The sequence below is a fragment of the Aquimarina sp. MMG016 genome (genome assembly GCF_018100805.1).
GTDB lineage: Bacteria > Bacteroidota > Bacteroidia > Flavobacteriales > Flavobacteriaceae > Aquimarina.
Genome location: NZ_JAGJEA010000005.1, coordinates 346029 through 403699, shown reverse-complemented (window position 1 = coordinate 403699; position 57671 = coordinate 346029). Strand labels below are relative to the sequence as shown.

47 protein-coding genes (2 of these 47 cut by a window edge) are annotated in these 57671 nt (G+C 34.2%); 22 read left to right on the top strand and 25 right to left on the bottom strand.

Going from position 1 to position 57671, the window contains the following annotated elements; translation table 11 throughout:
- The 7 genes from J8M14_RS12910 to J8M14_RS12880 form a co-directional block, all read right to left on the bottom strand.
- Positions 1 to 823: the 5' portion of a molybdopterin-dependent oxidoreductase gene (locus J8M14_RS12910; RefSeq protein WP_211075032.1), read on the bottom strand. It extends 1505 nt beyond the left edge of the window; only the first 823 of its 2328 coding nucleotides appear in the window; the start codon lies at positions 821 to 823; its stop codon lies off the left edge, out of view.
- 4 nt (positions 824 to 827) lie between these two features.
- Entirely contained in the window at positions 828 to 1067 is a 240-nt protein-coding gene (locus J8M14_RS12905; RefSeq protein ID WP_211075031.1) for a hypothetical protein, read from the bottom strand.
- A gap of 87 nt (positions 1068 to 1154) precedes the next feature.
- Entirely contained in the window at positions 1155 to 2438 is a 1284-nt protein-coding gene (locus J8M14_RS12900; protein WP_211075030.1) for an alginate export family protein, read from the bottom strand.
- Between the two features lie 115 nt (positions 2439 to 2553).
- Positions 2554 to 3852 (bottom strand): porin, encoded by a 1299-nt coding sequence (locus J8M14_RS12895; protein WP_211075029.1) that lies wholly within the window; start codon positions 3850 to 3852, stop codon positions 2554 to 2556.
- A 181-nt stretch (positions 3853 to 4033) separates the two neighbouring features.
- A complete protein-coding gene (gene pckA / locus J8M14_RS12890) occupies positions 4034 to 5659 on the bottom strand; it encodes a phosphoenolpyruvate carboxykinase (ATP) (RefSeq protein ID WP_211075028.1) in 1626 nt (541 codons plus the stop codon).
- Positions 5660 to 5694: 35 nt separating this feature from the next.
- A complete protein-coding gene (locus J8M14_RS12885; protein WP_247672630.1) occupies positions 5695 to 7524 on the bottom strand; it encodes an SLC13 family permease in 1830 nt (609 codons plus the stop codon).
- Between the two features lie 94 nt (positions 7525 to 7618).
- Positions 7619 to 8407 carry a universal stress protein gene (locus tag J8M14_RS12880; RefSeq protein ID WP_211075026.1) on the bottom strand — a complete coding sequence of 263 codons (789 nt, stop codon included), beginning with the start codon at positions 8405 to 8407 and terminating at the stop codon, positions 7619 to 7621.
- A gap of 169 nt (positions 8408 to 8576) precedes the next feature.
- On the opposite strand from J8M14_RS12880, the gene J8M14_RS12875 reads away from it, so the two are divergent.
- The gene (locus tag J8M14_RS12875; protein ID WP_211075025.1) at positions 8577 to 8795 is read left to right on the top strand and encodes a DUF2892 domain-containing protein; all 219 of its coding nucleotides are present in this window, start codon (positions 8577 to 8579) and stop codon (positions 8793 to 8795) included.
- An 11-nt stretch (positions 8796 to 8806) separates the two neighbouring features.
- Here the strand turns inward: J8M14_RS12875 and pdxH are convergent, their stop codons facing one another.
- Together pdxH and J8M14_RS12865 are read right to left on the bottom strand one after the other, a co-directional pair.
- A complete protein-coding gene (gene pdxH, locus J8M14_RS12870) occupies positions 8807 to 9409 on the bottom strand; it encodes a pyridoxamine 5'-phosphate oxidase (protein WP_211075024.1) in 603 nt (200 codons plus the stop codon).
- 4 nt (positions 9410 to 9413) lie between these two features.
- Positions 9414 to 11795, bottom strand: a complete 2382-nt coding sequence (locus J8M14_RS12865) for a heavy metal translocating P-type ATPase metal-binding domain-containing protein (RefSeq protein WP_211075023.1) — start codon at positions 11793 to 11795, stop codon at positions 9414 to 9416.
- 115 nt (positions 11796 to 11910) lie between these two features.
- Here J8M14_RS12865 and J8M14_RS12860 point away from each other — a divergent pair, with 115 nt between their 5' ends.
- The gene (locus J8M14_RS12860) at positions 11911 to 12822 is read left to right on the top strand and encodes a universal stress protein (RefSeq protein WP_211075022.1); all 912 of its coding nucleotides are present in this window, start codon (positions 11911 to 11913) and stop codon (positions 12820 to 12822) included.
- Between the two features lie 14 nt (positions 12823 to 12836).
- Here the strand turns inward: J8M14_RS12860 and J8M14_RS12855 are convergent, their stop codons facing one another.
- A complete protein-coding gene (locus J8M14_RS12855; RefSeq protein WP_211075021.1) occupies positions 12837 to 13061 on the bottom strand; it encodes a hypothetical protein in 225 nt (74 codons plus the stop codon).
- 146 nt (positions 13062 to 13207) lie between these two features.
- Here J8M14_RS12855 and J8M14_RS12850 point away from each other — a divergent pair, with 146 nt between their 5' ends.
- From J8M14_RS12850 to J8M14_RS12780, 15 genes are all read left to right on the top strand, one after another.
- A complete protein-coding gene (locus J8M14_RS12850) occupies positions 13208 to 14056 on the top strand; it encodes a universal stress protein (protein ID WP_211075020.1) in 849 nt (282 codons plus the stop codon).
- Between the two features lie 12 nt (positions 14057 to 14068).
- Positions 14069 to 14971, top strand: a complete 903-nt coding sequence (locus J8M14_RS12845; RefSeq protein ID WP_211075019.1) for a universal stress protein — start codon at positions 14069 to 14071, stop codon at positions 14969 to 14971.
- Entirely contained in the window at positions 14946 to 15794 is an 849-nt protein-coding gene (locus J8M14_RS12840; protein ID WP_211075018.1) for a universal stress protein, read from the top strand. The genes J8M14_RS12845 and J8M14_RS12840 overlap by 26 nt, the downstream gene beginning before the upstream one ends.
- Positions 15795 to 15860: 66 nt before the next feature.
- Positions 15861 to 16364: a universal stress protein gene (locus tag J8M14_RS12835; protein WP_211075017.1), complete on the top strand. Its 504-nt coding sequence runs from the start codon at positions 15861 to 15863 to the stop codon at positions 16362 to 16364.
- 30 nt (positions 16365 to 16394) lie between these two features.
- Positions 16395 to 17243, top strand: coding sequence for a universal stress protein (locus J8M14_RS12830; protein WP_211075016.1), 849 nt, complete (start codon positions 16395 to 16397; stop codon positions 17241 to 17243).
- Between the two features lie 67 nt (positions 17244 to 17310).
- On the top strand, positions 17311 to 18162 hold the full coding sequence (locus J8M14_RS12825) for a universal stress protein (protein ID WP_211075015.1): 852 nt from the start codon (positions 17311 to 17313) through the stop codon (positions 18160 to 18162).
- Between the two features lie 64 nt (positions 18163 to 18226).
- Complete coding sequence (locus J8M14_RS12820) at positions 18227 to 18649, top strand: hypothetical protein (protein ID WP_211075014.1); 423 nt, start codon at positions 18227 to 18229, stop codon at positions 18647 to 18649.
- Positions 18650 to 18766: 117 nt separating this feature from the next.
- Positions 18767 to 19609, top strand: a complete 843-nt coding sequence (locus J8M14_RS12815) for an ATP cone domain-containing protein (RefSeq protein ID WP_211075013.1) — start codon at positions 18767 to 18769, stop codon at positions 19607 to 19609.
- A 10-nt stretch (positions 19610 to 19619) separates the two neighbouring features.
- Positions 19620 to 20990 carry an MBL fold metallo-hydrolase gene (locus tag J8M14_RS12810; RefSeq protein WP_211075012.1) on the top strand — a complete coding sequence of 457 codons (1371 nt, stop codon included), beginning with the start codon at positions 19620 to 19622 and terminating at the stop codon, positions 20988 to 20990.
- Between the two features lie 103 nt (positions 20991 to 21093).
- Positions 21094 to 21507 (top strand): hypothetical protein, encoded by a 414-nt coding sequence (locus J8M14_RS12805; protein WP_211075011.1) that lies wholly within the window; start codon positions 21094 to 21096, stop codon positions 21505 to 21507.
- Positions 21508 to 21614: 107 nt separating this feature from the next.
- The gene (locus tag J8M14_RS12800; RefSeq protein WP_211075010.1) at positions 21615 to 22058 is read left to right on the top strand and encodes an Hsp20/alpha crystallin family protein; all 444 of its coding nucleotides are present in this window, start codon (positions 21615 to 21617) and stop codon (positions 22056 to 22058) included.
- Positions 22059 to 22115: 57 nt separating this feature from the next.
- Positions 22116 to 22559 (top strand): hypothetical protein, encoded by a 444-nt coding sequence (locus J8M14_RS12795; RefSeq protein ID WP_211075009.1) that lies wholly within the window; start codon positions 22116 to 22118, stop codon positions 22557 to 22559.
- A gap of 4 nt (positions 22560 to 22563) precedes the next feature.
- Positions 22564 to 23079, top strand: coding sequence for a hypothetical protein (locus tag J8M14_RS12790; protein ID WP_211075008.1), 516 nt, complete (start codon positions 22564 to 22566; stop codon positions 23077 to 23079).
- 4 nt (positions 23080 to 23083) lie between these two features.
- A complete protein-coding gene (locus J8M14_RS12785) occupies positions 23084 to 23746 on the top strand; it encodes a hypothetical protein (protein ID WP_211075007.1) in 663 nt (220 codons plus the stop codon).
- Complete coding sequence (locus J8M14_RS12780; protein ID WP_211075006.1) at positions 23727 to 24731, top strand: 2-hydroxyacid dehydrogenase; 1005 nt, start codon at positions 23727 to 23729, stop codon at positions 24729 to 24731. The genes J8M14_RS12785 and J8M14_RS12780 overlap by 20 nt, the downstream gene beginning before the upstream one ends.
- On the opposite strand, the gene J8M14_RS12775 is transcribed toward J8M14_RS12780, so the two are convergent.
- The 9 genes from J8M14_RS12775 to J8M14_RS12735 all read right to left on the bottom strand — a co-directional run bounded on the left by J8M14_RS12775 (position 24720) and on the right by J8M14_RS12735 (position 32494).
- A complete protein-coding gene (locus J8M14_RS12775; protein WP_211075005.1) occupies positions 24720 to 25133 on the bottom strand; it encodes a DUF6691 family protein in 414 nt (137 codons plus the stop codon). The two genes, J8M14_RS12780 and J8M14_RS12775, sit on opposite strands and share 12 nt — an antisense overlap.
- Positions 25134 to 25137: 4 nt before the next feature.
- On the bottom strand, positions 25138 to 25695 hold the full coding sequence (locus J8M14_RS12770) for a YeeE/YedE thiosulfate transporter family protein (RefSeq protein ID WP_211075004.1): 558 nt from the start codon (positions 25693 to 25695) through the stop codon (positions 25138 to 25140).
- 66 nt (positions 25696 to 25761) lie between these two features.
- Positions 25762 to 26286: a class I SAM-dependent methyltransferase gene (locus tag J8M14_RS12765; RefSeq protein WP_348772846.1), complete on the bottom strand. Its 525-nt coding sequence runs from the start codon at positions 26284 to 26286 to the stop codon at positions 25762 to 25764.
- Positions 26287 to 26399: 113 nt separating this feature from the next.
- Positions 26400 to 27812, bottom strand: a complete 1413-nt coding sequence (locus J8M14_RS12760) for an MBL fold metallo-hydrolase (protein ID WP_211075003.1) — start codon at positions 27810 to 27812, stop codon at positions 26400 to 26402.
- 118 nt (positions 27813 to 27930) lie between these two features.
- Positions 27931 to 28728, bottom strand: a complete 798-nt coding sequence (locus J8M14_RS12755) for a sulfite exporter TauE/SafE family protein (protein ID WP_211075002.1) — start codon at positions 28726 to 28728, stop codon at positions 27931 to 27933.
- Positions 28729 to 28794: 66 nt separating this feature from the next.
- Positions 28795 to 29427 carry a Crp/Fnr family transcriptional regulator gene (locus J8M14_RS12750; protein WP_211075001.1) on the bottom strand — a complete coding sequence of 211 codons (633 nt, stop codon included), beginning with the start codon at positions 29425 to 29427 and terminating at the stop codon, positions 28795 to 28797.
- Complete coding sequence (locus tag J8M14_RS12745; protein WP_211075000.1) at positions 29424 to 30203, bottom strand: patatin-like phospholipase family protein; 780 nt, start codon at positions 30201 to 30203, stop codon at positions 29424 to 29426. The genes J8M14_RS12750 and J8M14_RS12745 overlap by 4 nt, the downstream gene beginning before the upstream one ends.
- Positions 30204 to 30215: 12 nt before the next feature.
- Complete coding sequence (gene cls / locus J8M14_RS12740) at positions 30216 to 31637, bottom strand: cardiolipin synthase (RefSeq protein WP_211074999.1); 1422 nt, start codon at positions 31635 to 31637, stop codon at positions 30216 to 30218.
- A gap of 20 nt (positions 31638 to 31657) precedes the next feature.
- Positions 31658 to 32494 (bottom strand): universal stress protein, encoded by an 837-nt coding sequence (locus J8M14_RS12735; RefSeq protein WP_211074998.1) that lies wholly within the window; start codon positions 32492 to 32494, stop codon positions 31658 to 31660.
- Between the two features lie 245 nt (positions 32495 to 32739).
- On the opposite strand from J8M14_RS12735, the gene J8M14_RS12730 reads away from it, so the two are divergent.
- The 5 genes from J8M14_RS12730 to J8M14_RS12710 all read left to right on the top strand — a co-directional run bounded on the left by J8M14_RS12730 (position 32740) and on the right by J8M14_RS12710 (position 38214).
- Complete coding sequence (locus tag J8M14_RS12730) at positions 32740 to 33324, top strand: Crp/Fnr family transcriptional regulator (RefSeq protein WP_211074997.1); 585 nt, start codon at positions 32740 to 32742, stop codon at positions 33322 to 33324.
- A 110-nt stretch (positions 33325 to 33434) separates the two neighbouring features.
- Entirely contained in the window at positions 33435 to 34115 is a 681-nt protein-coding gene (locus tag J8M14_RS12725; RefSeq protein ID WP_211074996.1) for a type 1 glutamine amidotransferase domain-containing protein, read from the top strand.
- A gap of 136 nt (positions 34116 to 34251) precedes the next feature.
- Entirely contained in the window at positions 34252 to 34575 is a 324-nt protein-coding gene (locus J8M14_RS12720) for a DUF6660 family protein (protein ID WP_211074995.1), read from the top strand.
- Between the two features lie 58 nt (positions 34576 to 34633).
- Complete coding sequence (locus tag J8M14_RS12715; protein ID WP_211074994.1) at positions 34634 to 36853, top strand: TonB-dependent receptor; 2220 nt, start codon at positions 34634 to 34636, stop codon at positions 36851 to 36853.
- A gap of 170 nt (positions 36854 to 37023) precedes the next feature.
- On the top strand, positions 37024 to 38214 hold the full coding sequence (locus J8M14_RS12710) for a cytochrome c peroxidase (protein WP_247672629.1): 1191 nt from the start codon (positions 37024 to 37026) through the stop codon (positions 38212 to 38214).
- Between the two features lie 116 nt (positions 38215 to 38330).
- Here the strand turns inward: J8M14_RS12710 and J8M14_RS12705 are convergent, their stop codons facing one another.
- The 6 genes from J8M14_RS12705 to J8M14_RS12680 all read right to left on the bottom strand — a co-directional run.
- Positions 38331 to 38804 carry a hypothetical protein gene (locus tag J8M14_RS12705; protein WP_211074993.1) on the bottom strand — a complete coding sequence of 158 codons (474 nt, stop codon included), beginning with the start codon at positions 38802 to 38804 and terminating at the stop codon, positions 38331 to 38333.
- Positions 38805 to 39229: 425 nt separating this feature from the next.
- Positions 39230 to 41263, bottom strand: coding sequence for an immunoglobulin-like domain-containing protein (locus J8M14_RS12700; RefSeq protein ID WP_211074992.1), 2034 nt, complete (start codon positions 41261 to 41263; stop codon positions 39230 to 39232).
- A 154-nt stretch (positions 41264 to 41417) separates the two neighbouring features.
- Positions 41418 to 42317, bottom strand: a complete 900-nt coding sequence (locus tag J8M14_RS12695; RefSeq protein WP_211074991.1) for a T9SS type A sorting domain-containing protein — start codon at positions 42315 to 42317, stop codon at positions 41418 to 41420.
- A gap of 20 nt (positions 42318 to 42337) precedes the next feature.
- Positions 42338 to 46777: a hypothetical protein gene (locus J8M14_RS12690; protein WP_211074990.1), complete on the bottom strand. Its 4440-nt coding sequence runs from the start codon at positions 46775 to 46777 to the stop codon at positions 42338 to 42340.
- A gap of 149 nt (positions 46778 to 46926) precedes the next feature.
- Entirely contained in the window at positions 46927 to 49557 is a 2631-nt protein-coding gene (locus J8M14_RS12685; protein ID WP_211074989.1) for a leucine-rich repeat domain-containing protein, read from the bottom strand.
- Between the two features lie 187 nt (positions 49558 to 49744).
- Positions 49745 to 57671 carry the 3' portion of a matrixin family metalloprotease gene (locus J8M14_RS12680; RefSeq protein WP_211074988.1) on the bottom strand. It continues 866 nt past the right edge of the window, so 7927 of the gene's 8793 nt are visible here — the last part of the coding sequence; the start codon falls outside the window, past its right edge — the gene reads right to left on this strand; its stop codon occupies positions 49745 to 49747.

The following is a 57671-nucleotide window of genomic DNA, read 5'->3' as shown; positions in this document are numbered from 1 at the left end:
TTTCATAGCAGATCGCATTGGCTACAGCCAGGTCTGTTTGTGGTTGAAACAAAATAGATGAATCTGCTGCTTTACTGGTTCTGGTAGTTCTAGTCGCAAAATCTATAATTTTCACACCTCTTTTTAAACGTTGATCTAATAACCTGGAGAAAAGTACTGGGTGCATTTCTGCCATATTGTTTCCCCAAAGGAAAAACACATCGGCATAATCAATATCTTCATAGCACCCCATTGGTTCATCGATTCCAAAAGAGGTCAGGAAACCTGTAACCGCACTAGCCATGCATAATCGAGCGTTAGCTTCTACATTGTTAGTTCCTATACAACCTTTAAAGAGCTTAGAAGCCGCATACCCGTCTGGAATAGTCCATTGACCGGATCCGTAGATCGATACTGCATCTTTACCGTGGTTTTTTATAGTGTCCTGCATTTTAGAAGCCACCAGGTCAAGGGCTTCCTTCATAGAAGTTTCGACATATTGACCGTTCTTTTTTACCAGAGGTTTGGTCAATCGGTCTTTACCATATAAAGCCATAATCGAGTGATACCCTTTTACACAACATAACCCTTTATTGACAGGAGATTTTGGATCTCCTTTTACCGCTATGGCTTTACCATTTTCTGTGCCTACCAGCACACCGCAACCTACACCACAGAAACGGCAAGGGGCTTTTTTCCAATCCAGGTTAGCACTGTTAGGAATACCTTTTTCTTGTTCCTCGGCAAATAATATTCCCGGAAACATTGTGGCTGCTGCCGTCATAGCAGACAATACAGCCATCTTTTTTATGAATTCTCTTCTATTGGTTATGGAAGTATACATAGGATTAGTTGTTTTGTGGAGTGTTAAACCCGGAAACCATAGCCAGTAATTTTAGGCTATCAATAGTGTCCAGCTTTTCTTTTAGGGTAGCTTCTTCAGTTTTATTTTCTGTTTCAGTGACCAAAATGAGCACATCTTGATTCTGAGCAGGCATAACTTCGCATTGCTGTATTAATGATAAAGCCTTAATGAGCTCATCTTTTTTTCCTGTATGTGGATGGGCGAGATAACTTTTTATAGGCATGTTTTTATTGCTTTAGATACTATAGTAATTACTTCAATACATCTATCCATTACAAAAACTCCCTATCTGTCTATAAGATAGGTGTTTTTATTGAATATCCTTTTTAAAATCTGTAGTAAAAAGATTGGGATTAATAATCAATTGAGCCCAACCCCAATTATTAGTATTATCATTTGGTCTTCCACCTTTAATCAAACTCATACTTTCTGAGGCGAACATATGAGAGTACCCTAGATTAAGTTTTACGTTCTTTATGATTTTCTGTGTAAATACAACATCTACTTCTGTACCCAGATACTTATCTTCATCTGCAGTTAGATCTGCATTAGCCATGAAGTAATGTCCTTTAAGAAGCAACTTTGACTTCTCTCCGGTTGTAAAAACTAGTTTTGCATATAAATCGTTAAGCCCAACATTATTGGCGTGGTTACCTACATAGAAATAATCCATATACCCATTAAACTTATGGTTAGTGCCATATAAAGGAAAAAACGATTTATTCTTACGGTCTCCATCTTGATCCGTACCGCTTAATACTTCTACACCTAATCCATATAATATTTTTCCGGGCTTGTAAGTAGCTTCCAGAGAAACTTGATAAGCACTTAGATCTGTAGTTGCATCCGCTTTTCCGAATTGATAATAAGCACTACCTACAAGATTGACTTTGCTTATAGGAAATGTAAAATAGGAGCCTGTGGTTTGTCTATAGAAGGTTCCATCGGGCACATCGTTATTTACTCCTGTAAATTTTTGGAATCCTGTATTGAGGAATAGAAAACTGGCTGAGCTTTTTTTCCAATGATGTTTTAGGTATGCATACTGCATGGCTTTATAGGTAAAGAATCCCTGAATATCGAACCCGGTACCTTCATTAGGTTGTCCCTCCTGACTAAAAGCGGCTCCGATATCAGCTTTGAATTTTTCGCTTTCGTATTTGATTAACGCAGCGTCATGAAAACGACCTTGCATCGCCCAATCCAATTCTCCAAAAATACGTTGATCATCATAAGAGATGACTTGTCGCCCAGCTTTGAGAGACCATTTAGGGTTAAGGTAAATTTGTCCCCAAGCCTGGAATAATGAAAAGGAATCATTGCCGTCACTAATCAATATCTGACGTGTGTCTCCCCAGGTACTGACGTCCTGAACTGCAAGAAATATTTTAAGCTTTTCTTGCTTATAACCGATATTAAGCCGAGAACGCTGAGTTACAAAGGCTGCGGGATCTGCATCGTCAGGAAACAAGTTGTTAAACCCATGTCGATACTCAAAACGTGCTCTGAGATCAGCGTCGATTGTCAGTTGAGAAAATATATGAGTGGTAAAGAAAATTAAAAACAGAACGAGTAAAGGTTTTGCTATTTTCATAAAATATTGTGGTATTTATTGGTATATCACAAATGTTGTTTTATAATTTTTGTTAAAATATGATTTTTATCATATGTTAAAGATTTACTAACTTATAAGGTGTTCTTTGGTAATTTTATTTCAGCTTAAACTGATATTGTAGTATAAACATCCATTTACGATCTTCAGTTTTTGGTCTCTTTCCTCGATCAAAATAGATAGGCCGATTTTGGGCATTGAAACTTATTTTTGATGAGTGTCCTTTTAGAAACCAATTTATTCCTAGATCAAATGCTGTCAAGGGGTTTTCTAATCGTTCAAAATCAGAATATTGCATTCTTAGATAGGGTTGTAACTGTCCTGTGTTTAGATTTTTTCCCATTTTAGGAAATAAATATCCTATTTGATAAAGTATCGAAGTTCCTGTTCCTATGACCGGATAAGAATTTCCTTTTCCGTTAAATGAAGCGCTTACGGGATCCAATCCATCTGTTGGATTATTTGCCCCTATAGATCGTATATAATTGGGTCCAAAATCATACTCAAAGAATCCTAAATATGCACTCAGTGCCGTTCCTTTATTTTTGTTAATTGGGACATCAAGAAATGCATCAGCTGCAAATAAACTCAAGTCATGAAATTTCTCTATTCCCTGATCTAATGAACATAAAGCATCTGATTGATATTTAAATCCGGTTCCAATGCTCAGGATATTTTTTTCTCCTACATATGTTCCGCTATGAGTTGCGTATTTATTGTTTTCTGGTTGCAAAAACTCATATTTTATGTATCCAGCATATTGCATATCAGTATGAGTATTTGCAAATTCTGCAATTCCTTCTCCCGGATCAATTTCAGATTGTATAGGAAATGGTTTAGACATTATGAATCGATAATCAATTTTGTGTAGCTTACCTTTTACAAACACACCTAAATTTCGCAATAGATCATCAGTGGTATTTAAGGTCGGAAGTGCTAGAAACGGAACATCAATTATCATTAACTTTGACGTACTTGGCGAAGAAAAACGCGATAATCCATTCCATATTGATTTCCCTGCACCAATATTAAATTTTTCTGAAAAACTATATTCGACATAGGCATCTAATAGTTTTATAGAAGTTTTCCTGTTCGTCAGATAATTAAGATTATTAGTTCCAAACTGAGTATATATAAATAGCTTTTCAGAAACCTGACTTTTGATACCAATTCGAAACCTTCGTATGGAAAGATCTGTTGTTGTTTGTTGTGCCTTTTCAGAAACAATACTGCCGGGATTATTATCATTTGCCCTCGCCCAAAACTGAGCGTAGGTATGAAAACCTATCCATCTGGTTTTCTGTTCATTGAGATACCATTGTAAAGGTTTATTATTATCTTGGACGTTGGTGTCCGGTTGTTGTGCAATACTATTTACAGTCCAAAAATGGGTCATTAGCCCTATTAAAATAGGAAGTATGTTTTTGTAAATCATGAAATAAACTAATACCTGGTTAGGGTAGTGGTGGTTTGTTGGTGAATAAATGTATGCCTATACCATCATTAGGAGTGCCCTGAACTTTATGCAGGGCACCCTTCTGACAGTAAAAATTAGTATTTGAATGTTAACAAATTAATTATACGTGTTCTTCTAAGTGGTGATGTTCATCAATTAGTGGTCCACCTTCAATAATTTGCTGAGAAGCTTGATTTGCAAACTTTTCAAAATTAAGGTGAAAAGAATGCGCTAATTGTATAGACTTACTTATATAGGCTCCTTTTTGTTTCCAGGTATTCATAGGATCCAGAATTTCTGAAGGTACACCCGGACAATATTCTGGCATAAATAGTCCAAAAATAGGATGCTGTTCATAATTTACTTTGTTTAATTTTCCTTCTAGAATAGCAGAGATCATAGCTCTTGTATGTCTTAGCCTAATGCGAGATCCAACTCCATATGCCCCTCCACTCCAGCCGGTGTTAATTAACCAAACATTTACATTTGCTTCCTTCATTTTTTTACTCAACATCTCAGCATAAACCGTTGGGTGTAATGGCATAAAAGGTTCTCCAAAACAAGCAGAGAATGATGGTACAGGTTCCGTAATTCCAGCTTCAGTACCAGCTACTTTAGCAGTATATCCTGAGATAAAGTGATATGCAGCTTGTCCCGGAGTTAATTTAGATACTGGTGGTAACACTCCAAATGCATCACAGGTAAGGAAGAAAATATTTTTAGGATTCTTAGCATATGATGGTTGTTGTATATTATCGATATGATAGATAGGATAACTTACACGTGTATTCTGGGTAATAGAACTATCTTCGAAATCTACTTCACCATTTTCTTTAAAAACTACGTTCTCTAGAATAGCACCAGGTTTAATAGCTCTAAAAATATCTGGTTCTCTATCTTCTGTTAGGTCGATTACTTTTGCGTAGCAACCTCCTTCAAAATTAAAGATAGTGTTTTCTGCAGTCCACCCGTGTTCATCATCTCCTATTAATTTGCGATCAGGATCAGCAGACAAGGTCGTTTTTCCGGTTCCTGATAACCCAAAGAAAATAGCAGTATCTCCTAGTTCTCCAACATTTGCAGAACAGTGCATGGGCAAGACATTCTTTTCAATAGGAAGGATCATATTTAAGGCAGAGAAAATTCCTTTTTTCATCTCTCCGGTATATGCAGATCCTCCAACTAATGCAATCTTTTTAGTAAAGTTAAGAATAGAGAAGTTTCCTTGTCTAATTCCATAAGCTGCAGGGTCTTTTGCTTCATATCCTGGAGCACATAGTACTAACCATTCTTCCTGAAAATTCTCCAGCTCAGATTCCTCACAACGTAAGAACATATTATAAATAAACATATTTGACCAAGGATATTCTGTGATCGTACGCACATTCATTTTATACTCAGGATCTGCACATACATAAGCATCTCTTACGTATAATTCTTTTCCTGACATATAATTGATAATTTCATGTTGTAACAGATCAAACTTATCCGGGTCAATAGGTTTATTAGTTTTACCCCACCAAACTTTATCTTTGGTATATTCGTCTTTTACCAAGAAACGGTCTTTTGGAGATCTTCCTGTAAACTTACCAGTATTAATGGCTAGTGTACCATTAGAAGTTTCTCTTCCCATTCCTTTTTCAATAGTAATTTCCTGAAGTTTCTCTGGAGAAAGGTTGTAATGGACAGTAGTTTCTTTTAGTCCATATTTCTCAAGATTGACTTTTGCTTTTAATACATTTTCCATTTTCTAAATAATTTAAAGTTGTAATACGTTGTTGGTTAAAAGGGCCATATCATTGGCACCAGTAAAAGGGTCATAACAAAAAATAATAGTAGTAGAGGTGCACCTACTTTTATGTAATCTAAAAACTTATAACCTCCAGCTGACATTACCATAGCATTGGTGGTCGTGCCAACTGGAGTAAGAAATGCTGTTGAAGCGCTAATCGCCACAGTGATCATAATCGGTTTTGGTGATATTCCCAGGTTGGAGGCAGCCAAAATTGCTATGGGTGCCATTAATACCGCCGTAGCCGAATTATTGATCGTCTGGCTAAATGCAGTAGTTAACAGGAATATACCGCCTAACAAAGCCAAAGGATGAATAACACCTAAATATTTTACTAAACCATCTGCAGCCATTTGTGCGATTCCGGTTTTCTGTAGTGCAATTCCCATTGGAATCATTGCAGCAATCATAATCACACTGGTCCAGCTAATACCTTTATAAGCCTTGGTGATAGGAACACAACCTGTGATCAAAATAATACCCGCACAAATCAATGCAGCTATAGCTCCAGGAACGATTTTAAAAACCAGCAGAACAATCATTAGTAATAATGTTCCTAAGGCTATATATGATTTTGGGGTTAATACTTCTACATTTCTTGCCATACCCTCGGGGCTACCACAGATAACAAGATTCTCAAACATTTCCTGAAGCTCTCCAATATTTTTCCATGAACCTCTAATGAGAAAGGCATCTCCGGCTTTTACCTTTATTTCTTTATCCTGAAGAGGCTCATTGTTTCTGGAAGCTCCTAAAAGTTGGATCTGAAATCGCTCGAAGTAATCCCCTATCTTAATTTTTCTGCCTACGAATAGGGATTTTGGTGTTACGATCACTTCTGCCATTCCTACTTCCTGATTAATAAGGTTGTTTTTTAGTTCTTCCTGTATAGGATCCAATCTCCATAATCCTAATCTGAAATCGATCATGATTTTGTTAATGGCTTCAGTCTCACCTTTTACCGTAATGATATCGTGATACATAAATTCTGTATCTTCATTAGGGAATTCGATAAAAGAAGGTGTTCCCTGGAACCGATTAGGATGTCTTCTTTTTAATCGAATAATAGAAACCTGATACTTTTCCTCAAAATTCCAATCCTTTATTCTAGTTCCTAGTAAAGGAGAAATTGATCTTACTCGTAGTCTAAAGTAATTTTGGTCCACACGATATGCTTCAATCCATTTATGAAGTTCTGAATCAATATTCACAGGTCTGTTTCTTGTTTGATAACTAGGTAGCAGTTTATAACCGAAATACCTGAAGTAAATAATCGCAGCGATCAATAATGGCAATCCAATCAAACCAAATTCAAAGAACGAAAAACCAGTAAATCCATGTTCTACTAATGCGTTACTGGCAATAATATTAGGTGGTGTCCCGGTTAAGGTGAGTAATCCACCTGTGTTTGAGCCAAATGCTACTGGCATCAATAGTTTTGAAGGCAGTGTCCCAATATTCCAGGCAGCTGAAATTGTAACCGGAAGTAATGTAGCTACTGTACCAGTATTGCTTACAAAACCCGATAATACACCTCCACCTAGTGTAATTATTACAAGCAGTTTCGGAACACTTTTGCCTGCCCATTGAATAAATTTGTTACCAGCTAGGGCGGTCCAACCTGTTTGTGCTAACCCCTCACCGATAATAAATAGCGCAGCAATCATAATTACTGTTGTATTACTAAAACCGCTGAAGGTTTCTGACACATCCAGAATTCCTGTTAGATATAAACTTAGCATCGATAGTAGGGCTACTACATCTGGCGGATATTTACCCCAAATAAACAAACCGATGGTGATTATAAATATGATTAACATGATATACATTTGATACCTCTTTTAGAAGTTGATTTTTTAGTGATTAAAAGGGAGGCCTTTTATCTTATTTTCAGAAATTTTATTTCTGGAAAAGTTAATCAATCGTCAAAAGTGGTACTGATGTATGAAGTGTCAATAATTGTGTTAATCTACCTTCAGAGGGTTTAGTTTTTTTAGAATGATTTCTAGGTAAAATAGCTAGTAAATCAATTTCTTTGTCATTGATATAATCAAAAATTCCTTTCTCTATATCAGTGTTTTCCTGAAATGTATGATGTGAATAGAAATTTTCTAGATAATATTCTAGAGTAGTTTCATTCTTCTCATCAATAGCGGAATAACCATAGGTTCCGTCTTCATTACATATCGTTAATACGTGTACTTCGGCATGAAACCTTCTGGCAATATTTAATAGGATTTCGAGAACTGTAGCGTCTTCAATTTCGTTTTTTCCTAAAACCAATGCAATTTTCTTAAGCTCAAATTCTTTAGTACCTTCTGGAATAGCAATTACTGGACAATCAGCTTCTAGTACCAACTTAGATGTATTTGTTACTGCTTGATCGCTTTCAGCACCTTTGGTACCCATAATAATCAGATCTGCCAAATATTCTTTTTGGGTTTCAAGGATATTTTGGACTATATCTCCAGTTGTAATTACCCAGCGTATTGAACCTTTGAAATAAGGATATTCTTTTTTGATATATTCTACTTTGTCTTTTACCTTCTTTTCATATGAAGCTTCATCGGATGCATCTGATGTATGGATTAATAAAATCTCAATACTTTCATCCAGATTTACAAAGTTAGCGGCATAGTGTAGTGCACTATCTGTTGTGGTGGTTAGATCAAATGGAACAAGAATTTTAGTGATGTCTTTCATAGTTCAAGTTTTTAGTTTTCAGACAATGTGGCTATGTCTTTAGTTGGTTTTAATACTACAAAGGTTGGTTTATTAAAGCTTCCATAAAATGACAATTATCATCTTTTAGGTTGTATTTGTTTTTCAAATTTGTAAAGATTTAATATCCTGTATTTTAATTTATTTGGAAATGAAAAAGAACTTAGGAAAAATAGATAGTGTTATCAGAATCCTTATTGGAATTGTATTGGCGTATTTATTCTATGAAAATTATGTATCGGGGACTTTAGGTATTGTATTATTATCTGTTTCTGGAGTATTAGTCATTACCGGCTTTATGGGCTGGTGTCCTTTATATCGATTATTTGGGATTAAGACATGCCAGGTTAAGAATGGATTTCGAGAATGATTACAGTTGACCTAGACAATACTATACTTAATGTCTTTTGACCAATTATAATCCGATTGCATCTTATATATAATGATTTTGTTTACTCCAAGGAGCGCATCATATTTAGTGAATTCTATCACTTCAGGCTTGATGATGTACCCACCCCAATATTCTGGTTTAGGAATGTCTCTGTCCTTAAATTTTGATTGATAATGCTTAAGTTGATCTTCCAGGTTTTTTCTTGAAGTTACAATATCACTTTGTTTAGAAGCCCAAGCACCTAATTTACTTCCTTCCGGTCTAGATTCAAAATAACCTTCTGATAGGTTTTCGGGAATTTTTTCTGCACTGCCAGAGATGAGAACTTTACGGTGAGATACTGACCAATTAAACAATATAGAGACATTGTTATTAGAAGCAATGGCTTTTCCTTTTTCACTTTCATAATTTGTAAAGAAGATAAAACCTTCCCAGGTAAACTGTTTTAATAAGACGATTCTGCTTTTGGGATATCCATCTAAACCAATGGTTGATAGTAGCATGGCATTGGCTTCTATTTCCGGATATTTTTGATGAATTTCATGAAACCATTTCTGAAAGTACTCTATAGGGTTGTGATCGGCAGGGCTCATTTTTTTAAGATTTTAATTTATGACCATACCAATTGGTAAACATAGTTACATATACTACAATCGAAATTGAACTCAATGGCATCAATATAGCAGCAATGATAGGCGATAATTGCCCTGTCACGGCAAAATATAAACCAATGATATTATACAAGAATGATAATATAAAACTGGATTTGATAATACCAATAGTACTTTTTGAAGCTTTTAGATAATCATAAATTCTGTCAAATTTTGAAGCATCCAGAATAGCATCACAGGCCGGTGAAAATACATTGACATTTTCTGAAATTGCAATACCAATATTACTTTGTGCCAAAGCCCCGGCATCATTTAGCCCGTCACCAATCATGATAACATTGTTTTCTTCTTGCTGCAATGACTTTATGAAGTTTAGTTTATCGTCTGGATTTTGATTAAAGTAAAGGGAGGTGTTTTCAGGAAGCATTTGACGGAGGTATTCTTTTTCTCCTTCATTATCTCCTGATAGGATAGATAGTGTATAGGTTTTGGATAATTTTTCAAATTCTTGTTTTACACCTTCACGATATTGGTTATGAAATGTGTATTGCCCTTTGTATTGATCATTAACATTGATATGTACATTGGTTTTTAAGGTATCAGTATCACCACTATCACCAACAAAAGTTGAAGAGCCAATTTTAATGGTATTGTGAGCAGACTTACCTTCAATTCCTTTTCCTAAGTGTTCCTGATATTCATCCAGGGTTAGGATATCCTGTTCAGCAAGCATTTCATATAGTGTTCTACTTAATGGATGATTTGAAGCGCGTAATGTATTTTTGAGCAATAATTCTTCTTCTAAAGTTAATTCCAGTCCATGGTACTCAATGCTTTTTTTTTGATTAGTAGTAATAGTACCGGTTTTATCAAAAATAATAGTATCTGCCATTGCCAATTGTTCGATCACGTCTGCATTTTTGAGATAAAATTTGCTTTTTCCAAAAACACGCAACATATTTCCTAAAGCAAAAGGGCGAGCTAATGCTAAAGCACAGGGACATGCGATAATCAGTACTGCAGTAAAGACATTAATTGCTTTAGAAGCATCAGTGAATATCCAAAATGTGGTAGCGAGAAATGCAACGCAAAGAATGATTATTGTAAAATACCTACTTATCGTGTCAGTTAGATTTACAAAGGATGCGGTTTTATCTTTAGCAAACACATCATTACTCCATAATTGGGTTAGATAACTTTGCTCCATAGATTTAAGAGTTTCAATTTCAATAGCACCACATAATTGTCTACCACCAGCGAAAATTTTATCTCCGGATTGTTTAGTGACGGATTCACTTTCACCGGTTACAAAACTATAGTCAATCTGTGCATTTCCTTTAATTAGAATGCCATCCACGGGGATCAACTCTCCATTTCGAATTAGTAATCGATCTCCTTGCTTAATGTCATATACCTGTATGTTTTCCTCTTTTTGTGTTTTGGATGATATTCTGGTTACTGCAATAGGGAAATAGGATTTATAATCTCTTTCGAAGGATAAAAACGAATATGTTTTTTGTTGAAAGAACTTTCCTAACAGTAAGAAGAATACTAATCCCGTAAGGCTATCAAAAAAACCAGTACCCCAATCAAAAATGATTTCGGTGGTGCTACGAACAAAAAGTACTAATATGCCCAAAGCTATAGGTACATCAATGTTTAATAGTTTGGATCGTAGTCCCTTATAGGCGGATATAAAATAATCCTGTGCAGCATAAAAAACCACCGGTAATGAGAAGGCAAACATCAACCAACGAAACACAAGTTTATATTTTTCCAACCAAAATTCTGATACTTCAAAATATTCAGGGAATGATAAGAACATTACATTACCAAAAGCGAATCCGGCTATTCCAAGTTTATATATCAGATTTCTGTTGACCTGCTTTTCTCCAGAAGTATAATCATCAAGACTGATATAGGGTTCGTATCCTATAGAACTGAGTAATGATACTACTTTTTTTAACGTACTATGTCCTGGATTAAAAGTAATACGAACTGTTTTCTTAGGAAAGTTTACCTGAGACGTACTTATACCGGGTTGAAGTTTATGTAAATTTTCTAAAATCCAAATACAAGAACTACAATGAATGTGAGGAATATATAAAGTAACAATTTCAGTGGTGTTGTCGCTAAATTCTATTAGTTTTTCAGCAATAGTAGGATTGTCGAGATAATCGTACTTTCCTTCAATTTCCTCAGGAATGGCTCCAGGAGCTGATTGTAGATCATAATAACAGGATAGATCATTACTCGAAAAAATATCATATACAGTTTTACAACCATTACAGCAGAAGTCTTTTTTATCATAAGTAATTATTGTTTTACCACAATCATTTCCACAGTGGTAACACAGGGGCGTTATCATAATAGATATTTATTTATTGCAAAAATGAAAAAGACTATTCTGATATAATATGATAAAAATCATAGTTATACCCTTGGTAACAGATTAGTTTTGAGACCATGTAATACAACACGTTATGAAAAGAATACTGTTACCCACAGATTTTTCAGAAAATTCCTGGAATGCTATTGAATATGCTGTGTCTCTCTTTAAGGATTCTGCTTGTACTTTTTATCTGTTACATACGTATCATAAGATTATTTATGAGACGGTGCATCTTTCTGATGTTCCCGCAGAGCGTAACATAGAAAATATTGTAAAAACCAATGCTATTAATAATCTGGAGCGCATAAAAACTACATTGTTAGAAGTATATCCTGATACAGAACATCAATTTGAGATCGTGACAGCTTTAGGAGCTGTGGTTGATATGATAGAAGATGTTGTGAAAAAAGAAAAGATTGATCTCATCATTATGGGGACAAAAGGAGCAACAGGTGGCAAAGAAGTGTTTATGGGCAGTAATACAGTGCGAGTTATTAATACTATTAAAAGTTGTCCTGTAATTGCCGTTCCTGAAAGTTTCAGTTTTATATCTAAGCCTAAAGAAATTACATTTGCTACTGATTTTAACCACTTTTATAGTAAGCAAGAATTACAACCTCTTGTGGATATGGCAAAATCTTTTAAAGCAGTGGTGAGAATTGTTTACATACAACAAGAGGATGGTGTATTAACTGAGGAACAACAGTTTAATTTAGGAATGTTACAGAAATATCTTGAAGAGGTTGAATACTATCAGCATACTATAACCAAAGGAGATTCTATATCAAAATCACTTCAGGTTTTTATTGATGAACTAGGGGTTTATTTATTGGCAATGCTTAATTATCAGCATAGTTTTGTAGAAAAACTAACTCGTGAACCAATTATCAAAAATGTTGCATTCCATACCCAAATACCGTTTTTAGTAATCCCAGAATTAGGAATGAGTTCTTCATTTTCCAAAACGGTTAAAAAGAAATCCAAACTAGAAGGAATGCGGTAAAATAATGATATGTTCTATTGATCTTTAGGGATAGGATGATCCTCATAAAAATCTTTAAAGGTTTTGTCAGTCGTATACTTGTCTTTTAAAACTTTATATACCATTATAATAATCATAAGTTGACCAATACAAGTAAGATAAAACACCCAACTGAATGAAAAGTTCATGACTGCCAATATAGTTACTAATAATAGCATCACAGAGGTAATAATTACCATTAAAATTGCAGAAATTTTCATTGCTAATTTTTAAGTTAATATAAAAAAATTAAAGCGTAACAGGTCTTAAAGATTAGCTAAAAATCGAATGACTTAACTGACAAAAATCATAGTTTCTAAGCTCGTTCTTAGCTAGTTTTGAGATAAACACATCAAAACATCTGATGATGAGAAAAATAGTGATTCCAACAGATTTTTCAGAAAATGCAATGAATGCGATTCGTTACGCTATGGAGCTTTTTAAGTATGAGCGAAGTGAATTTTTGATTTTTCATGCATATGCTGATGAGGTATATGATCATAATACATTAGTTTCTCGAAAGATTTTTGATGAACTAAAAGACAGTGTTCATAAAAATTCAGAGCAACAATTATCAGAAATAATTAAGATCATCAAACAAGTTTCTCCAAACCCCAGACATACGTATACTACTCTTTCTACTTTTGGTACTTTAATAGATGAGGCAAATGATATAGTCGATAAGGAAAATACCGATATCCTAATTATGGGTACAAGAGGCAAAACCAATGATCGAAAGTTAACTTTTGGGAGTAATACATTACAAGTACTTAAATATGTAAAATGTCCTGTTTTAGCTATTCCCAGTAACTGTTCTTATCATCAGCCTAAAAACATATTGTTTCCTACTGATTATTTAATGCCTTATAAGCGAAGAGAATTAAAATTATTATATACGCTAACCAAAAGCTTTAGATCAAAAACTAACTTCTTACATATCGCTAGCTATGATCATCTGTCTATGAGGCAGGAAGATAACAAAGCTTTCCTGGAAAACTCATTACAAGGAACTGAACTTGAGTTTCATAGAGAAGAGTCGGAGAATCTTACAGCTGCAATTAACGAGTTTATTATAAAAAACAAAATAGATTTTTTGGTTATGGTCAACTCTAGACATTCTTATTTAGAGAATATTTTATATCAATCCACAATTGATAAAATAGGATTACATATCAAAATCCCTTTTTTAGTAATGCAGAATTTAGAACGATATTAAAACTATACAGTGATGAAAAGAATATTATTACCCACAGATTTTTCGGATAACGCATGGAATGCGATCAGATATGCTATACAATTTTTTAAAGACGAAGAAACCACCTTCTACTTGCTAAACACATTTACTCCTGTATCATACCATGCGGGATATCTTATTGAGAACCCTACACTTTATGGAATGGAAGATGTAGGTATGATAAACTCTAAACGCGAGATAGAAAGAATTGAAGAAAAAATTAAGAGCGAGTTTAAAAACGCAAAACACAGTTTTGTTAGAATATCTGCATTTAATACATTAATCGGAGAGATTAAAGAAGCCACCGAAAAGTATAATATTGACCTCATTGTTATGGGTACTAAAGGAGCTACTGGTGCTAAAGAAATCTTTATCGGGACGCATACGATGTATACAATCAAAAAAGTGAAGTGTCCAGTTATTGCAGTTCCATCAGGATTTGAATATGAAGAACCTAAGGATATACTGTTCCCCACAGATTATAATCTTAGTGTTAATAATAAATACTTATCCTTGGTAAAAAACATATGTGATAAACATGTAAGCAGGCTTAATATCCTTAATGCATATTACGGAGTCCCATTGGATGATGAACAGGAAGAAGTGAAGGATTTTCTGGATGAATACTTTAAGAATAATGCTCATATTTTCCATATTGCTGATGGTATGGATGTATTAGAAGCTGTAGAAGATTTTCAGAAAAAACACAAAATTAATCTCTTAGTAATGATTCATAATAAGCATTCATTTTTTGAAAACTTATTATTTACCCCTGTAATTAACCAGATAGCATATCATACCAATATTCCATTTCTTGTGATTCCGTCAGAAGATAGAATTGGAAAAAGTAATGTACAAAAAACGCTTAAAAATGAAGAAGATACTTATTCCAACTGATTTTTCTGATAATGCGTGGAATACTATTTTATATGCAATGGAATTGTATGCTAATATTCCATGTGATTTTTATATCCTAAACACATATGATATAACTCCTGTAAAACTTGTTACTACAGTTAGTTCTCAACGAGTAGGACATCTTTATGAAACTGTTAAAATTGAGTCTGAGCAGGGATTAAAAATGATCCTTGATGATATAAGCAATTCTAATACTTCTTTAGATCATAGCTTTAAAACTATTTCTAAATCAGGTTCTCTGTCAAAGGTTTTAAGAAAAATGACCAAGAAAGACCATTATGATAGTATAGTCATAGGAACCAAAGGAGCAACAGGAGCCAAGGAGATTTTTTTAGGGAGTAACACCCATAGAGTGATTAAGGAAATGCCTAATTGTCCGGTTCTTATCATACCAGAAGAATCTTATTTTGAAGAAATTTCGAATGTAGCATTTGCTACAGATTTCGCAAGAATATACCATAGGGCAGAAATTCAGCCTATTGTGAACCTTGCAAAAAGTCAAGATGCAACTGTACGTATGATTCATGTATATGATGAACCAAAGCTAAATATAGTTCAGCATTATAATTCGAACTCGTTAGAAGAGTATTTTAAAAAATTAAAATATGATTTTCATGTAATTCCTGATTTCTCGACTGTAGAAAAAGCGATACAGGCATTTATTGAAGAATTAGAAATAGATGTGTTGGCTATGATCAATTATCCACATAGTTTTATTGAACGATTATTTAGAGAAAAAGTTATTAAAAAAATTACTTTCCATACCACAATCCCATTTTTGGTTATACCTGCTGATAACTGAGATTTGTCATAGTATTCGGGGTTTTTTAGAGATAATTTTACAATATCACTTATAAAATCAAACGATATGAAACGAATACTTGTTCCAACGGACTTTTCTATCAATGCGTACAATGCTCTTTACTATGCGACACGCTTGTTTAAAAATGAGCCGTGTAAATTCTATATACTGAATACTTTTGATGCAGAAACTCATATTCTAACTAGTAGAATTGATAATCATAAAGATAGCTCAGAATATCAAAAATCACTTGATAATTGTAAGGAGAAATTGACAGAAGTAATGCATTCTATTGTAAGAGATACTGAAGATTTTGATCATAGTTTTGAGACAATTTCAAGTTCTAAGGAGCTATTAGAATCCCTAAAGGAAACTATAAAAAATAAAGATATAAATATCATTGTGATGGGTACCAAAGGAGCTACTGGTGCCAAAGGCTTTTTTATAGGAAGTAATACTGCCAATGTAATTCAAAAAATAAAAAAATGTCCTGTCTTGGCTGTTCCTGATGGGTTCGACGTAGAAAACTCTTTTGAATCCACTTTCTCAGAAAAAGAGCATTTATATTAAGGATATGACAACCCATAAAACCTAAAAAAGATGAAACGTATACTTGTTCCAACCGATTTTTCGAATAATGCATATAGTGCGCTTTTCTATGCTACACGGTTATTTCAAAATCAACCTTGTCAGTTTTATATTCTAAATACATTTGATGTAAACACCCCCATTTTAACCAGTAGAATAGATACTAGTAAAGGAGATATTTTATATCAACAACTTGCCAGGGAGTCTAAAGATAAGTTAACAGAAACTTTTCATGCCATAGTTAGGGATACAGATGAGCTGGACCATACTTTTGAAACCATTTCAGTGTCCAAAAAACTTCCTGAAACTATTAATAAAACAATTAAAATTAAAGAGATAGATCTTGTGGTTATGGGAACCAAAGGTGCTAGTGGTGCCAAAGAAATTTTTATGGGTAGTAATACGGTAAAAGTGATCCAAAAGATCAAAGGTTGTCCTGTTCTTATGGTTCCTGATGAATTCGACTTTGAAAAACCTGTAGAAATTGCATTCCCTACAGATTTTAGACGATTTTATATAGAAGAAGAATTAAAACCATTGATAGAGATAGCATCTTTATTCAATGCTCATATTAGAATCTTTCATATACACGAAGAAGAAAAATTAGACGAAATACAGGAACATAATTATGCAGCACTTAAAAAATATCTAAAAGACTTTAAACATAGTATGCATTGGGTATTCAAACTATCAAAAAAGACAGAGCTCATTAATACTTTTATTCAGCAGTTTAGTGTCAATATGCTGGTGATGGTTAACTATAAACATAGTTTTATGGAAGGTATTACACATGAACCTGTAATTAAAAAAATAGGCTTTCATCCAATAGTTCCCTTTTTAGTAATACCGGACATGAGTTGATAATTATCATAGTTTTCGATCTGTTCAGATTATATTTTTATACTACATAAACATAAAACCTTTACACATGAAAAAGAAGATCTTATTACCTACCGATTTCTCAAAAAATGCTTGGAATGCTATCGTTTATGCCATAGAGCTCTATAAAAATCAGGAATGTGACTTTTATGTCCTTAATACTTTTAATGCTACTGGATACGCTCTGGAAAGTATGATGGTTCCTGAACCAGGAGAAAAGATTTTTGATGAAGCCAAAGCTAAGTCAGAAGAGGGTTTAGGTAAGATTTTAGAAAGACTATCATTTAGAGACGAATATCCTGGTCATAAGTTTTTTATGATATCTCAATTCAATAGTATTTTGGAGGCGATTAAAGATGTTGTAGAAAAACAAGATATAGACATGATCATTATGGGTACCAAAGGAGCAACCAATGCTTCTGATATAATTTATGGAAGCAATACGGTTTTAGTTATGGAAAAATCCAGAGGCTGTCCTGTAATGGCTGTCCCTGCGGGAGCTGATCACAAAACTTTAAAAGAAATCGTTTTCCCGACAGATTTCAATATGAATTTTAAACGAAGAGAACTACAGGATTTAATAGAGGTTGTACAAATCAGTAATGCAGAATTAAAGGTATTGTATATTACTAATGGAGAACCTTTGACCGCAGAACAAGAAAGCAATAAAAAATTATTAGAGGAGAGTTTTGAGAATTTAAAGTATTCTTTTCATACCCTTAATAATATTGATGTTAAGTCTGGTGTACGGTGTTTTGTAGAGAGTAGAGAGAGTGATATGATTACTTTTTTTAATAGAAAACACAGTTTCTTTGGCAGTATATTTTCGCGACCTATGGTCAAAGACTTAGGATATAAATCTACAGTACCGGTATTGGCTCTACATGATTTAAGAAGTTAAAAAAACAATACTAAACATGTTTTCCGTTTCAGGAGGGCATATATAACAATTAAACACAAAAAAAATGAAAACTATAGGAATCTGGATGGACAAAGAAAAAGCTTACATTATTGAAGTCAAGGAGGTTGGAGAAAAGATGATTACTATACCATCAGAGATTGAGGATTTTCGTATACACGGGGGTTCGGGTACTCGATTAAAAGGTGGTCCGCAAGATGTAGTTCAGGATAGTAAATATTTAGAACGAGAAAAGAATCAATTCAAGGCTTATTTTAAAGAAATCATCCCTTTTATAAAAGATGCGGATAAACTGGTCATTTTTGGACCGGCAGAGGCGGGAGAAAAATTTGTAAAAGAACTGAATGAAAATTATAAAGAAATCCACCAAAAGTTAGATGGTCTTTTTAAAGCAGATAGCATGACTGAAAATCAAACAAGAGCTTTGGTTAGGGATTATTTTAAGAAACCAAAAAAAAGTACCGTTTGATAACGTTGCTGTATTGATAGATATTTCTAGTTGTTTATAGAACACGCAAATAGCTTCTATTGACCAAAGGTGAACTATTTGCGTGTTTGCTTAAAAAAGCTGATAAGGGATAGAGGTGTGAAAAATCAAGATTTTGATATCATAAAATCTTCTGGAGAAAAGGTTAAATTTTCACTTCATAAACTTCGGAACTCACTAAAACGTAGTGGAGCTGATGAAAAGGTCGTTGAGCAAATCATAGATAAAGTACTAGATGAATTGTATCAAGGGATTACTACTAAAGAGATTTATAACCGTGCGTATGCATTGCTGAAAAAGAAGAAATCCTTTTTTGCATCAAAGTATAAACTAAAAAAAGCAATCTATGAGTTAGGGCCAACGGGTTTTCCTTTTGAACGTTTTATTGCTGCAATATTACAATATTCGGGATATGAAGTCAAAGTTGGTCAAATCATTAAGGGGAAATGCGTTTCTCATGAGGTAGATGTAATTGCCAGAAAAAATGGCAAGTATATTTTAATAGAGTGTAAATTCCACAGCGAAGAAGGACGTAATTGTAACGTAAAAGTTCCACTATATATTCATTCCAGATTTCAGGATGTCATTGCACTTCATCAGAATCAGGATTTTGTCAATATGATTCCTGATGAAGGCTGGGTAGTAACCAATACTCGTTTTACAAAAGATGCAACTCAATATGGTGAATGTTCAGGTTTATATCTATTAAGCTGGGATTACCCAAAAGAGAATAGTCTTAAAGATAGAGTAGATCGATTAGGGTTGTACCCAATAACAGTTTCCACCTTGCTTACCAATAGAGAAAAGCAGTTTTTGCTTAGCAGAGATGTCGTATTGTGTAAACAACTTATTGGAGATGTCTTTTATCTCGACCATTTAGGTATTTCTGAACAACGAAAACAAAAAATTCTAAAAGAAATTACAATGCTGCGTAACCTGTAAATAAATGTTTATGTCATCGATTAAGATTCATTTTCTTGGAGCTGCAAGAACGGTCACAGGTTCAAAGTTTTATATTGAAACACCGCAGAAAAACATCTTAATTGATTGTGGGATGTTTCAGGGTGTAAAGGAGTTGAGGAAATTAAACTGGGAACCTCTGCCAATTCTTGTTTCCGAAATTGATATTGTTTTGTTAACCCATGGACATCTTGATCATACAGGGTATTTGCCGCGATTGGTAAAAGAAGGATTTACTGGAAACATAGTTGGGACCTCACCAACACTGGCAATTACAGAAATTATCCTTAGAGATAGTGCTAAGATACATGAGGAAGAGGCAGAAAAAGCAAATAAAGAAGGATATTCTAAACATGATCCGGCATTACCTTTTTATACTGAAAAAGATGCGGAACAAACAATTAGGTGTTTTCGACATAAGGAGGAAGATCGTTGGATCTCTTTATCCCAAGACATTCGATATAGATTTCATTATAATGGGCATATCATAGGATCTACTTTTATAGAATTAGAAATATATGGAAAGATTCTCGTGTTTTCAGGAGACTTGGGAAGAAAGCACGATGTATTATTGAGAAATCCTAAAAAGCCTAAATGGGCAGATTTTCTTTTTGTCGAAAGTACTTATGGAAATAAATTACATCCCACAGATGATATCGAGGAAAAACTGATCGAACTGATTCAGGATACATTATATAAAAAAGGTACATTGATTATTCCATCTTTTGCAGTTGAACGATTACAGGTATTGATGTACATATTATGGAAATTATACCAAAAAAACAGAATTCCTAATATTCCAATTTATGTAGATAGCCCAATGGGTAACAATGTACTTTCTGTTTTCGAAAGTTTTCCTGATTGGCATAAACTACCCCTGAATGAATACCGTGCTATTTGTAACCATATTAATATTGTCACCTCATATAGAGAAACTTGGGAAATTATAGATAATCCTCGTCCCAAAATTGTTATTGCCGGTAGCGGTATGGTTACTGGAGGAAGAGTACTTACGTATTTGCAACAGCTCATAGATTTAGAAACAACATCAGTTCTGCTAGTAGGTTTTCAAGCTGAGGGTACACGTGGTAGATTACTTCAAGAAGGTACTCATGAAGTCAAAATATATGGTAAATATTATTCGGTAAAGGCAAAAATATATTCTATAGAAAGCTTATCGGCGCATGCAGATCAGCAAGAATTAATGGATTGGATGAGTAGTATTAAGAATGTTCCTGAAAAAGTGTTTCTTATCCATGGAGAAGCTACAGCCTTAGATACTTTGAGAGTAAAAATACAAGATGCTTATCGATGGAAAGTGCAAATTCCTAAGCTTTATGACGTTTTAGAAATTCTTACCTAAAGCTATGTTAATGTTACTTCTAAACTGATAATTGTCATTTTTTTAAGCTTATGGTTTTGGTAGCTTCCTATGCCATGTTTAGTTCACCTTAAAACCATATCCGATGACAACTATATCCAAAACATCTGAAAAAGAACTTAAAGAGATCCATTTGGATGCTCTAGCCTGGAAATCTAGCCTTCAGTTTATAGAAGGAGAAGTTTCATTTATAAAACAGCTACTCAATTCTTATGTGTTTGAGCCTACTACTCCTAACCTTTTTGAGAGGCTTCAAGAGTTTAGAGAAAAAATAACAAAGGTTGAAGAAGAAATAGATACTATTTATCAAGCCATAAGAAAACACGAAAGTGAATTAGGAGGAATACTTGATTGTGATACAGTTTCTTATGATCACTATCATTATCAGAACCATCAGCTATTAGGGGATACATATATTAATTTCCATAATGATTTTCAGGAGTTAAAATCTGATGTATTCAGATATGCTGGTGGAATTCTGAAAAAGAAAAAGAAATGAATTCAAAATACTGGCAAACTGACAATTATCATTTCATAGGCTTTATGATCAACCTAATTTTAGCATAAAACAAACAATAATTAATAACTCTAAAAAACCTTAACGTTATGTCATTAATTAAATTTAACAAGAACAGGTTTCCGTGGTTTAATGATCGGATAGCAACCTGGATGGACACAGATGACTTTTTTGCAGATGATTTTTTTGTAAGAGATAGAAATTTACCCGCAATGAATGTCAAGGAAAATGAAGATAACTTCGAAATCGAACTTGCAGTTCCTGGTTTTTCAAAAAAAGATATAGAAGTAACTATGGAAAATGACACTTTGCACATTTGTGCCAAGCAGAGCAAGGAAGAAGTAGAAGAGGAAGAAAACTATACCCGTAGGGAGTTTAATTATAGCTCATTTGATAGAAAATTACAATTACCTACCAGTGTGGATCAAAATAAAAAGGTAAAAGCTGTTTACAAAAATGGTGTTCTGAAACTTGATCTTTTGAAAAAAGAAGAGGCCAAAGAGCCACCAAAAAGAGTAATTGATATAGCTTAACTATAAAAAAGGCAGAAATGAGGTTTGTTATTTCTGCCTTTTTTAAATAGATGGATTATGAAAGCAAAAACACCAAATACAAAATACATAGAATGGAAAAGTCCGGAGGAGTTACATGAAGCTTCTTTGAATTGGGTTTCAGAACTTAAGTTTATTAAAGATGAACAACACTTCTTGGATGAACTTATCGAAAATTACACCTTACAGCTGATATCGGGAAACATTTTTGAGAAAAGTAAGAAGGTCGTAAACGAATTGTCTAAAAAACAAAATGAGATTAATCCGTTACTAAAAAAGGTGATTAATCATTGTAATGAACTTACCATATTAGTGGATGGTATGGATCAGCCTGAAGAAGAGAAAGAATACAAAGAAAAACATCGAGTATTACTTATCGAGGTAGATACATATCAACAGGAGTATAAAGAGGTGAAAAGAAAAATTTTTGACCTGATCAAAATGATAATGAAACAAAGCAAACAAAAACGTTTATTGAGCTAGTCTATTGAAAATAATTAAAAAAATAGTAATCATCATTTTAATTCTGTTTGCAGGATTCTGGATTTGGTATGAGTATACCTATTCTATGGATACCGTAATTCCTTTTGAGGTAAATGATCCGGATCTAAAAACCAAAGTATTAATAGCTTCTCAGGGGAGTCCATTTAAGGATTCATTGGTTCATGGGATACTAAAATATTATCAAAAGGATTCTATTTATTTTAAAGTAATTGATGTATATACGCTATTTACGGTGCCTATTAATAAATGGGACGCCCTAATTGTTATTAACTCTTGGGAATATGGTAGTCCTCCCCGCAATCTAAAAAGGTACATCAAAGAATACCCAAATGAGTTAGATAAACTAATTATCCTTTCTACAGTAGGAAGCAGTAATATTGCTCTGGAAGATATAGATGTAATTTCAGGAGAGTCCATTATAGAAAAAGTTCCGGATTATACCAATATTGTGGTAAACCGTCTAAATAAAATCATCCAAAAAGGAAAACCTAATCCATAAAAAAATGAAGAATATATATGTATATCTAGTCAGTACCATTCTATTCATCGGATGTTCATCCAGCGAATTGGTAGAAAACTGGAAAAACCCGGATATCGATACTTTCGAAGCTCAAAAAGTGCTAGTAATAGGAATTACAGCAGAATTAGATAATCGAAAGGTTTTTGAACGCAAGCTAGCTTCAACACTAAATAAAAATGGTGTTAATGTGGTTAAAAGTCTGGACTTTTTTGAAAAGTTCTATACGGATTCCCCTAAAACCGAAGATGAACTTTTGGGGCTTGAGTCCCAACTTTTAGAAGAAGGTTTTGATGCCATATTATTATCTAAAGTTGTTGGAGTATCTGATAAAGTTACGGTAGTTTCTGCCACAAGAAACCTGGATAAAACATTTAGTAATTTCAGGGAGGATTATTATGATAGTCAGGAGATCTATCACGATCAGGATTATTATGAAGAATATCAAATTTTTCATGCGGAATCATCTTTGTATTGCATTTGCCCGGATAAAGAACGTGAACTGATCTGGAAAGGTTCTATTGATGTTACTGAGCCCGAAAATGTAAAAAAAGCAGTCAATGACTATGTAAAAGTATTGGTATGGGCATTAAAAGAGCAACAATTACTAATCTTAGATGAAGAAGCGAATGAAGATCTTGATATATAGCGCTAAGGATTTTGAGATTCCTTTTCTGGAAAAGGCTAATAATGATATTCATCAGCTTAAGTATATCCCAGAGAGACTTACCGCAGAAACTGCTCGATTGGCTATAGGTTTTGATGCTATCTCTATTTTTTCGGCTGATGATGCATCTTCTGTAGTTCTAGAAAAACTAAAAGACTTCGGGATAAAATACATTGCTTTACGTTCTACAGGATATGATAATGTAAACCTTAAAACTGCAAAAAAAATAGGAATCCAGGTAGCTAATGCAGCTGGATACTCTCCTGAAGCTATTGCAGAACATGCAGTAGCCTTATTACTGGCTCTGAACCGTAAATTAATACTCGCAAATCAACAGGTAAGCAGTTATAATTTTTCACTAAGTAATCTTGTTGGGTTCGATATTAATAAAAAAACAGTTGGAATTATTGGTACAGGTAGAATTGGTAAAGTAATTGCCAGGATCCTGCACGGATTTAACTGTAGAATTATTGCTAATGATATTTATGAAGATAAAAAGTTAATAGAGGAGTATGATACAAAATATACCGATCTGGAAAATTTATGTCAACAATCTGATATTATCTTCTTAAGTACCCCTCTTAATAGTGAAACACACCATTTAATAGATGCTGACCTTCTTCAATATGTAAAAAAGGATGTGATCATTATCAATATTGCCAGAGGAGGGATAGTAAATACTAAAGATATCATACAAGCTCTGGAACTAAAAAGGATTGCTGCTTATGGTACAGATGTTTATGACAACGAAAGTGAGGTCTTTTTCTATGATCGATCAACAAATAAACCCAAAGACCTGCAGCTACAAAAATTAATTGAATTACCCAATGTATTACTTACTCCGCATCAGGCATTTGCCACAAAAGAAGCACTTACTAATATAGCAGACACTACTTTTTATAATATCAATTGTTGGCAGAAAAAAGTACCTTCTAAAAATGAGTTAACTTTAGAATTAGTGGGGTAATTTATCTTTTATAACTCCATACAGAAAGGTGCCTAATATTGCTGAAATGATTACTATAAAAATAGGTAGATAACCTGCTCCCAAAAGTACAAACATAGGTCCTGGGCAAGCACCTGCAAGTGCCCATCCTAATCCAAAAATAATTCCACCAAACATATACCTGCTAAAACTTCTTTCTTTTGGTGGAATATGGATTTCTTCATTGTAAAAAGACTTTATATTCTTTCTTTTGATGAATTGAATGATAATAATTCCAAGCCCTACAGCAGAACCTATAATCCCATACATATGAAAAGATCCAAACTGAAACATTTCATAGATTCTAAACCAAGAAGCAGCTTCAGATTTGAATAAAACAATTCCGAAGAAAACACCAATCACTAAATATATAATAGAACGCATATGTTTAAAAAATTAAAGGGAAAATAAAATGTATCATTACTAAACCGCCTATAAAAAAACTAATTACAGCAATAAGTGAAGGAATTTGCAAATCACTAAGTCCTGAGATGGCGTGTCCTGAGGTACATCCACCGGCATATCGAGCTCCAAAACCTACTAAAATACCTCCAAGAACCAATAATAGTAATCCTTTTGGATCGTTAAAAACGTCATTAGAAAATAATAGATCTGGCATATATGCATCACCTGCACTTTTAAAACCTATGGATTGAAGATCAGCTATAATTTTAGGATTGATATCCACAGAAGTATCTGTAGATAAAAAATTAGTAGCAATAAATCCTCCAATGATTACGCCAAGTACTACAATCAGGTTCCATCGTTGTGCTTTCCAGTTAAACTTAAAAAAATCTGAAGCTTTTCCGGCACCACAAATAGTACACATCGTTCTTAGATTAGAAGACATTCCGAATCTTTTCCCAATCATTAGTAATACAAACATTACCAATGCTATTAATGGTCCTGAAAGATACCAGGGCCAAGGTTCATATATCCAATTCATTTTTATTTTATTTTGGGGTAAAGAAACTAAACTTTAAAAAGTAGTTCAGTAACCTATGTTACATACTTATATCTTTTTAAATCCGCTGAAAACAAAATTTTGAACGGTGTTAAAAGGTGTTTTGTGGTCTACATATATAGACTTTACGTTTTTAAAAGAATCTTTCATTAGATTATTTAAGGAATCCTGGGAATAGTTTGTAATATCAATTCTGCTACATTTTTTTGGGCCATCTTCTGAAAAGGTGCCGATAATGAGAATTCCTTCTATTGTTATGCCTTGTTTCGTAGCATCAATGTAATTCTGAATTTCCTTCTTTTCAGTCAGGAAGTGAAATGCTGCTCGGTCATGCCAAACATCATATTTCTGGGATGACTTAAAATTAGCTATATCTGCAATTATCCATTTAACCTTTTTCGCAAGATTTCCTAATCTTTCTTTCGCTTTATCTATAGCCACCTCAGAAATGTCAAGCACGGTTATATCCTCATATCCTAAAGCAAGTAAGTGATCTACTAAAAAGCTATCTCCACCCCCAACATCAATTATTTTTGCTGCTTTAGGGACTTTAAAATACTCAATAAAATCCAAAGATGTCTTTGGAGAATCCTGATACCAGCTTACATCTTTGAACTCATTGGTTTTATAGATGTTTTCTCAATGTTTTTTCTTTTCAAAACTTGTCATTCGTTGTATCGGTAGTTTTACTTTAAGGTAGAAGGACAAACATAATCAGTAGTTTCAATCCCTACTTCTTTAATATCTTTAAAACCACCTGCAACATCAATAAGGTTATGAATACCTCTGCTTTTTAGAATTGATGCAGCAATTACAGAGCGATATCCTCCGGCACAATGCACATAGAATGTCTTATTGTCCGGAAAGTCTGAAAGATAATCATTAATAAAACTTAATGGAGTATTAATGGCGTTGTCAACATGTTCTGCTACAAACTCACTTTCTTTACGTACATCAAAAACCGGAACCTCTTCTTTGTTTAACACTGTTTTAAATTCTGAAGCAGTAATTGATGTGATAGTGTCATAGTCTTTACCAGCTTTTTTCCAAGCATCAAATCCACCCTCTAGGTATCCAAGCGTATTGTCAAAACCTACACGAGATAATCTTGTAATCACTTCTTCTACTTTTTCTTCTGGAGCAACTAATAATATAGGTTGTTGTACATCGGCTATTAATGCTCCAACCCAAGGTGCAAAATCTCCACCAATCCCAATAAATGTAGATCTTGGAATATGTCCTTTTACAAATTCACGTTGGTGTCTTACATCCAGAACCACTGCTCCCGTTTCGTTAACCAAAGCTTCAAAATCTTTTGGGGATAAAGGATTTACACCTCGATTAAGTATTTTATCAATATCCTCGTACCCTTCTTTATTCATTTTTACGTTTAACGGAAAATATAAAGGAGGAGGTAATAACCCTTCTGTAACTTCTTTTACGAACTCTTCTTTGGTCATATCAGCACGTAGTGCATAATTCATTTTCTTTTGATTACCCAAAGTATCTACAGTCTCTTTCATCATATTTTTACCACAGGCAGAACCAGCTCCGTGGGCAGGGTATACAATCACATCATCAGCCAGAGGCATAATTTTGTTGCGTAAGCTATCGTATAAAGTTTCTGCTAATTCTTCCTGAGTCATATGAGCAGCTTTTTGAGCTAGGTCAGGACGCCCAACATCTCCTAAGAACAATGTATCCCCACTAAAGATAGCATGATCTTTACCACTTGCATCCCTAAGTAGATAGGTTGTACTTTCCATAGTATGTCCAGGAGTGTGTAATACGATAATTGTGATATCACCAAGTTTAAATTCTTGTCCATCTTCTGCTATAATAGCTTCAAAAGAAGGATTTGCCATAGGGCCATAAATAATATCAGCTCCAGTTTCTTTGGCAAGCGTGATATGACCACTTACGAAATCCGCATGAAAATGTGTTTCAAAAATGTATTTGATATTAGCATTATTATTCTCTGCTCTTTCTATATATGGCTTTACTTCACGTAATGGATCTATAATTGCAACTTCTCCATTACTTTCTATATAATAAGCTCCTTGAGCTAAGCATCCTGTATATATTTGTTCTATTTGCATCATCATTTATTTTATATATTCTTCAATTATAGTATGAAGTATAGTTTGTTTATTATTTATTTTTCAAAAATACAGCAATTATTACTTCAATTCAGTAACAATTGTTACAAAGCTTTGTTTAGGTAAGTTCTTTGATAAGTATATAAATACCCATAAGCAAAACGAACCATCCAAAACCTTTTTCCAGTTTTTTACCTTCAATAAAATTTGACATATACATTCCGATAAAAATTCCTATAACAGAGATTGCTGTAAACATGAGTAAAAAGTTCCAGTGTATTTCCATATTTTCTACATCCCCGATAAAACCTATTAAAGATTTTATAGCAATGATTAGTAAAGAAGTGGCTACCGCTTTTTTCATAGGAAGCTTTGCTAATAATACTAATGCTGGAATAATCAAAAATCCACCACCAGCACCTACAAGTCCTGTTAATACTCCTACTGCGGCACCTTCAACAAGAATAAGAGGATAGTTATATGCTACTTTTGCCTTAGGATTAACATTCTTTTTATTATTCTTGATCATAGATAGAGATGCTAGTAACATAATAATGGCAAAGAATATCATAATCCCAATATCCTTGGTAATCATAAATTCATCTATATTGAAGAGTTGATCCGGAATTGCAGGAACAAGGTATTTTCTGGTAGAATACACCGCTATAAAAGCAGGAATAGCAAAAACAATGGCTGTACGCAAACTTACAAGCCCTTTTCTAAAATTATTAATTGCGCCTACCAGTGCTGATATCCCAACAACAAAAAGTGAATAAGCCGTGGCTGTCACTGGATTAATATGCATAAGATATACAAATAAAGGAACGGTAAGAATAGATCCCCCTCCACCAATTAAACCTAATACAATTCCTATAATCAGTGCTCCTGAGTATCCTAAAATTTCTGTGATCTCCATCAATTATTGTTTTGAACAAAAATAATTTTAGGAGATAGGGTTTGCAGTAACAATTGTTACAGAAGATCAAATATGTATTACTTCGATAGAATTTCTATGCAGTTTTACATTGCCTTCGTTTTCTAGTTTTTTAAGAAGCCTGGAGATTACTACACGAGAAGTATGAAGGTCATAAGCGATTTGCTGATGAGTATTATTAATGATATTGTTTTTATTAATTTTGATTTTGTCTTTAAGATATTTTAGTAATCGATCATCCATATTCATAAATGCAATACTATCTATAGTTTCAAAAGCTTCTATTAATCTATGATGATAACTGTCAAAAACAAAGTTTCTCCATGACTTATATTTTGCAGTCCATTCCTCCATTTTTTCTATCGGGATCATTACCAATTTAGCATCGGTTTCAGCAATAGCTTTGATTTCGCTTTTTTGATGCCCAAGACAACAAGATAACGTCATAGCACAAGTGTCTCCTCGTTCTAAAAAATACAATAGTAGTTCATCTCCATCTTGATCTTCTCTAAGGATTTTTATTGCTCCATTGATAATTAATGGCATAGATTTAATGTAGCTGCCTGGTTTTATAAGTTCTATGCCAGCAGAAACTTCTTTAAAAGTCCCTACACTGTTGATTTCTTCCAGGAGTTTTTCTTCAAAAAATTTGCCATAGTTATCCCTTAATTCTTGAATCATAATTTTTGTTGTTTTAGAAAAATTTCTAATTGTTTTTTAGCTTCCTGATACCCTAAATCATATACTTTATCTAATCCACTATTACTAAAAATACCATGATTCACTAGTTTTTTTGGTTGGATAATAATATCACAGAGATTAAATTTAGCTTCAGAATTTGGCATTGCTCTAAGATAATATGCTCTCTGCATTACGCTAAACGAATTTTTAAAATCTGTAACCTTAGGTTTTTTAATAGGACTCACGTCTATTCCAATGATAAGATCGCAGTGTTTTTGGAGAGGAGTAACCAGAAAATTATCCAAAATCCCTCCATCCGCATATAGTTCTCCATCAATAAGTATCGGTGTAAAAACTCCCGGAAATGCAGCTGAAGCTAATAAGGGTTTAATTAATGGACCAGTACTGAATACTTTTGTTGTACCTTCTACTAAGTTTGTAGCATTAACAAAAAGTTTTTTTTGCAATGCTTCAAAAGAGTTCTCTGGTAAGAAGGTAATGAGGTCATCATAGAATTTTTCAGAATCCAGGAAACCGGCTTTCTTTCGCGTAAAGCGATTAAACTTAAATAAAGGTGTTTTTTTAAAGAAATCTTTGATTTCATGGGGTGTATACCCTCCTGCATATAAGGATCCTACCAGAGCTCCAGCACTAGTTCCAGAAACATATTGTGGAACAATTCCTGTCTCCTCCAGTGCCTGTATAGCTCCGATATGGGCTACACCTTTAAATCCACCACCAGAAAGTACCACTCCTATCTTTTTTGGATCTTTCATATAATCTGTTATTTATAAAACCGGGCTAAAGATTTTAGCAATACCTTCTTTTAATTTATGTATCCATGGTCTGTGTACAAAGGTATTATAGTTAAGCGAAACACTTTTATAACAATTTTCTAAAAAATCATTTTTTAGTGCTACGGCAAATTCATCGTCATAAATTACTGCATTGACTTCATAATTTTGTTCGAAGCTACGAATATCCAGATTGGTAGTACCTACAGAAGAAATAGTATTATCTGCTACAATAGTTTTACTATGCATAAAACCTTCTGGGAACAAACAAATTTTTACTCCGGCTTGTAGTAAACGTTCAAAATATGATCGTACACACCAACGTACAATAATATTATCGGATTTTTCGGAAAGTAGTAACCTCACATCGACGCCACTCATAGCAGCTATTTTTAATGCGTCCAGGATGGATTCTCCCGGGATGATATATGGATTAGTAATATAAACATACTTTTTAGCCTCGCTAATTATAGAAAAATACATTTGTTGCGTAGAGGAGAAATCATCATCAGGGCCGCTATGTACAATCTGGACTGATGACACCCCTTTTTTAGTATGATCAACAAAGGTAGAAGTATTTAGTATGGTTTTATCATTACTTACCAGATACCAATCCAAAACAAAAATAGCTTTAAGACTATTTACAGCAGGGCCTTTAATCTGTAGATGTGTATCATACCACATACCGAGTGTAGGATCACCTTTTAGGTATTTATCAGCAACATTGATGCCTCCGGTAAAAGCAATTTTACCATCAACAACAATAATTTTTCTGTGATTTCTATAATTGATAGAGGATAAAAACTTACCAAATCGAATAGGTAAAAATTTATGAATCTCCACCCCAATATTTCGTAGTTTTTTAACATACATTTTGCTTAGTGATAAACTTCCAATACCATCATAGAGTATTTTAATAGAGACTCCTTGATTCACCTTTTCCTGAAAAAGTTCTAAAAGTTCATCAGTTAGTTCTCCTTCTTCAAAAATGTAATATTCCAGATAAATAAAGTGTTCTGCATTGCGCAGTGCTTCAAAAATAGCTTTAAAAGTGGTTACTCCATTTTTAAGAAGTTTCACCTGATTACCTGTGCTTGGAGCAAAATGAGAATTTCGGGTAATGAGCGAAATGATTTTATGATGCTCTGTAAATTCTTCTTGTGTAATAGGTGAACATTCTTGTAATGCTCTTTTTGTAAAAGCACTTACTTCTGGTGTACGCTTGAGTCTAAAAAGCTTATTCTTTCTTCGATTTCTACCGAGCATAAGGTATAAGAAGATACCTCCAATAGGAATCGTAAAAATGGTAAGCAACCAGGCTAAGGTTTTGGTAGGTCTCATTCCATTAAGAAGTAACCTAACGATAATAAAGGTTCCGATGAGGATATATAAAGCAATTGCGATATAATATATCATAGGATGCTGTTGGTGTTTGATCAACTATGCATAATCAATAGTGGTACTCGGGTTCCATAACTAATTTTGGAGGTTTCGGATCCTTTAAAAAATCGTTCTAAAAATGTTTCTCTTTTGATAAACATAGCAGTCATGTCTACATTCATAATTTGCACAAAACTATTAATGGCCAAGGCTGTTGGGACATTGATTATAGAGTGAAAGGTATGATTTATATCTTTAAAAAACGCTTTCATATGTTTTTTGTCATCAAACTCAGCAACGGTAACTGTTTCATCTTCTTTGATCTTTAGAATACGTAATGAAGATTTATACTTTACCAGGACATCCATAAGAGGTTCTATACCTTCAGTAATAAAATGATCTCCATTATCTATGGTAAACAATACTTTTTTAAGGGGTTTGAATATGAATCCTTGTGGGATAGCAATAATAGGACAATCTACCTTTCGAATTACATTTAGAGTGTTACTACCAAAAACAACTTCTGCTGCACCTGTTGCTCCATTGGTACCCATAATAATCAGATCAATATCCTTAGCTTGTACTGCTTGTCTAATAGCATCTGTAAATACATCATAGTCAGTAAGTGAATGAAAGGTATAATTTTCTTGAGAATAAGCAGTTTTTAACTCTTCTACAATGATATCCAATTTCTTTTTGGCATCACTAATTACAGACTGATGAATAGTCGTGTTTGCAGGAGCAACCATCAGGTCATCAGTAGTATAGCTTGATGCTTTCTGAACATTGAGTATGTAAAACGTACAGAGTTCATTTTTAAAAAACTCCATGGCGTAGTTGATCGCATTTCTGGCATTGTCAGAAAAATCGGTTGGAAGCAGAATATTTTTCATGGTCACTCATTTTTATATCCTAAAAATAGACCAGATAGGGTAGAGCAACTATGATATTTGTCAGCTTGGTTAGGAAGGAATGTGTAATTATTTCTAAACTTCTGTTTTCAAACCAATAATGAGAGATTTTCCGTTATTTTTGGATTTTACAATTATTGATTTAAATACTTAATATAATTTTCATCGGTAGTATAATGAATAATATATTACTACGTTGTAATAAATTTTCTCTCTACTGTTTTTAGATGAACACCTATAACTCAATCATACCGGAAATATTTAAAGACACTTCTTTTTCTTTAGAAGAAATAAATCTTATAGAAAACACATTCGAAAAACTTAGCCTAAATAAAGGGACTACCATTTTAAAGTCTGATGACATCGTTATGGATCAATATTTTGTTTATGAAGGGTGTTTAAGAGCCTATTTTCTTGATAGTTCAGCTAAAGAGCATACCATACAGTTTGCCATAAAAGACTGGTGGATTAGTGATTACACTGCTTTTTTTACAAATAGTAAAGCTATTATGACTATCGAGTGTATTCAGGATGCTATATTATATAGAATATCTAAAAAAGATATGGAAAATTTATATGATAAAGTCCCACAATTAGAAACATTCTTTAGAAAGAAAATGGAAAAAGCTTTTGCTAGTTTTCAAAAAAGAATTCTTGCTAATTTAGCACAATCTGCAAAAGAAAGATACCTTTCTTTTATACATAGTTATCCCAACATTGAAAGGAACGTAAAAAACTATCATATAGCTTCTTATCTAGGGATTACTACAGAAAGTTTGAGTAGAATTAGAAAAGAAATTGCTCAAGAATAGTTTCTTATCATACATCAATTTTTTTCAGAAATCATTAGTGTAATTTTGTAGTTATACAACTTAGCAACCAGAACTACTACACAAAAAAATAACTCATAAAACATATAATGATGAAAAAAGTATTATTTGTATTGACAAGTCATGAAGATTTAGGAGATACCGGACACAAAACAGGGTTTTGGATTGAAGAATTTGCTGCTCCTTATTATGTATTGAAGGATAATGGAGTTGATATCACTATTGCTTCGCCAAAAGGAGGACAACCACCTATGGATCCTACTAGTGCTACTTCAGATTTTGAAACACCTGCTACGATAAGATTTAATGGTGACAAAGAGACTCAAGAAAGTTTATCAAAAACATTGGTGTTAGAGACGGTAAACCAATCTGACTATGATGCTGTATTTTATCCTGGAGGGCATGGGCCATTATGGGATCTGGCAGAGGATAAAAACTCAATTTCGCTAATCGAAGATTTTTATAGTAACAATAAACCTGTTAGTGCGGTTTGTCATGCTCCGGCTGTATTTAAAAATGCTAAAAGTGGTGATGGCACACCTTTAGTTAAAGGAAAAAAGGTTACCGGATTTGCTAATACCGAAGAAGATGCGGTACAGTTGACATCTATCGTTCCTTTTCTCGTAGAGGATATGCTAAAAGAGAATGGAGGGATTTATTCTAAAAGTGATGACTGGGCTCCATATGCATTAGAGGATGGTTTATTGATTACAGGGCAAAATCCAGCTTCTTCAGAATTAGTTGCTGAATTATTATTAAAAAGGCTGCAATAGTATTTTCTTACATACATCAACTCAACTAAGTGATAGCGACTTGAATTTTAATTTAAGTCGCTATTTAATTTATATAGAAAAATCTTTATATCATTTTGTAATACCATTAGCTATCTTTTTCTTTTATCTTTGTGATATGAAAGTTTTTACTGTCATATTATCAATTTACCTTCTAGGGCTCAACTTTGTGTTTTGTGAGGATAATTGCACAGATGTAGATGATGTTCATATAGAACTTTCTCAGGATATGGATACAGATCATAAACATAGCGATAGCGAAACAGATATATGCTCATCCTTTTGTTATTGTTACTGCTGCCATATACATGTGATTAATTTTGATTTGTATCAGTCGACACTTCCAATCTTAGAAATCCCGGCTGAGATTTTTTCTCATAATGAGGGTTTTATAAAAGATGTAACGCTCACCATTCTTCAACCTCCTCAATTGATTACTTAATATGTTCGGAGGCAATATAGCCTCAATCAATTTTTTATTTAATCAATAATATATTTTAATGTATACAAGAATTATGAGCCTTTGGCTCACTATATTGGTTTGCGTTTTTGCAACCTTTCAGATTTCAGCGCAAGACGATGTGCAATCAAGCACGGTAAAAATAAAAGTTCTGACAGAGAAGGAAAAAGAACCATTATTAGGTGCATCAGTTTTGATCAAAACATTAGAAAAAGGTGGGATCACAGCTTTTGATGGAATAGCGACTATCAGTAATATACCTTATGGTACATATGAGATAGAGGTTTCGTTTATTGGTTTTGAATCTATAGAAGCCATTATACAAATACCTAGTAATCAAGAACCTTTTATTTTTTATCTTAAAGAAAGTGCAAATGCCTTGGATGAGGTAGTGTTACAATCCACACGAAGTACAAGAACTATTAAAAGAATACCTACGCGTATAGAATTTATTGGCGGAGAAGAATTAGGAGAAAAAGTAGCAATGAACGCTACCAATATTTCAATGGTACTTCGTGAAAGTACAGGTATACAAATGCAGCAAACTTCTTTGAGCAGTGGTAATGCTAATATCAGGATACAGGGATTAGACGGAAGATACACACAATTACTAAGAGATGGATTCCCGTTATACGGTGGTTTTTCCAGTGGATTGAGCATTATGCAAATCCCACCGGTTGACTTAAAACAATTCGAAATTATCAAAGGGAGTTCTTCTACGTTATATGGAGGTGGAGCTATTGCAGGTTTGGTAAATATGGTTTCTAAAACACCTGAAATAGAACCTCAATTAGATATCATGGTGACGCAAACACAGGCATTAGGTAGTACAGCAAATGTATTTTATGGTAAGCGCAACAACAAATGGGGAACAACAATTTTTGGTTCAGGAAATTATCAGAAAGCATATGATCCCGAAGACGATGGTTTTAGTAATTTACCACAAACTTATTCGATAGTACTTAATCCTAAACTATTTTATTATCCCTCTGAAAGAACTAAAATATGGTTTGGTCTTAACGGTACATATGATGATAGAAAAGGTGGTGATATCGTTAAAATTGAAGAAGGGCGAGATGGAATCCATCAATATACTGAAGAAAACCTTTCAAAGCGGATTAGTAGTCAAGCGGTTTATGAAACACAGCTAGATTCACTAAGTTCAATAAAGGTGAAAAATAGTATTGCTTTTTTTGATCGGGATTTAGTAATTCCTGATATCACATTTAAAGGAAAGCAATGGAATACTTTTACTGAGGCTACATATCACAAACAAGGAATAAAAGCAGATTGGGTATTAGGAGCGAATTTATATTCTACTGATTTTGATGAAGATTCACAGACTATAGAAAGAAATCAAAGCGATGTGACCTTTGGGTTATTTGCTAATAATACTTATGATTTCTCTGATCAGTGGATTCTGGAAACAGGATTAAGAACAGATTATGCAAAAGATTGGGGATTTTTTGTTTTACCCAAAGTTTCATTATTGTTTAAGGCAGGAACCTCATTTTCTAGTAGAATAGGAGGTGGTTTAGGATATAAAGTGCCGGACATTTTTACTGAGGAGGCAGAATTTGTAAATTTTGAAAATGTACTCCCTATTAACAAAGATGTGCTCAAAGCAGAACATTCCTATGGTGTAAACCTGGATTTTAATTATCAAGCTGGGTTAACTGATGAGATTGGCTTTTCTATAAATCAGTTATTCTATGTAACCGCTATAGAAAATGGATTGTTATTAAACAGTACGAATAACGGTTTCTTTCAATTCGAAAATGCAGAGGACGTTATTTTAAGCAAAGGTGCGGAGACTAATATTAAATTCAGTTATAAGGACTTCAGATGGTTTTTAAACTATGCTTTTATAGATACTAGATTAAATTACTTACCGGGGAACCCTCAGAAACCTCTAACGGCCAGACATAATGCAGGTAGCGTTATTATGTACGAATCTCCAAAATGGCGTATTGGTTTTGAAACCTATTATACGGGTAAGCAATTCCTTTCTAATGGTACAGAAACGACAGATTTTATAACTATGGGGTTATTAGCCATGCGCAACTTTACCTGGGGGAGCACTTTTGTGAATTTTGAAAACTTTACGGATCGACGACAGAGCAGATTCTCACCTTTGGTATTACCACCTCACGATAATCCGACGTTTCCGGAAATCTATGCACCCACTGATGGATTTATTTTTAGTGTAGGGATTATTTTAAAACCTTTTGGCAATGAATTAGAGCACCATTCGGATTAAAAAAAGTATGGTGTATACTAAGTTTTAAATTGAAGATATATAATAAATAGTTTGATAAAGTCTTTACAGTTAGGGAATTGTATGTTGTACCCCTAATTGTACCCCTTGTATATTAGGTATAAATCGTATCCTGTGATATATTTGATTTCCAAATCTATTAAACCCAAAATATGAAAGTAAGAAATCTATGGATGGCGTTCATCGCATTAATTATTGTGGGATGTTCTAATGAAGAAAATGAATATATTCCAATTGTGACTGAAGAAGAGGATCCAATTATTACCTCTTCAGTATTTCAGGAAACTTTTGGTCAGAATTTAGATTTAAACAATTTAGCTAATTATGCCAATCAAACGATTCCGACATATATTACCAGAGATAATACCGACGGTAATGCTATTACAGATGCTAAAGCTACATTAGGAAGAGTTTTGTTTTATGATAAAAATCTATCTACTAATAACACTATTTCTTGTTCGAGTTGCCATAAACAAGCCTTTGCTTTTGGAGATAATGATGATGTAAGTACTGGAGTTAATGGGGTGACAGGGAGACATAGTATGAGATTGGTCAATGCGAGATTTTCTGATGAAACCCGATTCTTCTGGGATGAGCGAGCAAATACATTAGAAGCACAAACAACTCAACCAATACAGGATCATGCCGAAATGGGCTTTAGCGGACAGGATGGAGATTCAGGGTTGGCCGATTTACTTACTAAATTGAGCGAGATTGAATATTATGACGATCTCTTTCAGTTTGCTTATGGAAATACAACGATTACTGAGGAAAGATTACAAGAGTGTTTAGCACAATTTATACGTAGTATTCAATCTTTTGATGCCAAATATGATGCCGGAAGGGCAGTTATACCAAATGACAATCAGGATTTTCCAAATTTTACTGCACAGGAAAACTTAGGAAAGAGAATTTTTGTAAATCCTCCTAATCAAAATGGAGCGGGTTGTATTACCTGTCATAGAGCACCTGATTTTTCCATAGACCCTCAAAGCCTCAATAATGGAGTTACTGGAGTTTTTGGAGATGCAGGAGCTTCTGATTTTGATGTTACGAGATCTCCTTCTCTAAGAGATATTGTAAATAATGCAGGTGTACTTAACGGAGCGTTAATGCACGATGCTAGTATGGGATCTATTGCAGAAGTGATTAATCATTATGATAATATTGACCCTACTGGAAACCCAAGTCTGGATAATCGTTTGCTTGGTGGTCCGGGAGGAAATGGTCAAAACCTAAATCTTACTAATGATGAGATAGCTGCTTTAGAAGCTTTTTTAAAGACATTGTCAGGAACCAACATATATACTGATGAAAAATGGAGTAATCCTTTTATAAATTAAATCATAATATATTTGGTTAATATCGCAAGGGGGAATATTAACCAGGATTAAGGAGCCGTTCTATAATAGGACGGTTTTTTGTTTTTTAATATATAACGGATTGATCTAAAACTATGTTATGGTTTTATCACGGTAATTTTGTTTTCACCTTCAAAATCTTCAATATTTTGCTCGATTTCATTATAAGTTACTGCATTTAGTTTTCTGAAATCAGGTAAACAAAGGTCACCTGGTTCAATGCTGAGGTTTAATATTAGAGTATCGGTTTCAGTATCATTTAAGTTAATTAAAAAAATATTATCTCCTTCCTGTCCAAAAATGTTCATGATAATAAAATACTGAATAGATTGAACTTGTTGGAAAACAACACCTGTAATTATAGAATTATTATAACTTATAGAGATGTCATTTGCACTATATGTACCGTTTTCGATAAGATTGTTTCCTTCAGTGTCAACTAACTCTATGAATAAATTTTGTAAACCTATATCGGTAGATGTATCTAATACGCCTACAGAGCAAGGGTCAGTATCATCATTACTGCAGGAAACCATAAAAAATAGGGATAGTAGAAAAAATATTTGCTTCATATGTTTTAGTTGTGTGGTTATCTTATGGATGCAAAAACTGGAAATAGGTTGCTTCTAGAGGACTGTTTTTCAGGATGAGGCAATCATAAAAAAAACTTATAAGCGCTGCTCTATCAGATTATTGATTTTTTTTAGAATAAGTATCAAAGTCAAAGAAAGTATCAAACTTTAAAACTTTTATGACTAATTTTCTTCATTACAAAAGACTGCCCGAAAAACAAGTTCCAGGCAGCCATCGTCGCTGATTTTCTAATGATTTTTTCCTTATATAAAGCCCCTTAACTCTTTAATACAAGAAACATGATCAGCATATAGATTATCTAATCAAGCAAAAGATAATCGTACAATCGTATAAAACACAGATGCATAAAACAATGTTAATGTTATTGACAATCTATGTTTTAGTATAAATTCTTTCATCATCATTAATCTTTAATAATCCGTTTTACCGTAGTACCCTTTGGCGTTTGTATTTGAACAAAGTATATGCCTGTTTCAAAAGAAGAAAGATCTACTTTGTTTTCTACGGTTTCTAATACTTTTTGACCAGTAGGACTATACATAATTACATTTTCTACTGGTAATGTAATAGTGAGGATATCGGTTACTGGATTAGGATATATTGCTAAACCATCAATTTCGTTGTCTTCTATGCCAAGTAGGGGAGACACTGTTACCGTTCTAGTAATTTGTACGGCTGCATTCCCCGCTGCATCCATAACATTATAGGTTATGGTATAGGTTCCATCTACAGAAGTGTCCACTGGATTTACCACCACAATATCTCCTGTAATATCACCATCAAAAGAGTCACTTGCTGTTGCACCTGCATCTGTATAGGTGGTTCCTTGTGCGATCTCTATTGGATCATCTCCTAGCAAGGTAATTACTGGTATGGTAGTATCCGAAACGGTTACTTCTCTGGTAACTTCTACGGCATCATTCCCTGCTGCATCGCTTACATTATAAGTTACTGTATACACTCCTGGCACAGCTGTATTTACTGGATTTACGATAGCAATATCCGCAGTGATATCACCATCAAAAGAATCGGAAGCGGTAGCACCTGCATCGGTATAGGTAGTTCCTGCTTCTACAGTTACTGCTGCATCGCCTGATAATGTAATTACAGGTATGGTAGTATCAGAAACAGTAACTTCTCGAGTCACTTCTACAGCATCATTTCCTTCTGCATCACTTACATTATAGGTAACAGTATATACTCCAGGCACAGAAGTGTCTACTGGGTTTACTACAATAATACTTGTTGTAAGATCTCCATCTACAATATCACTAGCAGTAGCTCCAGAATCTGTATAGGTACTTCCAGCCTCAGCAGTTTCGTTAGCGGAACCATTTAGTACAATTGTGGGAGCAGTAGTATCGACAACAGTAACTTCTCGAGTCACTTCTACAGCATCATTTCCTTCTGCATCACTTACATTATAGGTAACAGTATATACTCCAGGCACAGAAGTGTCTACTGGGTTTACCGTAACTATGTCTGCGGTGATATCACCATCTAATGAATCACTGGCTGTGGCTCCTGCATCTGAATAGGTAGAACCAGCTTCCACAGTTACCGCTGCATCTCCTGTTAAACTAATGACAGGAACGGTTGTATCAGAAACGGTAACTTCTCTGGTTACTTCTGTAGCATCGTTTCCAGCAGCATCACTTACATTGTAGGTAACAGTATATACTCCAGTAACAGAAGTGTCTACTGGGTTTACCGTAACAATGTCTGCTGTAATATCTCCATCTTTATTATCTAGTGCAGTAGCTCCTGCATCAGTATATGTGCTTCCTGCTTCAACAGTCTCAGCAGCATTACCTAGTAAAGTAATTACCGGAGGTGCGATATCAATTTCTGCTCCAGAAGAATCAAAAGTATCATTGATAAGTTGCACCCCTGGATTGTTTGTGCAATCCGGAAAACCAAAGGTTGCAGGACCACAAGCTGTAAAGAATTGATCTAAGAATACAGAACCAGTTTCGAAAGCAACTGTTGGATCTTCATTGATATCTTCATATTTGATTTTAATACTAAATAAATGTTTTGGAGTACTCGTTACATTATTTGCTGTAATGGTACCACTACTTAATCCTTGTTGAAAAGATGTAGAAACTCTAGCACTAGTATTATCATTGGTAATAAAAGACTGATAAGCAGGAAAACTACTATAGGTCTCTGCCAAGATAGAACCATCTGGCTGTAGGTAATCAAAATTACCACTGCCATCGATATTTACGCCAAAAGCGGCAGTATTGTAGGTAAAATAGATTTGTCCTGATCCTAGTTTAAAATCTTCTGAAGATGCTATATAAATATCTGCTTCATAAAAGTCGTCTACTCCATCATTGGTGTTTCTGGCATTTTGAAACGTAAACGTGACGTCTTGTGCATTCACATATGTCGAGAGACATATCAGCAAGGTAAATAGTATTATTTTTTTCATGAATTTACTTTTTATTAGGTTTATTGAGGTGTTTCTGATTTTATTTTCTCTTACGTTTTAGGCAAGGGAATCCCTGTTAGCTCTATTATGAGGTGTCTCTTGGAGCTACTTAAAAGAATGCTACTTTGCCTGTTATTTGTTTCTTATATTTCTGCTATTCCTTGATTAGTTTGTAGCTTTTTTGGGAGTTTTGACTACCTATTTGAATGAAATATACACCTGTTTGCAATTGCGATATGTTTATAGTGTTGTCTAATGAATGACCTGAAAGGTTTTTTACCAGTTTCCCATTGATATCGGTAATACGAATATCAGTAGTAATATTTCCTAATCCTTGAATTCTAAAATAATCTTTAACAGGATTTGGATATAAGCTGATGGTATCTGGATTTTGATCTTCTACATTTAAGACTTGTAAAGAGGCTCCGCTAGAATCGTAGGTGTCATTTACTAATTGTTTACCTGGTAAGTTGGCACAATCAGGGAATCCAGCTTTGACTCCACTTTTGAGCATACTACCACAAGCAGTAAAAAACTGATCTTGAAAAACTTCTCCTTCTTCAAAAGCAATCATTGGATCTTGGGTAGCATCTGCATATTTTAATTTGATATGAAACAAAGGTTTAGCAATAGTGGTTACATTCTCTTTAGTCATAGATTCTGCACTTACACCTTGTTGAAAAGCAAAAGATACGCGATTCGCGGTATTGTCATTCTGCATAAAACTTTTGTAGGCTGGTAATGTATAGTTCTCGCCTAAAATATAGCCAGATTCATACTCATATTGGATACTATTATTTTTTGAAACATCTTCACCAAATGCCTCTGGATTATAGGTTAGATACACCTGACCTGATCCCAATTTGAAATCCTCTGAAGCTTCAATCATCACATCGGCTTCATAATAGTAATTTCCATTTTCAATGGTTTTTTGGACATTGGCAAAGGTAAAATGGATTTCCTGAGCCTGGATCGTCATACTCATAAACAATAGGCAAATCAAAAGCCTTAAGGTGTTCCGGTTCGTATTGTACATAAATTTCATATTTTTCATAAGTAAGGGGTATTTGTTTTTTAAAATTGTTCTCCTTTTCCTACATTAGGATTTAAAATATTATTAATATCAGAATTCTGAATCTGACCATTCATATCCAGATCTGCATTACTATATCCAGAATTACCTAAGAAGGAAATTACAGCATTAATATCAGAATTCTGGATCTGACCATTCTCGTCATAGTCTCCTGCCAATATCGCAAACGAACTACTTCCCAGGTCAACGACCGCATTAGCTCCTCCTTCAATAAGCGATGTATCGTTTGTAAAATCAATAGTTGTACCTGTGGATGATAATGTAACAGTACTGGCAGAACGAATCCCAAGGTGATTGCGGTGTGTGATCATTACATAGTAGGCGTCTGATGAGGCTGAAAACTCAAGACTCGATGTACCATCTACCGCGACAACATCACCATCTCTTTGCAGTAATCCGGATCGTCCTTCTATAATTATGGTGGGATCATTTTTATCTCTCAACTCTATCCACACCCAATCTACGATAGCATCACTACCTGTGCTCAAAAACACGGAGGCATCGCAGGTAAGTGCATCGGTATATGGGCTAGTCGTCGGAATAAAATCTGACGTTCTTAAGTCATCACGCATCCAGTTTTCTTCTCCGGCAATTGGATTGGTCTTTGCTCCTTGTAAAAATACTTTGGGAGCAACTGTTATTGCATAACCACAGTCTTCACTAAAACTCGTTGTATTGTCAATATTAGTCCAATTTGTAGTGGCGTAGGTAGCATCATCTACTTGAATACAGGTTAAATTTAGATTGTTGGTAGCATCAAAATAAGTGATGTTTTCATTATTCCCATTTTTAAGATTTATAGCAGTTACTTCACAATTACTAAAATCTACCTCAACAAGGTCTTCTAAATTACTAAGGTCTAAATACCCTTCAATTGGATTATCATAAATATAAAGGTCTTTTAGTAACAAATTGTTGCTTACATCAATACTCGTTAAGTCATTTTCTCCAATGTAAACATAAGTTAACAAGGGATTCTTTGAGAGATCTACACTAGATAATGAGCAACTACCAACGGATAAATTAATTAAAGTAGTATTGTTAGATAAATCTATTGCTGTAAGGTTAGCGTTATTATCTAATGTTAAATCGGTTAATAATACATTTTGAGAAAGATCTATTTCGGACAAATTATTCCCCCTGAGGCTTATATTTTCTAGTAATGTATTTTGGGTGAGATTGATGGATGTTATATTATTATTTGCTATAGTTACACTTGTAAGGTTACGATTATTAGAAAAATCTAAATTTGTTATAGTACCAGATGTTATATAACTAAAACGCTCTAAACTCACAAAAGCCTCTATCCCTGTAAAATCTGATATTAGCTCATTATTCCTAAAGCTTAAGTTTACTAGACCTCCAATAGCGGCTGAAGGTACTTGACCATCACCCAGAATATCATCAAGAAAAGCTAATGCAGCTTCAAACTCTGCATCCGGTATTTGTGTATATCCGCAATCTGTTACCGTAAACGTTACATTGCTATCAACATTCGTAAAGTTGGTATTTGCATAAACTACATTATCAACCAGAACACATGCCAATTCACTATTATTTGTGATATTTAAATCGGTAAGAATGGTATTGTTTCCATTTTTTAAGTTGATATCTGTTAATGCATTATTTTGGCAATAAAGCGTTTCTAAATTTACATTTGTTGAAACATCTAAACTAGTAATGCCTGTATTTTGACATTGTATATCTGTTAAAGCAGTATTGGTTGAAAGATCCAACGAAGTTAACCCTCCTGAACCGTAACAATGCAACTTAGTTAATGCCGTATTTGTTGAAACATCTAGCGATGAAATTAGTGTTTGATACACATATAACTCTTTAAGTGCTGTGGCTCCATTGATGTTGATTGAAGATAAAGCAGAGCTATTTGCATTCACTATTTCTAAAGCCGTATTTGTACTCAAATCTAAACTCGAGATTTGTGATGTATTGAGTTGTAACTCTTTTAAACTTATAGCCCCCGTAGTATTTAAGTTTGTTAAAGAACTACTATAACTGGTTATTTTTTCTAATGCTGTATTGGTACTTACATCTAAACTGGTAAGATTTACTGTATTATAAATACTTAATTCCTTTAAACTTGTAGCTCCTGTAAGTGTTAAGGTAGTTAAAGAATTTGCACTATTACAGTGTACTATTTCTAAAGCTGTCATATTACTTACATTGATAGTATCAGCATTTGACGGCTCTGCGTAGATTTCTTTAATTACCGTATTTCCACTTAAATCTAAATTTATAATCGCATTTGAAGAAACATTTAAAATTTCTAAAGATGTAAAATACTTAATACCAGTTACATCTGATATTGCTGAGCTACTTAAATCTAAGTTTGTAACTGATTGGATTAATGCTGTAGGAACCTGACCATCACCGCTAATATCATCATAACCTAAATCGTATAAACGCGTTTCAAAAGCTGAATCCGGAATTAAAGTGTAATTAATTATACAAGCATCAGTAGTAAATACACTTGAATCGTCAATATCCGTCCAATTTGTGGTTGCATACGTAACATCATCAACAGACACGCAGTTTAAGCTAGTATTACCATCAAGATATATGTCCACGACATTGGTATTCCCTCCGTTCTTTAAATTAATACTGATAAAATCCCCGTTTATTAACGATACTTCTTCTAGCAACGGATTGCTACTTACATCCAGGGATAACAATATCATATCCTCTGCAGTTAAAACAGTTAAAGCTGTATTATTAGAAAGATCAATTGTTCTTATTGAAGTGCTGGAAACATTAATATTATTCAACAATGTGTTCTGTGACACCTCTAAACTTGTCAATGGGTTATGATCACATATTAGGGTTTCAAGCAATGTATTCGAAGTAACATCTAACGATGTGATTTGGTTGTTTTGACATCTCAGATGTTTGAGTTGAGTATTTGAACTTATATCAATACTTGTTAAATTATTACTGTAAATATTTAACTCTTCTAAAGCAACGAATGCTTCGATTCCAGTAGCATCTGCAATATTTTTACTCACTAGATTTAACGAGGTTAATCCGCTAATTAAATCAGTTGGTACTTGGCCATCTCCCGAGACATCATCATAACCTAAATCGAACAAGGCTGACTCAAAATTTGAATCTGGTATGCTTATATAATCACAGTTAACTGTATTGAAAACCACTCCAGCATCAATACCAGTAAAGTTTGCCTGAGCAAACGATACATCATCCACCAAAATACATTTTAAATTTGTATTTCCTGTAGCTCCAAATCCTGTAATATTTGTATTATTTCCATTTTTAATATTTAAGGACGATAAATTATTATTCTTGACATCAAGTCGTTTTAAAGCAGGATTATTTGAAAGATCTAATGCTGTTAATACGTTATTATCAATAAATACTTTTTGAAGTGCTATATTTTGCGAAAGATCTATGCTGGCTAATGAATTTCCAAAAAAGTCTAATTCGATTAGATTTACATTTTTGCTCAAATCAATAGATATAATTTGATTTTCAAACAAAATCAATTCTTCTAACGCTGTTAAATCGCTTACATCAACTGTAGTTAATAAATTACCATTAGCTATTAATTGGGTTAATGAGGTAAAATATTCAATTCCTGATAAACTACTGATATTGCTATTAGCTATATTTAAAGAAGTTAAATTTTGAATATTTGCGATAGGAACTTGACCATCCGCAGCAATATCGTCATAAGCACTAAGGGCGGCTTCAAAATTGGCATCAGGAATAGAAATGTGATCACAACTTGTGATCTTGAAACTCACTCCACTATCGATATTAGTAAAGTTTGATTCTGCATAAGAAATATCATCAACAACTATACAACTTAAATTTACATTTCCAGTAGCTCCAAAACTTTTTATACCAGTGTTATTCCCATTCTTAATATTTAATGAAGACAAATTATTATTGCTAACGTCAAGTCGTTCTAAAAATGTATTTTCTGTTGCATCTAAACTTGTAATTGAATTACTATCGGCAAAAACATTTACGATTGAAGTATTTTGTGAGATATCTAAACTTGATAATCGATTATTATATACATCAATTTCAATTAAATTCAAATTATTGGATAAATCAATTGAACTAATCTGATTATCATATACTATCAACTCCTCTAAGTCTGTAAGATTACTTACCTCTATACTAGTTAATGAGTTTCCGTTAGCCGTTAATTGCTTTAACGAATCAAAATCTTCGATACCTGATAAACTACTAATGTTTTTATTGGCAACATTTAATGAAGTTATGCTATTAATATTCCCTGTTGGAATTCTTCCGTCTTCAGGTATATCATCTAAGGATACCAATGCGGCTTCAAAATTAGCATCAGGAATACTGGTATACTGAGCATAGCTAGTAGTAATGCTAATAAAAAACAGGATTCGTAAAAAGTATTTTTTATTCATATTTAAGGGGCTTTTATAACGTATTTTTTGTAACATATTAGTTACTGCCAATACTAATGCAATAGTATATATTGTTGTTTTACTAATCAATAAAAAAAGGAGACAATTGGGAGACAATTTTATATCTCTTTGTTTTATCAATGGTTTTACTAAAATTGTTCTCCTTTTCCTACGTTGGGGTTCATGAGGTTATTAATATCTGTATTTTGTACCTGACCATTCATATCCATATCGGCATCACTATATCCGGATCCACCAAGTAAGGTGATTACTGTATTGATATCTGTATTCTGGATTTGCCCATTAGCATCTCCATCTCCGGCAAGCATAGCATAAGTGCCATTTCTGATCTCGGTAACTGCATTGGTACCTCCAAGAATGAGCGAAGTATCTGTGGTAAGATCAAGGATCGCGGTGGTAGCAGATAACGAAACCGTATTTGCTGAGCGTATCCCCAAATGATTACGATGTGTTATCAAAACATAATAATCATCAGCTTCAATCGAAAATGCTACCTCAGAAACTCCGTCTGCTGCAACGATATCTCCATCACGCTGTAATAAGGCGGATTGTCCTGCAATGACTATGGTAGCATCATTTTGATCTCTCAATTCTACCCAAACCCAATCGACAATAGCATCTGCACCTGTAGCAGTAAATACCGAAGCATCACAAGTTAAGCCGTCTGTATATGGGCTTGTGGTTGGGATTAGTCCAGCGACACGTAAGTCATCACGCAGTAAGCTTTCTTCGCCTTCATTTGGATTCAAGGCTGCGCCTTGTACAAACGCTTTTATAGCTAGTGCATAATCTGTAGTACAACTGGTTTCACTAAAACTTGTATTATCGCCTATGTCTGTCCAATTGGTCGTACTGTAACTCGCATCATCTACTAACACGCAGGTGAGATTATTTGACCCATCTGTATCAAATCGCGTCATATTGGTGTTATTACCGTTCTGTATGTTTAGACTTGTGAGTGCATTATTACTACTCGCCACCAGATCAACTAGATTTACATTTTGACTTAGGTCTAAAGATGTTATTGGAGTTGTATTTACCCATAAGGTTTCTAGTAAGGTATTGTTGCTCACATCTAAACTACTCAAACTACTATACCCGCATTCTAGATAGGTTAAGTTAAGATTGTTACTGACATCTAATGAAGTAAATCCGTTATATGAAATGATCAGGTCTTCAATGGCTATAAAATCCTCTATACCCGTTAAATCGCTAATATTTGCAAATTGTATGGTTAGGATTGTCACGTTTTCAATAAGTACGGTTGGCACTTGTCCGTCACCAGAAATATCATCATAACCTAAAGTTTCTAAAGCTGCTTCAAAATTAGCATCTGGTATGGCCGTATAACGACAATAGGTATCACTAAAACTGGTTTGAGCGTCGATACTTGTCCAGTTGGCAGTACTGTAGGCGGCATCATCCACTAAAATACAGGTTAGATTTGGATTTGAAGTTGCCGTAAAACTTGTGATATTGGTATTGTTGCCATTTTTTATATTCAAGCTCATCACATCATTATTTCTTACATCAACTTCGATGAGTGCCGTATTATTTGATAGGTCTAGTGTTGTTAGACTATTTCCTCTAAGATTTATTTCTTGTAATCCTGTAGTATTTGAAACATCTAAACTTGTCAACAAATTACCAAACATATCAAGTTCGGTCAATGCTGTCATATCACTTACATCAATACTGGACAATTGATTCGACCACAAGTATAAAACTTCAAGGAGATTCAATCCCGTACCGTTGAAACTATTAATTGTATTTTGGCTAGCATTCACAAAGGTTAAGGCTGTATTGTTAGATATATCTAAAGCCGTCAATTGGTTCTGATTACACCACAAAAACGTAAGGTTTGTTAAGGCAGAAAGATCCAAAGTTGTAATGGAGTTATTGGTACATCGTAAAGTTCCTAAGGCTGTAAAGTCTTCAATTCCATCTAAACTGTTAATACTATTATTTGCAATGTTTAAGGTAGTTACCGTGGCTATATTTTCTGTCGGTACCTGTCCATCATTAGCGATATCATCATAGGCAGATAGTGCTGCCTCAAAATTAGCATCCGGGATAGCAGTATACCTACAAAATCCATCAGTATAAATATCCGTGGATTGTGCATTTACCCAATTTGTTTGGCTATATGTAAGATTATCTACAGCAACGCACAGGTCTGGATCTCCATAAATCGCATGATTCGTTATATTTTCATTATTACCATTTTTTATATTTATGAATTTTGTTGCACTAGAAGAAATTACTACTACTTCGAGTAACGTATTATTCCTTAGATCATAATACTCAACGTTATTGGAAGTAGCGATAAATGATGTTAAACCTATATTTGTGGTTACATCTAAGGCATTAAGATCAGTATTTACAAGGGTTAATTCTTTAAGATTCGTTAAAGCACTTAGATCAAGTTCTGTAAGTGGTGTATTTGAAAGATCTAATATTTCTAAAGCAGAATTATTACTTAGATCAATTGTTGTGAACATATTTTCATAAGCAATTAATTCTTCTAAAGCTACAAAACCTTCAATCCCTGTTAAATCAGAGATATTTTGACTAGAAATATCCAATGTAATAATAGTATTAATATTATTGGTAGGCACTTGTCCATCACCTGAAATATCATCATAACCCAAAGCGTCTAAAGCCGCTTCAAAATTAGCATCAGGAATACTGGTATACTGAGCATAGCTAGTAGTAATACTAATAAAAAACAGGATTCGTAAAAAGTATTTATTTTTCATTTCTTAAGGGGTTTTTTCAAAGTCTTTGTACAAAATGTTGTTGATCTACATATTTCTGCAATAGTATACGTTGTTCTTTAACTAACCAATAAAACAAGGGGTACACGTGGGGGTACTAGGGCGGTATCTGCTTGTTTTATTGGCGTTTGACTTCATATCTCTATCGTGGTTTATATCAATAGGATCATTAAAATTGTTCTCCTTTTCCTACATTGGGGTTCATGAGGTTATTAATATCTGTATTTTGTACCTGACCATTCATATCCATATCGGCATCACTATATCCGGATCCACCAAGTAAGGTGATTACTGTATTGATATCTGTATTCTGGATTTGCCCATTAGCATCTCCATCTCCGGCGAGCATAGCATAAGTGCCATTTCTGATCTCGGTAACTGCATTGGTACCTCCAAGAATGAGCGAAGTATCTGTTGTAAGATCAAGGATCGCGGTGGTAGCAGATAATGAAACCGTATTCGCCGAGCGTATCCCCAAATGATTACGATGTGTTATCAAGACATAATAATCATCAGCTTCGATCGAAAATGCTACATCAGAAACTCCGTCTACTGCAACGATATCTCCATCACGTTGTAATAAGGCGGATTGTCCTGCGATCACTACAGTAACATCATTTTGATCTCTCAATTCTACCCAAACCCAATCGACAATAGCATCATTTCCAGTGCTATCAAATACTGTTGCATCACAGGTTAACGCATCTGTATACGGACTTGTGGTTGGTATTAATCCGGCGACACGTAAGTCATCACGCAGTAAGCTTTCTTCGCCTTCATTCGGATTCAAAGCTGCGCCTTGTACATACGCTTTTATAGCTACTGCATAATCTGTAATACAAGAAGTTTCACTAAAAGTTGTTTGTACATCAATATTAGTCCAGTTTGTGGTACTGTACGCCGCATCATCTACAATGACACAGGTTAAGTTCGGATTACCTAAAATATCAAAGGTTACCATATCTGTGTTGTTCCCATTCTGAACATTGAGACTTGACAAATCGCAATTTGAACATTGAAATGTCTGTAGAGCCGTACTAGCACTCAAGTCTAATACAGTGATCGGATTATTGTTTAATTGTAAAGACGATAATACAGAAAGATTGCTGGCATCAAATGCTGTAAGATTATTGTTACTCAATACGATGGCTTCGTAATTGGTATTGGTTCCTAAGTTGAATGTACTAATGTTATTATCTGCTGCACTTAAGAGACCTAATGAGGTATTATTGGAAAGGTCTAGCGCAGTTAGATTATTTCCAGTTAAAACCAGTTCTCCTAAGGCTACAAAAGCTTCAATTCCTGTGAGGTCGGCAATATTAGCATTACTTACACTTAGAAAACCTACGGTTTCTATTAAAGCTGTAGGCACTTGTCCGTCACCTGATATATCATCATAACCTAAAGCTTCTAGAGCTGCTTCAAAATTTGCATCTGGTATTGTCGTGTAACGACAGTAAGTATCACTAAAACTGGTTTGTGCATCAATATTCGTCCAGTAAGTTGTACTATAAGTAGCATCATCGACTAAAATGCATTCTAATTCTGAATTGTTAGTTGCATTAAAAGCTTTTATATTGGTATTATCACCATTTTTAAAGTTTAAAAAAGCTAATTCATTATTGTCTACATATAGATCTTCTAAACTTGTATTTACAGTAAAATCCAGGGTAGTTAATTGGTTATTAGATAGACCTACTAGTGATAATAATTTGTTGTTAGACAAATCTATACTGGAAAGGCCACAGGTATTAAGTAATAAAATTTCTAAGTAAGTATTTGTACTTACATCAATATTTCCCAAAGCGTTTCCGCTAGCAACAAGTGTTTCAAGTAATACATTAGCAGTTACATCCAAGGCTGTAAGACTATTATTTTCACAGTTTAGAACTTCTAAATTTGTATTTGTACTTACATCTAGGGACGTTAGGTTATTATTTGTAAGATTAAGCAATTCTAGTGCTCTAAAATCTTCAATACCTGTTAAATCCGCTATATTACTGTTGAACAAATTTAAACTAGTAACTACTTCAATAAGAGCTGTAGGCACTTGCCCATCTGACGAAATATCATCATAACCTAAAGCATCCAAAGCGGCTTCAAAATTAGCATCTGGGATTTGTGTATAAAGACAATAGGTTTCGCTAAAACTGGTTTGCGCGTCAATATTTGTCCAATTAGCAGTACTGTATGCAACATCATCCACCAGCACGCATGTTAAGTTTGGATTATTTCGGACTTTAAAAGTGCTAATATGAAGGTAATTACCATTTTGAATATTTAGGCTTGATAAGTCACAACCAGAGCACTCAAAGTTTCCTAATTCAATATTAGCGCTCAAATCCATACTCGTAATCGGATTATTGTTGAGTTCTAGTAATGCTAGTCCGGTAAAATTACTCGCATCAAATGAGGTCAGATTATTATTACTTAAATCTATTAATTGATAGTTGGTATTAGTACCCAGATTAAGTGTACTAATATTGTTGTTTTTAGCTCCCAAGTTACTTATTAAAGGATTGTTGGAAAGGTCTAGCGTAGTCAGATTATTACGAGAAACAAAAAACTGGCGTAAAGCCGTAAAATCTTCAATTCCTGTAAGATCACTGATATTAGCACTACTTACGCTTAAGGAAGCTACCGTTTTTATTAGCTCTGTTGGTACTTGTCCATCACCAGAAATATCATCATATCCTAAATTTGCTAGAGCCGTTTCAAAATTAGCATCTGGAATTGCTGTGTATTCACAATATGCTGTTTCTGAAAAGTTGGTTTGCGCATCTACATTGGTCCAATTAGTGGTACTGTACGTGACATCATCTACCTGGATACAATCTAAATTAGGATTGTTAGTAGCATTAAAGTTGGTGACATTGGTGTTATTTCCGTTTCTTACGTTAAGTGTCGTTAATGCATTATTACTACAATCTAAATCGGTAAGTATCGTATTGTTACTTACATCAAGCGCTGTTAAGTCATTACTGTCACAGTATAATTTTGTGAGGCTAGTGTTAGTAGAAAAATCTAATGTTGTATAGTCATTAGAACCACCGTCAAACTCCTCTAAAGCTGTTAAACCATTCAGGTTGATTGAATCCATGGAATTAGAGCCACATTCAATTTTAATAAGGTTGGTATTAGCGCTCAGGTCAAGATCAGAAAGAAAATTTGTATCAACATTCAATTCTTCCAAAGCCGTAAAATCTTCAATTCCGGTAAGGTCAGATATCTCCATATTGATAACGGATAAGGTTGTAACCCCTTCAATCAATGCTGTGGGTACTTGCCCATCACCGGAAATATCATCATAGCCCAAATATCCTAAAGTAGCTTCAAAATTTGCATCAGGAATTGCGGTGTATTCACAATACTGTGTTTCTGAAAAGTTGGTTTGCGCATCTACATTGATCCAGTTGGCTGTACTGTATGCTGCATCATCTACCTGAACACAGCTTAAGTCAGGATTGGAACGGATGTCGAACGAGGTAATAGTGGTATTGTTCCCATTTTGTAAGTTCAATTCAGTTAGATTATTGTCTCTCAAATCGATGGAACTTACTGCCGGTGTTGTGGATAGGTCTAAGCTCGTCAATTGGTTAACCTCTACTAACAAAAAGTTAAGATTTGTCAATCCTGTAACATTTAAGGTTTGTATATTACAATCTACTGCCGTAAGCGTCTCTAATTGTGAATTATTGCTGAGGTCTACAGTACTTATATTATTACCTGAAATCTGAAGCCTTGTAAGTGAATCAAAGTCTGCTATTCCTGTTAAATCTGTTACTGTAGCTCCCAAAAGATTTAAATCGGTAACTCCAGAAATCAATGCAGTTGGCACCTGTCCGTCACCAGAAATATCATCATAGCCAAAATTTTCTAGAGCCGTTTCAAAATTACTATCAGGTACGGAAGTATATTGACAATAACTGGTTTCTGAAAAACTTACATGGGCATCTACAGACGTCCAATTGGTAGTAGCATATGAAGCGTCATCTACGGAAATACAAGATAAAGAAGGTGTATTAGATACTTCAAATTTGTCAATGTTACCATTGTTATTATTTTTCAAATTAAAAGAAGAAATATTATTCCCAGAAAAAACAACTTCTTCCAAACTAGGCAACATTGTTAAATCAACATCAATGACATTAGTACTTTTAGCAGTAATCGAAATCAGTGCCCAATTGTTTATAAAGTCTAATGATGTTATTGGGTTATTGCTAATTAGAATATCTTCTAGCGCAGGACTATCTAAGAGGTTTAAAGTACTTAAATTGTTATCCTCGCAATTTAATGAAGTTAAAACGGTATTGAAACCAAGTTCTAAATCTGTTAAACTATTTCTATTACAATACAGTCTTTCTAATGCTGTGTTACTACTTATATCTAGGCTTGTTAGCGTGTTATCACTACATTGTAAATATTCTAAAGCTGTAAAATCTTCAATACCCGTTAGGTCACTAATATCCATACCGGCAATAGATAGCGTTGTTATACCCTTTATGAGTGCTGTTGGCACTCGTCCATCACCAGGAATATCATCATAACCAAGAAATTCTAGAGTCCCTTCAAAACTTGCACCTGGGATTGCTGTATACTCACAATATGCTGTTTCTGAAAAGTTGGTTTGCGCATCCACATCGGTCCAGTTAGTAGTACTGTAGGCGGCATCATCTACCTGTACACAGGTTAGACTGGAATTGTTTGCTAATTCAAAGGCTGTAATATTCGCATTGTTTCCATTTTGGATGTTGAAACTGGATAAGTTATTCGTATGTAAGCTTACAATTCTCATAGCTGGACTGTTACTTAAATCAACCTCTGTTATAGAGTTGCCTGCAGCATAGAGTTGTTGTAGTGCTATATTTTTCGTTAAATCTAAACTTGTCAAATTACTGTTACTGATGCCAATAGCCCGTAATAGTGGGTTATTAGTAACATCAAACGAATTAAAGTTGTTATTTTGAGCCCAAATTCTCGTAAGTTGTGTGTTTTTTGAAAGATCCAAACTAGTTAAACTGTTATTTTCCAATAACAATAAATCCATATCAGTACAAGTGCTAATATCTAAGGAAGTCAATCCATTATTCCTTGCATTAAGTATCTTTATTTTTGTATTACTGCCTAAATTGATACTGGAAATGGTATTGTCATTTACTATTAAAGATTCTAAATCCACAAAAGCTTCAATTCCTGTAAGGTTAGCAATACTGGCGTTACTTACATCTAGAGAGGTTAGGGTTTCTATTGTCGTTGTTGGTATTTGTCCATCCCCAGAAATATCATCATAGCCTAAGTTACCTAAAGCAGTTTCAAAATTAGCATCAGGTATGGCTATATAGCTTATAGCAGCGCACTCCACATCATTAAATACAGTTTGTACATCGACACTTGTCCAGTTAGCCGTACTGTAGGCGGCATCATCTACTAAAACGCAAGTAAGATTAGGATTAAGCCCAATATCAAAGTTTGAAATATTTGTATTGTTACCATTTTTCATATTTAGGCTAAACAGATTACAACCCTCACATTGCAATTGTGCTAAGTCCAAATTACTGCTTACATCTAATGCAGTTATGGGGTTATTCTTCAAGTCCAGCCACTCTAAACTTGTAAAACCTGTGACGTCAATTTCCGAAAGATTATTTTCTCTTATAAAAATGGTTTCGTAGCTTGTATTGGTTCCTAAATCAAGACTGCTGATATTATTGTCGGGCGCTGATAAAAAGGTCAATGCTAAATTGTTAGACAGATCTAGCGTGGTCAGATTATTCTGGAAGGCCGCTAGAGTTTCCAGAGCTGTAAAATCTTCGATCCCAGTTAGATCAGAAATGTTAGCATTACCTACAAATAGAGAGGTTACCGTTTCTATCAAGGCTGTGGGAACTTGTCCATCACCCGAAATGTCGTCATAGCCCAAATTCTCTAAAGCAGTTTCAAAATTGGCATCTGGTATTGCCGTATACGTACAGTATTGAGAAAGGTTGGTTTGGCTGTCCGTATAAATACTAGCTGTGTTCACAATATTTACGTCATCAACTAAGATACATTCTAAGTTATCATTAGAACGCGCATCAAGGTCGGTAATGATACTGTTATTTCCATTTTGCAGATTTACATACGTCAATTCATTAAGGCTTATATTCATAGAACGTATTGCTGTATTGGTAGATAAGTCCAGACTGGTTATGACATTAAATTGCAATGATATCTGATACAAATTGGTCAACCCATCAAGGTTTAAGTTTTGGATGTTAGCGTCTTTCGCCACTAACACTTGCAGTTGCTTATTATTGCTAAGATCTACGGTGTTGATATTATTATCATCAATATCAAGGTTTACGAGTGATGTAAAGTCTGCTATACCTGTTAAATCTGTGATACCAGTGTTGTCTACATCCAAAGTTGTGACTCCAGCAATTAAGGCCGTTGGTACCTGCCCATCCCCTAAAATGTCATCATAGCCTAAATTGTGTAGAGCAGTTTCAAAATTAGCATCTGAGATTGTCGTATAGCAATTGGTGTCACTAAAGCTGGTTTGAGCATCGATATTTGTAAAGTTCGCTTCCGCGAAAGCGACATCATCTACAGCAATACAGAATAAATTTGGATTGTTAAGTGTCACAAAATTTGTAATAATGGTATTGTTACCATTAGTGACATTCAAACTGGTAAGTTGACAGTTAGGTACATTTAGAATTACTAATGATGTAGCTGCTGAAAAATCCAAAGTCGTTACATTCGTAAAACCTAAATCGACAGAGGTTAGATTAGGCAAATTACCAAGCGTAATGGAAGCTAAGCCTGATTGGCTGGCGCTTAAAATTTCTAATGACGTATTTGTGCTGAGATTCAAAGTTGTAAGCGCAGTACAATCTTCTAAAGAAATTTCTCTTAGTGCTGTATTACCAGATAGATCTACACTGGTTAAATTAAAATTGGCGTCGGCTTCAAAAACTTCAAGATTCGTAAGTGTACTTAAAGATACCGTTGTGAGATTATTTTCGGAAATATCCAAAGCTGTTAGTTGTACAAAATCTTCAAGCCCAGTAAGGTCTGAAATGTTAGCATCACTCACATTTAAATTGGTCAACATTTCGATATTGGCAGTTGGCACTTGTCCATCGCCAGGAATATCATCATAGGCACTTAAAGCTGCTTCAAAATTTGCATCTGGAATAGCTGTATATTCAAGAACGTTTAGTGTCGCAATGTTTGTCGGTGTCTCCGTACCACATTCATTTTGTAATACTGCTCGAAATCTATAGCCATCATAACTCAATGGTACATTTTGCAGGGATAAGGTTGCGGTATTAGAGCCAGAAAACAAGGCATTATCAGATACCGTAGAAAATAAACTACTTCCTGACACACTTACTAACCAGTTTACTTGCGTGAAATTAGAAGCGTCAACGACAAATTGTGCGTCACCATCAACTTCTGTACTACTATCTGTTGGTTGAGAATTAATAACGATATCGTCACAACAATTGATTTGTTCAGTCATGGGGATTGAACTACAGCCAACAGATTCTGTAAATAAGCCCATGGTATATGTGGCGCCATCAATATCGTTCTGGTTTAAGGCATAGCTAACATCGCCACTTCCCAGAGAATAATGCATCACTAAACCAGGGTCAATCACGTGTCCTAATTGATGCGCATGCCCTAATTCATGTAAGGCTACGCTTTTAAAATCATATTGCGTAGCACTTGGCGTACCACTACCGTAATACCAGTTAATATCATCGTTCCAAGTGACATCTAATTCCTTTACGACCATTCGGTTTGTTGTTGGGCAACTACCTAAGAAACGTGTGGTGACACGTCCTAAAACGTTAATGGGTAATTCTGAGCCGTTGTCGAATCGTACTATATTGACACCGTCATCTACAGAGACATCTGTTGTTGTCGTGCTACCAAATACAAAGTTGATATTAGATTCACAGTTCCATAATGCAAAGGCTTCTTCAAAATAAGATTTTGCGCTACTGGTATCAAAATCAGTATGATACTGAAAAGTAAAACCACCATTACCATCATCATCCTGTAATGCTGTTGGAAAAGCTTCTGCACTAAATGTTGCATTAAGATGA

Coding starts and splice junctions, on each gene's coding strand:
- J8M14_RS12905 (WP_211075031.1), bottom strand. CDS start 1,067: ATGCCTATAAAAAGTTATCTCGCCCATCCACATACAGGAAAAAAAGAT.
- J8M14_RS12900 (WP_211075030.1), bottom strand. CDS start 2,438: ATGAAAATAGCAAAACCTTTACTCGTTCTGTTTTTAATTTTCTTTACC.
- J8M14_RS12895 (WP_211075029.1), bottom strand. CDS start 3,852: ATGACCCATTTTTGGACTGTAAATAGTATTGCACAACAACCGGACACC.
- pckA (WP_211075028.1), bottom strand. CDS start 5,659: ATGGAAAATGTATTAAAAGCAAAAGTCAATCTTGAGAAATATGGACTA.
- J8M14_RS12885 (WP_247672630.1), bottom strand. CDS start 7,524: ATGTTAATCATATTTATAATCACCATCGGTTTGTTTATTTGGGGTAAA.
- J8M14_RS12880 (WP_211075026.1), bottom strand. CDS start 8,407: ATGAAAGACATCACTAAAATTCTTGTTCCATTTGATCTAACCACCACA.
- J8M14_RS12875 (WP_211075025.1), top strand. CDS start 8,577: ATGAAAAAGAACTTAGGAAAAATAGATAGTGTTATCAGAATCCTTATT.
- pdxH (WP_211075024.1), bottom strand. CDS start 9,409: ATGAGCCCTGCCGATCACAACCCTATAGAGTACTTTCAGAAATGGTTT.
- J8M14_RS12865 (WP_211075023.1), bottom strand. CDS start 11,795: ATGATAACGCCCCTGTGTTACCACTGTGGAAATGATTGTGGTAAAACA.
- J8M14_RS12860 (WP_211075022.1), top strand. CDS start 11,911: ATGAAAAGAATACTGTTACCCACAGATTTTTCAGAAAATTCCTGGAAT.
- J8M14_RS12855 (WP_211075021.1), bottom strand. CDS start 13,061: ATGAAAATTTCTGCAATTTTAATGGTAATTATTACCTCTGTGATGCTA.
- J8M14_RS12850 (WP_211075020.1), top strand. CDS start 13,208: ATGAGAAAAATAGTGATTCCAACAGATTTTTCAGAAAATGCAATGAAT.
- J8M14_RS12845 (WP_211075019.1), top strand. CDS start 14,069: ATGAAAAGAATATTATTACCCACAGATTTTTCGGATAACGCATGGAAT.
- J8M14_RS12840 (WP_211075018.1), top strand. CDS start 14,946: ATGAAGAAGATACTTATTCCAACTGATTTTTCTGATAATGCGTGGAAT.
- J8M14_RS12835 (WP_211075017.1), top strand. CDS start 15,861: ATGAAACGAATACTTGTTCCAACGGACTTTTCTATCAATGCGTACAAT.
- J8M14_RS12830 (WP_211075016.1), top strand. CDS start 16,395: ATGAAACGTATACTTGTTCCAACCGATTTTTCGAATAATGCATATAGT.
- J8M14_RS12825 (WP_211075015.1), top strand. CDS start 17,311: ATGAAAAAGAAGATCTTATTACCTACCGATTTCTCAAAAAATGCTTGG.
- J8M14_RS12820 (WP_211075014.1), top strand. CDS start 18,227: ATGAAAACTATAGGAATCTGGATGGACAAAGAAAAAGCTTACATTATT.
- J8M14_RS12810 (WP_211075012.1), top strand. CDS start 19,620: ATGTCATCGATTAAGATTCATTTTCTTGGAGCTGCAAGAACGGTCACA.
- J8M14_RS12805 (WP_211075011.1), top strand. CDS start 21,094: ATGACAACTATATCCAAAACATCTGAAAAAGAACTTAAAGAGATCCAT.
- J8M14_RS12800 (WP_211075010.1), top strand. CDS start 21,615: ATGTCATTAATTAAATTTAACAAGAACAGGTTTCCGTGGTTTAATGAT.
- J8M14_RS12795 (WP_211075009.1), top strand. CDS start 22,116: ATGAAAGCAAAAACACCAAATACAAAATACATAGAATGGAAAAGTCCG.
- J8M14_RS12785 (WP_211075007.1), top strand. CDS start 23,084: ATGAAGAATATATATGTATATCTAGTCAGTACCATTCTATTCATCGGA.
- J8M14_RS12780 (WP_211075006.1), top strand. CDS start 23,727: ATGAAGATCTTGATATATAGCGCTAAGGATTTTGAGATTCCTTTTCTG.
- J8M14_RS12775 (WP_211075005.1), bottom strand. CDS start 25,133: ATGCGTTCTATTATATATTTAGTGATTGGTGTTTTCTTCGGAATTGTT.
- J8M14_RS12770 (WP_211075004.1), bottom strand. CDS start 25,695: ATGAATTGGATATATGAACCTTGGCCCTGGTATCTTTCAGGACCATTA.
- J8M14_RS12760 (WP_211075003.1), bottom strand. CDS start 27,812: ATGCAAATAGAACAAATATATACAGGATGCTTAGCTCAAGGAGCTTAT.
- J8M14_RS12755 (WP_211075002.1), bottom strand. CDS start 28,728: ATGGAGATCACAGAAATTTTAGGATACTCAGGAGCACTGATTATAGGA.
- J8M14_RS12750 (WP_211075001.1), bottom strand. CDS start 29,427: ATGATTCAAGAATTAAGGGATAACTATGGCAAATTTTTTGAAGAAAAA.
- J8M14_RS12745 (WP_211075000.1), bottom strand. CDS start 30,203: ATGAAAGATCCAAAAAAGATAGGAGTGGTACTTTCTGGTGGTGGATTT.
- cls (WP_211074999.1), bottom strand. CDS start 31,637: ATGATATATTATATCGCAATTGCTTTATATATCCTCATCGGAACCTTT.
- J8M14_RS12735 (WP_211074998.1), bottom strand. CDS start 32,494: ATGAAAAATATTCTGCTTCCAACCGATTTTTCTGACAATGCCAGAAAT.
- J8M14_RS12730 (WP_211074997.1), top strand. CDS start 32,740: ATGAACACCTATAACTCAATCATACCGGAAATATTTAAAGACACTTCT.
- J8M14_RS12725 (WP_211074996.1), top strand. CDS start 33,435: ATGAAAAAAGTATTATTTGTATTGACAAGTCATGAAGATTTAGGAGAT.
- J8M14_RS12720 (WP_211074995.1), top strand. CDS start 34,252: ATGAAAGTTTTTACTGTCATATTATCAATTTACCTTCTAGGGCTCAAC.
- J8M14_RS12715 (WP_211074994.1), top strand. CDS start 34,634: ATGTATACAAGAATTATGAGCCTTTGGCTCACTATATTGGTTTGCGTT.
- J8M14_RS12710 (WP_247672629.1), top strand. CDS start 37,024: ATGAAAGTAAGAAATCTATGGATGGCGTTCATCGCATTAATTATTGTG.
- J8M14_RS12705 (WP_211074993.1), bottom strand. CDS start 38,804: ATGAAGCAAATATTTTTTCTACTATCCCTATTTTTTATGGTTTCCTGC.
- J8M14_RS12700 (WP_211074992.1), bottom strand. CDS start 41,263: ATGAAAAAAATAATACTATTTACCTTGCTGATATGTCTCTCGACATAT.
- J8M14_RS12695 (WP_211074991.1), bottom strand. CDS start 42,317: ATGAAAAATATGAAATTTATGTACAATACGAACCGGAACACCTTAAGG.
- J8M14_RS12690 (WP_211074990.1), bottom strand. CDS start 46,777: ATGAATAAAAAATACTTTTTACGAATCCTGTTTTTTATTAGCATTACT.
- J8M14_RS12685 (WP_211074989.1), bottom strand. CDS start 49,557: ATGAAAAATAAATACTTTTTACGAATCCTGTTTTTTATTAGTATTACT.